Below are 56,559 nucleotides of genomic sequence, written 5' to 3'. Positions count from 1 at the left end.
TCGGGGAGGTGCCCGCGGGGGAGGTGTGGGTGCACTGCGCGGGCGGGATGCGCGCGGCGATCGCCGCCTCCTTCCTGGACGCCACGGGACGCGGCGTGGTCGCCGTCGACGACAGCTTCGCCGCCGCCGTCGAGGCCGGACTGACTCTCACCCGGTCCAGCACGGGCTGACCCGCATCCGTCCCGACCGCATCCGTCCCGACCGCATCCGTCCCGACCGCATCCGTCCCGATCGCACCCGGCCCCGTACCGACTGCCCCTCAGCCAGTCCCGCACGGACCCCCCGCCGCACCACCCCTTCGGAGTGATGAACCCATGTTCTTCCGCAGCCGCGGCCGCGCCTCCCGTCGCCTCGGCCCTGTCCAGGCCCACCAGCGGGTCGCCCACGGCCACGCCGTTCTGCTCGACGTCCGTGAAACCGCCGAGTGGGAGGCGGGACACGCACCGGATGCGCTGCACCTGCCCCTGTCCCGGCTTGTGGCGGGGGAAGCCCTGCCGCCCGCCGCTCAGGGCAGGCCCGTCGTGGCGATCTGCCGCTCCGGCCGGCGTTCCCGGCAGGCCGTCGAGATCCTGACCGGCCGCGGGACGAAGGCCACCGATGTCACCGGCGGCATGGTCGCCTGGGCACGGGACGGGCTGCCGGTGACAGGCCCGGACGGAGACGACGGTGCCATAGCGTGAGCGCGTTCGTTCTTGCGCTCGTCGCGGGGGCCCTGGTCGGTCTCGCGCTGGGCGCGCTGGGCGGCGGAGGCAGCGTCCTCGCCGTGCCCGCCCTGATCTACCTGCTCGGTTTCACCCCGGCCGCGGCCACCACAGCGAGCCTCCTGATCGTGACCGCCACCTCGCTCACGGCCCTGTTCGGCCACGCCCGCAGCGGCCATGTGCGGTGGCGGGCCGGCGCACTGTTCGCGGCCGCCGGCATCCTCCCGGCGGTGGCGGCCGGAGCAGCGTCGGTCCGGCTGCCGCAGCCGCTGCTGATCGCCGCGTTCGCCGCCGTCGCCGCCCTGGCGGCCACCCGTATGCTGCGCCCCTCCCGGGCAACGTCCCCCACGGAGCCCGGCGCGGTTCGGCCGGCCAAGGCCCTCGGCACCGGAGCGGGGCTGGGCGCGCTGACCGGACTGCTGGGGGTGGGCGGCGGGTTCCTCGCCGTGCCGGCCCTGGTCACCGTCCTGGCCTTCGAGATGCAGGCCGCCATCGGCACCAGCCTGCTGATCATCTCGGTCAACTCGCTGGCCTCGCTGCTCACCCGCGGTGCCACGACGTCGGGCCTGGACTGGACGTTGATCGCCCCCTTCACCGGGACCGCGATCCTGGGCGCCTGGGACGGCAAACGCCTGGCCGGCAAAGCCTCGGGCCCCCTCCTTCAGCGCACCTTCGCCGTGGTCCTGCTGGCGGTGGCCGCGTTCATGCTCGTCGACGCCCTGACCTGACCCCGGCCGGTCCCGGCGGACTCACGCCAGGGACAGGAACAGTTTCTCCAAACGGGCCCGCATCCGCTCACGGTCACCGTCGGCGGCCAGATCGGCATCGGTCAGACAGTGCTGCAGACCGGTCGCGATGATGGCGAACCCGGCCCTGTCCAGCGCCCGGGAGGCCGCGGCGAGCTGGGTGACCACGTCCTCGCAGTCCCGCCCCTCCTCGATCATCTTGATCACTCCGGCGATCTGACCCTGCGCCCGGCGCAGTCGGTTGACCACCGTCTTCAGTTCCTCGGCTGCCATCGCCAGTTCCACAAGCACTCCCTCGATATACCCCCGCGGGTATCCTGTCCGTGGGGTGAAGCACCAGAAAGAGCAGGAAATTCCCATGGCCCCCACTTCCCTCGCCCCCGACCAGGCCCACGCCCGGCTCCACGAGCTGACCGTCATCGATGTGCGGACCCATGGCGAGTACGCCTCGGGCCACATAGCGGGCGCCCACAACATCCCCCTGGACCATCTGGACGCGGCCGTGCCCGTCCTGAAGTCCGCCGCCGAGCGCGGTGACCTCGTCATGGTGTGCGCCTCCGGCGCCCGCTCCGCGCAGGCCTGCGCCACCCTCACCGCACACGGCATATCCGCCGCCACTCTCACGGGCGGCACCATCGCCTGGAGCCGGCACGGACACGACCTGCACCGCGCCACCGACGCCCGCGGCGTCTGGCCCATGGACCGTCAGGTCCGCTTCGTCGCCGGGTCCCTGATCCTCGCCGGGCTCGCCGTCGGACAACGCCGGGCGGCAGCCCGCTGGTTGTCCGTCGGCGTCGCCGGAGGCCTGGTCTACTCGGCCGTCAGCGGCAGCTGCGCCATGGCCCGTGTTCTGGCCAAGCTCCCGCTCAACCAGCCCCGTGCCACCGACCTCGACGCCACCCTCGCCGCACTGGCCGCAATGGGGCAGTAGTAGTCGGAAAACGATGCCGTCGCGCTCATCTCCGATCGCCGGAGGTCAGCCTCGAAGATACTCCCGTAGGCGCCTCGGTCGTCCGCATACGGTGCGGTCACGCGGCGGCGGGACGGGCATCGCCGATCCCGCCGCACAGCCGACAACCAAGGGGAGGCGCTATGGCGAGTGTGGAAGTGTCGCTGAAGGAAATGATGACCGCGGCCGAGGGGGCGTTGGGGGCGGCCGTCGTCGACTACACCAGCGGCATGGCGCTGGGCACACTGGGCGGGGGCAAGGACCTCGACCTCACGATCGCGGCCGCCGGAAACACGGATGTCGTCCGCGCGAAGGTGCGGACCATGGAGCAACTGGGTCTCAAGAGCCGGATCGAGGACATCCTGATCACTCTCGAAAGGCAGTACCACCTCATCCGACCGGTCACCGGACGCAACGGCAACGGTCTGTTCCTCTACCTCGTGCTCGACAAGTCGCGTTCGAACCTGGCGATGGCCCGTCATCAACTCAAGCGCGTCGAGGAGCAGTTGGAAGTCTAGGTCGGCCGGATCCTCGGTCCGACGTGTGCCCACGATGTGAAGACTTCTTCAAGTCACCACATCAACATCACCCCAACAAGTTGATGCGCACGGCCGTGAGCGAGAAGGATCGACAGTGACGGACACATGGTGCGGCGGCGCCTTCCGGGTGTCGCCGCACCAGGTGACGACCATCCCCACGCGGCAGGGAGCGAGCACCGATGCGGGTCCCCCTCTACCAGGCCAAGGCGGAGTTCTTCCGCATGCTGGGACACCCCGTGCGCATCAGGGTCCTCGAGCTGCTGCAACACGGCCCCGTCCCGGTGCGGGACCTGCTCGCCGACCTCGACATCGAGCCCTCAAGCCTGTCGCAGCAGTTGGCTGTCCTGCGTCGTTCCGGCATCGTGGTGTCCATCCGTGAGGGCTCCACCGTCAGCTACGCGCTGGCCGGCGGTGACGTCGCGGAGCTCCTGCGCGCGGCCCGCCGCATCCTCACGGAGCTGCTGGCCGGGCAGAACGAACTGCTGGTCGAACTCCGACAGAACGACACGTCCCTGCCACCGGTGTCCTCCAGCGGCTGACCCTGTGCGGGGCTGTGGGCCGCGCCGCCCTCTGTCACCCCTTCGCGGGCGGCACACCGACCAGTTTTGTGAGGAACCGGTCTACCTGCTCTTCCAAGGGGGGCCAGGGCAGCTCGGGTTGGTTGACGCGCAGTGACACCGCGCCGTGGACGGCCGTCCGCAGATCCAGGGATACGGTCTCGGCATCGCCCCGCGGCGCCAGCCCGGCGTCCATGCAGCGACGGATCGCCGCGGTCGTGCGCCCGGCCATCTCCTCCTTGAAGGACATGTCCGTGCGCCGGTTGAGCGTGCTCTCGTGAAGCACCTTGTACAGCCCCGGATGCTCGCGGGACCACGCGCCGAGCAGCGCCGTGCGGGCGCGCAGCGCGGCCACCGGGTCGGCGGCACCCGACTCCGCCTCGTCCACCGCGCGCAGCAGGTCCGTGTGGCAGCGCTCCAGCGCGGCCCGCACCAGCATGTCGCGGTCGGCGAAGTGGATGTAGACGGACGTCGCGGCGATACCCACCTCGCGAGCGACGGCGCGCAGCGACAGGGCCTCGTCGTCGGCGAGTTCGTCAAGCAGCCGCAGCGTCGCGTCGACGATCTCGGCGCGCAGCCGCTCGCCCTGGCCCCGGGGGTTGCGGCCGCGCGAGGTGGTCCGGGCGGTCTTCCGGGCCGGGGTGGTCGGGTCCATGGTTCGGCATTGTAGGGGACGCCTTGTAGGGCTACAGTTGTAGCACTACATGTGTTCACTCAGGGGAGTCGCCATGACACTGCCGACCCAGAGCGCGATCGTCGAGCTGGACCCGGTGTTCGCGGAGATGGCTGCCGCGAGCTTTCGACTCGCGGGCGAGGGCCCGGAACTGACGCCACGCGAGCGCATCCTGGTCAGCCTTGTCGCCGACGTGTGCGAACAGGTCCTCGGAATGCCGTACGAACTGCATGTGCGAGCCGCTCTGGACGAGGGCATCGACGCCGACGACCTGCGCGAACTGCTTCGCTTCATCTCCTACGACAGCGGATACCCGGCGGCACTGGCCGCGCTGGTGCGGCTGGCCGAGATCGAGCGCGAGCACGGCCTGCCCGGACCGACCGGCCAGGGCCACGAGGTGAACGCGGACGGCACGGGCAGCCCGATTCCCGCGGCGATGCGCGCCCAGGTCCAAGCCCTCGACCCGGGTCTGGCCAACTACATGGACCTGCAGTCACGCATGCGGGCCGACATGTCCCGCATCAGCGTCCGCGAACGGGCGTTCGCCACGATGGCGGTGGACGTCCTCTACCAGACCCTCCAGGAAAGCTTCCGCGCCCACGTCGGCCGCGCACTGGGCGCGGGGGCGACACCGGACGAGGTCCGCGCCGCCGTCCGCGTCACCGCGCCGTTCGGAATGACACGAACCTGGCGCGCCCTGAACGTCCTCGACGCGCTGCTCGCCGAGTGGGGGGAACAGGAGGCGAAGCGGACGCCCGACGCCGCCTGACCGTCCTTCACCCACACGCGACGGCGTTGGCGCTGCGCCGGCGCGGACGGCGGTGCAACTCCCGGGTCTGGACGATGTGGTCGGGATGACCGGCAGCGCGACAGGGCTGTGACGCAGCTCACCAGGAAAGGGTGACAGGACGTTGTCGCGGACAGGGGTGACTGTCGACAGCATGACGATCACCGATGAGGACTGCCTCGCCGAGACCCTGGCATTCAACAAGCAATTCGAGGCCACCGCCGCGAGCCGCCCGACTCGCGGGGAAACGCTGGACGCAACCGTGCTGGCAACCCTGCGGCGTAACCGGCTCGGTGGCAACACGCCACCGGTGAGACTGCCGCAGGGCCAGGACCGCGTCGTTGCGGACGGGGTGAAAGTCCGGGCGTTCGTGCCGGACCGCGTCGACGGCTTATACCTGCACATACACGGAGGTGGCTGGGCGTTCGGCTCTGCGGGCGGCCAGGATGAGAGGCTGTGGCATCTTGCCGAGCAGGCACGGCTGGCCGTGGTGAGTATCGAGTACCGCCTCGCGCCGGAGCACCCGTTCCCCGCAGGGCCCGACGACTGCGAAGTCGCCGCCCGGTGGCTCATGGACCACGCCGCAGCCGAGTTCGGTACCCAACGCCTCCTGATCGGTGGCGAATCGGCCGGCGCCCATTTGAGCGTCATGACGCTGCTGCGCCTTCGTGACCGGCACGGCATCACTGGCGCGTTCCGTGCGGCCCACCTGCTCTTTGGCCCGTACGACCTGTCGATGACACCAAGCCAGCGATCGTTTGGGTCCAAGCGGTTGCTGAGCAATACCGACACGCTGCGGGGCAGCTATGAGCTGTTCACACCAGAGATGGGAGCGGAGCAGCGCCGCGACCCCGAGGTCTCGCCCCTGTTCGCCGACCTGTCCGGCTTGCCACCCGCCCGAATCGTCGTCGGCACCGAGGATCCGCTGCTGGACGACTCACTGTTTCTGGCCCAACGGTGGCAGACGGCAGGAGCGCCCGTGCGGCTCGGAGTCGTCGCGGGCGCGATGCACGGCTTCACCCTGTTCCCCTTGACCGTCACCGAGCGGGAACTGCGGCGTGAGCGGGACTTCCTGGCCACGGCGTGACGGTAGCGTCGGCATCATGAACCGCACTGCTCGGCTCTACGCATTGGTCGAAGAGTTGCGCGCGGGGGCGCCGCGGCCGCTGACGGTCGCGGCGCTCGCCGCACGATTCGAGGTCAGCACACGCACGGTGCAGCGCGACCTCCAGACGCTGATGGAAGCCGGTGTCCCGGTGCGCACGACACCCGGGCGAGGCGGGGGCTGGTCGATCGACCCGGAGATGACCATGCCCCCGATCCGGTTCACCGCCGACGAGGCTTCGGCGTTGGCCACCGCGCTCGCCGCGGCCAACGCCTCAGCCCCGTTTGCCGGTGCGGCCCGCACGGCGGCCCAGAAGATCATGGTCTCGATGACCGGTCCCGCGTCGGCAGCGGCTCAGGAACTCGCCGCACGAATCGTCGCGCTGCCGTCGCGAGCCGACTCCGCGGTCCGCGCCGCAGTGGAACAGGCCCTCACCACAAACACGGTGCTGCGGCTGTCCTACGTCGATGCGGCAGGACGCGAGAGCGACCGCGTAGTGGAACCGGCCGGACTGCTCACCGCCGACGGCCGGTGGTACCTCATCGCCTGGTGCCGCACACGGCGGGCCGGCCGGGGCTTCCGTCTGGACCGGATCGCAGCGGCGGCTCCAACCGGTGAGCAAGCGCAGCCCCATGACCTGACCGAACTGCTGCTCGGCTCGGCCGCCGCCGGTGCAACGCGGCCCATGGCGCCGGCTTCACTCACACCCCCACCATGAGGATCCGAAGACGCCACCAACCCGGCGGACCTTTCCGGTCGCGGCACTGGCCGAGGTCACCATGGCGACTGTCACTACGGCCGCCGAGCGCGTCCAGGACCACGAGGTGGAGCGGCGGTACACGGTACGGAGACCCTTCACATCAAACACGACGCGCCATCCAGCCGAAGAAAACGGCGCCTGACGAGACTCGTGCGGGGTCGGCGCGCGCGGTCAGAACCAGTGCAGGCAGTGCGGGGAGCGCTCGGTGCGGAAGAGGGCGTCAGCGAGGGTGGCCGCGCCCGGGCGGTGGGCCCGGACATGTCCGGCACGCACGAGCGTGCTCGGAGTGGTGCCGCCGAGGTAGACCGAGCCCAGGTCGCTCACGTCCAGGGACAGGTCGGGCTCCCGGTCCGTCGGTACGCAGTCGGCCTTGCTGTCCCGGACGGTCAGCAGGTAGCGGCCGTGTTCGCCGAGGAACGGGTCGTCGACGTCGAGGACGAGCTCGCCGTCCATGAACCAGCCGCGCGCGGTCAGCGCACGCGGGACGTCCAGCAGCCGCACCCAGAGCCAGTCGGTGTCGCCGCTCACCTGGCCGGCACGGAAGTCCGCAAACTGCCAGCGCAGCGGGTGCGCGGGCGGGAAGTGCTTGAACACGACCTGAGCGACCAGGTCGTGTCCGAGCACGAATCGGGCCAGGGCCGTGAAGACTGCGTCGTCGGTGGCGATGGTCTCGTCGACCGTCAAGGTTTCGGGCTCGCCGACCGAATAGCTGGCGTACCCGTCCGGGACGCCGTCGGCGTCCCGGTGGACGGCGACGTAGCGCGGCGCCGGAGAGACCGGGGGCTGCCCCGCGCCCAAGGCCCACCAGCGATGCGGCCGGGACAACGCGCCGGGCTGTGCGCGGCGGTACCGGTCGTAGACCTCTTCCATGATCTCGCCGCACTCGGCTCGCCGCAGCAACTCGATCGTGCCGGTGTCCGAGCCGGTCGCTGGGGCGTCGGCCGCTCCGTGCGCCCGGGGGAGAGCGAGGGTGGCCTGGTGGTGCGGCACCGTCAGCCGCTGCGTGTAGGTCGCCGGTCCGTAGCCGAACCTGCGGTAGATCAGGGCCTCGGAGGCCAGCAGTACGGAGAGGAACTCCCCTCGGGCCCGCAGCTCGGTGAGCTGATGGCGCATCATCGCGCTGAGTACGCCCTGGCGTCGGTGCGAGGGCAGGACGCCGACGAAGCTCACCCCGGCGGCCGGGACGAGGATCTCACCGGGCAGGGTGAGCTCGAAGGAGTACGCACCGGCGGTGCCGACGGGCCGCCCGTCCGCCGTCATGGCGAGCAGGTTGCGATCCATTTCGAGTGCCGACCACCAGACCCCGCCGCCGCTCTCGGTCGGGGTTTCCGGGAAGCGCCCGAACGCGGCATGGAGTGTGTCGACGAAGACGTCAAGGTCTTGGTCGGTTGTGGGACGGATCTCCATTGCTGCCACTGCCTCCCCGGGATAGCGGCACCACGGCTCGTGGTGTCCCGCCACAGTGCAGCGTTGACCCGTGCCAGGGTCAAGCGGATTACGGGCCGGGTCCGCGGTCGGTCACAGCACAGCCCGTTTCCAGCCCGGCCCCGGGGGGAGTTTCGGTGGCCGGGCTCGGCGGCGGTGATCCCCGCCGTAGCTGAACGAGGTGTGCAGTGTTGTCGGCGGGCTACACGGCCAAGAGGGCCCGGCCGGCCCCGCGACAGCAGTCGTCGCCCCGGGGCCGGCCTTGGACGGGGTGGCTCAGCCCAGGTAGAAGTCCCTGCGGGCGGCCACGAACGCCTCGATCGTCTGGGCGGGTACGCCCGTCACCCGTTCGACGCCGTCGGCGGTGCGGTCGTAGCGGCCTGGGGCGCGAGCCCGACCGGGCCGCCCGCGCCCAGGACGTCTACGTCGACGGGGTACGCAACCGCGCCGCTCGGCCGGCCACCGGCGACGACGGCATGGCCCAGTTCCGCGCCATGGTCGGTGCCCTCGTCCTCGCCCGCGCCACCCGGGGCAACCCGCTCTCCGAAGAACTGCTGCAGGCCGCGCGCACGGCTCTCACCGAGAACGGCACTGGGCAGTGGGAACCGCAGCAGCACACGGACTGACCGGGGGCCGGCCGACGGCACTCACGCCGGCCGTGCTCGCCTGCAGAGCGAGGCGCTACGACCCCGAGCTCACCGCGGACGAGACCCACCGTGTGGACCGCGCCGTCGTCGCCATCAGCGAGCCGGCAACCTCACCCCGCCCGCGGCGGTCACCCGGCCGCTCTGCCTTGTTCGATGCGGCGGGACGTCAGACGGGCTTCAGCCGCGTGCGCAGGAGACAGAACTCGTTGCCCTCAGGGTCGGCCAGGACATGCCAGCTCTCCTCTCCGGTCTGGCCGATGTCGACAGGCACGGCGCCCAGTGCGAGCAACCTGGCCAGCTCGGCGTCCTGGTCGCGGTCGGTGGCGCTGACATCGATGTGCAGCGGGAGCTTCCCGAGCCGGGGGTCGCGGCCCGCATTGAAGACGAGGGTTGGCTGCGCGCCGCCGAATCCGACGCCGGCCGGGCCGATTTCGATGCTGCCGTCACCTTCTCGAGCCAGCTCCACGTAGCCGAGGACATCGCACCAAAATGCGGCCAGTCGGTCAGGGTCTTCCGCGTCGATCACGAGTTCGCTGATTCGGCATGCCATGCACCGAGAATAGGTGCGCCGGCCCGGCGCCGACCGGGCGCGGGTGCCACCGCCCCGCCGTGCGCGCTCAGCGCCCCGACCGGCCCCAGGTCAGGGCGAGGATTGCGGGGTGATCCGGCTCCGGCAGTGGAGAGGAACGACCTTGGCGCCGTTGCGCAGGGCGTCTTTTTCGAGAGCCGGTTGCCGGATCGCCCCTGTGGTGCCCCGTCGTCGCGTCGCACTGGGGCAGGGACGCGAACCAGCGGGCCGCGCCGGGCGTTTCTCAGGTGACGCCCGGGGCGGCAGGCGGGATGCGCGGGTGCCTGGGAAAGAGGTGGCGTACGCCGCGCCCGCACAGGTCGAGGGCGAGTTCACAGAACATGGCATTGGCCCAGCCGAACCAGTCCCGGGTGAACCGGCCGGGGTCGTCGACATGGAAACTCTCGTGCATCAGCCCGGTGCCGGCGGTGGTGGCCGCCAGTGTGTCCAGAGCCCGCGCCGCGTCGTTCTCATCGCCGGTCAGCCCGGCGACGGCGATCGCCAGCGGCCAGACGTGCTCGTCCGGGGTATGCGCACTGCCCACCCCGGACGCGAACCTGCCGCGGAAGTAGGAGGAGTTCGCGTCGGACAGCGCGAGCCGCCGAGTGGACAGATACAGCGGGTCGTCCTGGGCGCACCAGCCGCTGAGGGGGAGGCTCAGCAGACTGGGGAGGTTGGCGTCGTCGCCCAGCAGGGCATGGCCCCGGCCGTCCACCTCGTACGCCAGCACGGACGCGCCATCCGCCTCCACCACCGCGGTCGCCAGGATTCCGGCATCGATCTCGTCCGCCAGTGTCAAGGACGTCCGGGCGAGCTCCGTGTCGCGGAGGACGGACTCGGCCAGTGCGGCCAGGCCGTGCAGGCATGTCGACGCCAACGCGTTGGCCGGCACGAGGTAGCCGTACGTGCAGCGGTCGTCGCTCGGCCGGAAGCCCGACCACGTCATACCGGTCCACGCCACCGGCGCGCCGCGGCCGCCGAGCGGAAGGGTGTCCGCCGAGAAGGGGCCGGAGGGCCGGACGAATCGATACGGAGACCGCTCGTGCGCCTGCTCGACACGCCAGGTTCGTACGATCGTCCACGCGGCGCGGCGAAAGCCGTCGTCGAGGTGGTCCACGCGACCGGTCGCCCGCCATATCGCGTACGCCAACTGCAGTGGCGCGCACAGCGAGTCGAGTTCGTACTTGCGCTCCCAGACCCAGCTTTCCGGCGCAGGGCGGTCGGCGGGTTCGCCATGCGCGTCGGTGGGGCCGTCGTTGAAGGCATTCGCGTACGGGTCCAGCAGGACGCAGCGGATCTGACGGCGCGATACGCCGACCAGGACATCGCCGATCTGGGGATCCGCGGCCAGGGCCAGGTAGGGACGCATCTGGGCGGTGCTGTCACGCAACCACATCGCCGGTATGTCGCCGGTCCTGACGAAGACTTCCGCCGCCCGAGAGGCCGCGGGAGCTCCCCAACTCATGGACGTGGTCCAGGTGTTGGTCAGACAGTTCGCAACGATGTCCGCGGCCGGGCCGGTGCCCCGCAGTTCGGTGGCGAGCTTCCCTCCGAGCGTCCTCAGGGACTCCGGAATGTCCCAGGGCGGAGAAGATTCGGGAATGGGAAACGTTACCATCACGCCTCTTGACTCCTCCTTGTGGCCTGGGCCACGGTGTGATCAATGGGGAATGGAAACGTTACCTTGAGGGAGCTGGCGGCCACCAGACCGGCGAGCGCGCCCAGGACTGAGCCATCGCCAACTCCTCGGAGGGAGAAGGTGAACGCGTGTGACAGCTCCTCCGCGCCCGCGGCGCAGAAAGCTCGTGTCGGACGCCCGGGCCGCGTACGTGTTCCTTGCGCCGGCCCTCATCGGGTTCACGGTGTTCGTCGTCTACCCGCTGATCCGGTCGGCGTACTTCGCGTTGACGCAGTACAACGGCCTGTCGGACCCGAAGTTCGTCGGTTTCGACAACTTCCGAAGGATGTTCACCACCGATCCGTCGTTCTGGCCCTCGGTACGCGCCACCCTGCTCCTGGTCGTCCTGTACGTACCGCTGTCGCTGGCCACCGGGCTGACCCTGGCGGTCTTCTGCAACCAGCGGATGCGGGGGGTCAGCCTGCTGCGCACCCTGTGCTACCTGCCCGTCGTACTGCCGGTGGTCGCCACGATCACGCTGTGGAAGTTCGTCTTCAATCCCCAAGTCGGCCTGGCCAACCAGGTGCTGACGTGGCTGCACATCCCGACGAGTGAATGGCTGTCCGGTTCGGACTCGGCGATGCCCTCGATCGTGATCGTCATGCTGTGGAGCGTCGGCTCGACCATGGTCATCTTCCTCGCCGCGCTCCAGGCGGTTCCCACCGAGCTCTACGAAGCGGCCAGGCTCGACGGCGCCGGACCCAGGACGGTGTTCTTCCGGATCACCCTGCCGCTGATCAGCCCGATCATGGTGCTGCAGGTCGTACTGCAGATGGTGACCGCCCTCCAGGCCTTCAACCAGCCGAAGATCCTCTCGCCGGACGGGATGGGCGGGCCGGGGTTCAGCACCAGGGTGCTGATGCTGTCGATCTACACCAACGGCTTCCCCTCGCTCGGCCGGGTCGCCCAGCTCGGCTACGCCTCCGCCCAGGTCTGGGTGCTCTTCCTCGTCATCGTCGTCCTGATCGCCGCCACCGCTCGCTTCTCCTCGATTTGGACCTACAGTGACCACGTCTCCTGACGTCACGAAGACATCGCCGCCGACCGCTCCGCAGCCGCCCCACAGCGCAGCTGCGGGCCGACCGCCCAGCAGGGCCGCACGTACCGCGTCCTGGTACGCCGTCGCGCTGCTCATCAGCTCCGTGATGATCCTGCCCATCCTGTGGATGCTCACCGTCGCACTCAAAGGCCCTTCGGCCGTCTTCGAAGTGCCGCCGAAACTGCTGCCCCACGAGTTCCACTTCAAGAACTTCATCGACGGGCCGAAAGCGATCCACTTCCCGCGGCTGCTGCTCAACTCCCTTGTCATCACCAGTCTTTCGGTGATCGGCGGGGTGATGACATCGATGATGGCCGGATACGCCCTGGCCCGGCTCCGCTTCCCCGGCCGGAAGATCCTCTTCTACGTCTTCGTCGGCAGCATGCTCCTGCCACCGGTGGTCGGCATCATCCCGTTGTTCCAGCTGTTCAAGGACATCGGCTGGTACGACACCTGGCTGCCGCTGATCGTGCCGGCCTGGCTGGGCGGCAATCCGCTGTTCATCTTCCTCGCCCGCCAGTACTTCCTGTCGATTCCCCACTCCATCGACGAGGCCGCCAAGGTCGACGGCGCGGGACACTTCCGGATCTTCGTGAGTGTCATGCTGCCCATCACCCGACCGGCCTGGATCACCATGTCCATCCTGGCCTTCCAGATGTCGTGGAACGACTATCTCAACCCGCTGATCTATCTGTACTCGTCACAGAAGTGGCCGCTGAGTGTCGGCATGGCCTCCTTCGTCTCCCAGTTCGCCGGCCAGACCCCGGACTGGAACCTCTACATGGCCACCAACCTGCTCTACATGCTGCCCCCACTGGCCGTGTTCTTCGTGGCCCAGCGCTACTTCATCCAAGGCCTGAGCGCTCTGGGCACCGTCAACCAACGCTGACCCGCATCTCGTCAGCCGACCCCACTCCACTTACCAGGAGGCCACGTTGAAACGAACACTCCATGCCGCCGGAGCGCTGCTGGCGGCAGGCGGACTGCTGGCCACCGCCGCCTGCGGCGGCTCCTCGGGTCAGGAGTCGGGCGGGAAGACCACGGTCACCGTGATGACCTGGGAGTCGAACGCGACCAACAAGCTCATCGACCAGGCCCTAGCCGGTTTCCAGGACCCCGGCATCACGGTCAAACGCATCGACACGCCCAACGGCAACTACAGCGACAAGCTTTCGGCGCTGACCCAGGCCAGGAAACTCCCCGACCTGTTCTGGTGCGGCAACGACACCGAGCAGCAGTACACCGGTCAGGGGCTGCTCACCGACTGGTCCTCGAAGCTCTCCGGTTCCGGCGCCTTCAGCACGGGCAGCTTCGACTCCACAGCCATGAAGAACTGGAAGACCGCCGACGGCAAGATCGGCGGCGTCCCCTCGCTGATGAACACCTATGGCATCTGGTACGACATCGACGCCTTCAAGGCAGCGGGCATCCCGGTACCCGCGGCCGGCTGGACCTGGGACCAGATGTACGAGGCCGCCGCCAAGCTGCACGAGAAGGGCGCCAAGTACGGCCTGGTCGCCGACGCCATGACCGCCCTCGACGCCCCCTTCAGCCTCAGCCTCTACTCCCAGTCCGCCGGCGGCGCGCCCTTCACCGACGACGTCCACCACCCCACCAAGGTCACCGTCGACGCCACGTACACCGAAGGCGTCAGCAAGCTCGTGGCAGGGATCAAGAGCGGCGCCGTAGCGCCTCCCGGCTATGACATCTCCAACCAGCAGTCGTTGTTCTCGGCCGGGGAGATCCCCATGCTCTGGAGCGGCCAGTGGCTGGCCGCCGGTTTCCTCACGGACAAACCGAAGATCAAGTACGGATTCGCGCCCCTGCCCCAGGTGGACAAGCCGTCGACGCTGTACGACGCCGTGGGCATCTGCACCCCTTCCTACACCAAGAACGCGGACGCCACCTTCAAGGTCCTCAAGTACCTCGACTCAACCGTGTGGGACAAGGTGCTCCCCGACTCGCCCGTGGCGGTGCCGGCCTACACCGGTGCTCAGGACTCCTACTTCAACGCCCTCGACAAGGCGGGGCAGACGACCGTCGCCTCCACCGTCAAGACGGATCTGAAGGCCTCGTCCACCATCGGCGTGCGCTTCACCACCCAGTGGGCCAGCCAGGCAAGCGACCTGGTCACGGCGTACTGGCCCGACATCCTCCAGGGCAAGAAGCCGCTGTCCGATCTACAGACCATGGCCGACAAGATCAACGAATTGATCAAGAGCAACAGTTAGGTGTCCGCCTCCGGTTCGCCTCGCTCGCGGTCGGCGGGCAAGCTGCCCGCCGACCGGGGCGTACGACGGGACCGGAAACGTATCCTGAGGGCGTTCGCCCGGTCAGGCCCGCGCGGCACCCTCTCAGGTGGCCGCGACACGTAAGGAAAGTTGGTCTCCGCCCCACGTGAGCAGTCGTCTCCCGCAGCGCCAGAACACCAGGCCGACCATGCGCGATGTCGCAGAGCGGGCCGGAGTCGCCCTTGTCACCGTGTCCCGCGTCGTCAACGGCATCGGGGCGGTCCGTGAGGAGACGGCCGACCGTGTGAACGCGGCGATCAGCGAGATCGGGTACCAGCGCAACGAGATCGCGCGTTCCCTGCGCCCCGGGCAGAACTCGATGACCATCGGCCTGCTGCTCGGCGACCTGACCAACCCTTTCTACGCGTCCTTGGCGAAGGCGGCCGTCGAGGTGGCGGCCCAAGCCGGATATGCCGTTCTCCTCAGCACCGCCGACGAGGACCCGAAGGTCGAACGCCGTGCCGTGGGCGAGCTGATCGGGCGACGAGTGGCTGGGCTCATCATCGTGCCCGACCAGGGCGATCACGCCTTTCTGCAGGAGGTCAACGGTCACGACCAGGTGCCCATCGTCTTCGTGGACCGCCCCGCCACCGGAGCCGAGGCCGATGTCGTCCTCGTCGACAACGAGGGCGGGGGACGCATGGCGACGCAGCACCTCATCGACCACGGCCACCGCCGGATCGCGATCCTCGTCGCCCCCTCGTACTACACCACAGGCCGCCGGCTGCGCGGATACCGCAAGGCCCTGCGGCAGAGCGGCATCGACGCCGACGAAGCACTGGTGGTCACCCTGCGGCGCGGCACCACGGAGGAGGCCACCGCCGCCACCCACGCCCTGCTCACCTCGCCGCACCCGCCGACGGCGATCTTCTCGACGACGGGCTTCCTCACCGAGGGCGTCCTGCGGGCGAGTCAGCAACTGCACGCCCGTATCGCCGTCGTGGGCTTCGACGACTTCAAGCTCGCCGATATGCTCCCCACCCCGGTCACGGTGGTGACCTCGGACATCGAGGAACTCGGCCGCCGCGCCGCCCATCTGCTGATCGACCGCATCAACGGCGAGGACGCCCCCTTCCACCGGATCGTGCTGCCGGCGCAGTTGATCGCCCGTGGCACGGGGGAGACGGCTGCCCGGTAGAGACTCAGTAGAGCGTCGGCCACAGCTCGCGCGGCCACGCGAGCACGGCGTAGAGCTGCGCGAAGGCCGCCTGCTGGATCGCCTCGGTGCCGCCGGACGAGTCGAAGTGCACAAGCCCCGTGCCGGGATCGCGCATCGTGGACCAGAGCTCGTCCGCGTAGTCGGCCATCGCCTGGTGGTACGTGCCGTCCCCGGTCACCGACTCCAGGAGCAGCAGGTTCTTGAAGAAGATCGAGTTGAAGTACACCGGCTGGGTGAACAGCCGTCCCTGCGTGACGTAGTAGGCGTAGGCGGCCTGGGCGATCCGCTCGGCCCGGCGCAGATACGTGCGGTCGTGGGTCGCCTTGTAGAGGAGGACGTTGACGCCGACCGGCACTCCCTGGTTGTACGACCAGATGGTCTTCTCGACCGTGCCCTTCAGGTCGAGATGGTCCCAGTACAGACCGCCGGGACTCTGCAGATACGTGTTCGTCCAGTCGTAGAACCGTCCTGCCCAGTCCAGGTAGCCGTCTTCACCGGTGATCTGGTGCAGACGGAGGGCGAGTTGGGCGCCCGGCATGTTCGAGACGGTGTTGCGGTCCTGACTCCAATTCGCCTGGGTCCAGAAGACACCGCCGGGAGCGGCGTGGGTGGAGTCGGTGTCCCAGCCGGACCTGACGAGGTCGAAGATCTCCTCGGCCCGGGCCAGTGCCGCCGAGTCCCCTGTCTGCAGATGGAGTTGGACTTTTGCCAGGCCCACCCATTCGTTGTCGTCGTAGAACATGTCGCCGCCAGAGCCGTAGGGGGCGCGAGGGTAGGAGTCGTACCCGGGCAGCTCGGTCGTGCCGCCGCCGGCGTTCCAGTAGTGCTCCTGCGCCTTTGCCCGCTCGGCCACCTCCACCGCGTACCGGGCATCGACCGCCGCGAGGTCGAGGGCGGTGATGTGCACCTGGGAGAAGGGCCATTCGTACGAGTACGCGTTGTCTCCGGACGCCGCCGGATACTGCTCTCGGACCAGACCTGAGCCGTCCTTGCTCGCCAGGTGTCTCTCCAGCGCGGCGTAGGCGGCGATGCCGCGTGACAACGCCCTGGATCGGTCCGTGTGTTGAGATCCGCTCGAGTCTGCTGCGGCGGACGCTCCGTTGGCCACGGTCAACGTGGCCATTGCCGCAATGCCGCCGCCGACCAGCGCCCGGCGAGAGGGATTCAAGCGCATCGGAACGCCTCCATTCAGAGCGCCGCTGCCTGCACGGGTCGTACAGGCGTATCGGCGATGGAAACGTTGCCACCGTCGCATGGAGTCGTCAACGGACCGCGCAGTCACGGCAGTTCTGCTGGATCTCCTCAACGGCCTTTGTGGTACGGACCATTGACGTCCGGTCGGGGTAGTGAGATCTTCGCGATGGTTACGTTTCCATAGCTTCGGACATCTGGACACGTCCGGCCCCCACGGCGAAATGGGAGACGCAGACATGACCGCCGCCCCGTCAAGACCATGGAGACCCCTGAGAGCAGTGCTCGCGCTGCTGCTGTTGGTGCTCTCCCCGCCCCTGCTCCTGCTGAGCTCGGCCGCGCGCGTCCACGCTCTCGACAACGGCCTGGCCCGGACGCCCCCGATGGGCTGGAACGACTGGAACGCCTTCGGCTGCAACGTCAGCGAGACGCTGGTCGAGCAGACCGCCGACTATCTCGTCTCCTCCGGTCTGAAGGACGCGGGGTACCAGTACGTCAACATCGACGACTGCTGGATGACCTCCGCCCGGAACTCCGCCGGTCAACTGGTGCCCGACCCCGCCAAGTTCCCCGACGGCATCAGCGGTACCGCCGCCTACGTCCACTCCAAGGGACTCAAGCTCGGCATCTACGAGAGCGCCGGCACCGCCACCTGCCAGGGATTCCCCGGCAGCCTCGGCCATGAGCAGACGGACGCCAACAGCTTCGCCTCCTGGGGCGTCGACTACCTGAAGTACGACAACTGCAACCACCAGAACGTGCCCGACCAGCAGCGTTACACCGCGATGCGCGACGCCCTGGCGAACACCGGCCGCCCGATCGTCTACAGCCTCTGCAACTGGGGCCTCGCCAGTGTGTGGACCTGGGGCGCGGGGGTCGGCAACAGCTGGCGCACCACCGGCGACATCAACGTGAACTTCTCCACGGTGGTGTCGATCTACAAGGCCAACGTCCAGCTCGCCCAGTACGCCAAGCCCGGCGCCTGGAACGACCCGGACATGCTCGAAGTCGGCAACGGCATGTCGTTCACCGAGGACCGTTCCCACTTCAGCCTGTGGGCGGAGATGGCCGCGCCACTGATCGCCGGAACCGACCTGCGCAAAGCCTCCGCCGCCACCCTCTCCCTCTACGGCAACAAGGACGTCATCGCCGTGGACCAGGACTCCCTGGGCAAGCAGGGCACCGAGATCTCCTCGTCGGGTGGTCTGCACGTCCTGACCAAACCCCTCGCCAACGGTGATGTGTCGGTGGTCCTGTTCAACGAGAACTCGAGCGCGGCCACGATCACCACCTCGGCCTCCGCGGTGGGCCTCCCGGCAGCGTCCTCGTACCGGGTGAACAACCTCTGGTCGCACGTGATCAGCAGTACGAGCGGCAGCATCGCGGCCAACGTTCCGGGACACGGCTCGGTCATGTTCCGGGTGTCCGGCGGCAGCGGAACCAGCATCGGGACGACGCACCCGCTGATCGGAGTCTCTTCCCACCGCTGCCTCGACGCGTACGACGGCCAGACCGCCCCCGGCACCAAGATCGAGATCTGGGACTGCGGCGGGGGCGCCAACCAGGCTGTGACCCTCACCGCCGCCGGTGAACTGCGGCTCTACGGCGGCACACAGTGCCTGGACGCCAACGACAACGGCACGTCGTCCGGCACCAAAGTCCAGCTCTGGACCTGTAACGGCGGCACCAACCAGCAGTGGCGCACCAACCCGGACGGCACCATCACCGGCGTCCAGTCGGGGCTCTGTCTCGATGTCACCGGAGGCGACAAGCCCGCCGGGAACGTCAACGGCACCCAGGTCGAGCTGTGGACCTGCAACGGCGGCGCCAACCAGCAGTGGCGTCTGGGCTGACGCTCTCACCCCCCACGTCCACGGAGCTGACATGAACTCAATGGCGAGCCGGGTCCTGAGAATTGGGACCGGTCTGATCGCGACGCTGACCCTCCTGATCACGGTCACGGGCGGCGTCGCGACCGCCGCCCCCGAGGCGACGATCTGCAACAAGTACTGCGACGGCCGCGACCCGGCCCTGTCCCCGCAGGACCGGCAGCCGGTCACGGCCACCATCTACTCCCGCACCCTCGCCCTGCACTTCGACGACACCGACGCGATGGGCTGGGCCTCGATCACCAACGGCAGTCCGACCGACGAGGTCTGGCTCGACCGCTCCTTCGACGGCGGCCGCACCTGGAGTTCGGGCAGCAAGCTCGGCGACACCACCATCCCCTCGGGACAAGGGGGTTGGCGCACGCTGATGTACAACGTCGACGACTGGAACAACAACGGCGTCGGCGCGCTGCGGGCCTGCGGCAAGGCGGGGGACCGGGCCGAGATCGCCTGCACGGCATGGGCCCGAACCACCTGGAACGCGTACAGCCGCCCCACGGCGGCGGCCACCGCGCTGATGCAGTCGTACAGCAACTCCACCGGCTTGTTCGACACCACCGGCTGGTGGAACTCCGCCAACGCCCTGACCGCGATCATCGACAACATCCGCGTCACCGGAATGCCCAGTTACAAGTACGCCATCGCGAACACCTACGACCGCCAACTCGGGGCCCAGGGCGGCCAGTTCCGCAACGACTACATCGACGACACCGGCTGGTGGGGGCTCGCCTGGGTCGCCGCGTACGACCTGACCGGTGACAGCCGCTATCTGAACACCGCCCGCGCCGACGCGGACTACATGGCGCAGTATTGGGACTCGACGTGCGGGGGTGGGGTGTGGTGGAGCACGGCGAAGACGTACAAGAACGCGATCGCCAACTCCCTCTACCTGGAGCTGAACGCCGCCCTGCACAACCGCATCGGCGGCGACACGGTCCATCTCGGCCGGGCGAACGCCGAGTGGTCGTGGTTCAAGGGCACCGGCGTGATCAACAGTTCGCACCTCGTCAACGACGGTATCGACCTTTCGACCTGCCGCAACAACGGGTCCACGGCATGGTCGTACAACCAGGGCGTACTCCTCGGCGGACTGGCCGAGCTGTACCGCGCGACGGGGGACTCGGCCCTGCTGACCACCGGCCGCCAGATCGGTGACGCCTCGACCACCTCCACGGCGCTGAACTCCGGCGGAATCCTGCGCGAGCCGTGCGAGACGAACGGCTGCGGGGCCGACGGGCCGACCTTCAAGGGCGCCTGCGTCCGCGGGCTGAGCGCCTTCAACGCCCAGTTGTCCGAGCGCCCCTACACCTCGTACCTCACGCGGCAGGCGGACTCCGCCTACGCGCACGACCGCAGCGCCCTCGACGCGTACGGATTGCACTGGGCCGGGCCGATCGACTCCACGGACGCCGCCCGCCAGCAGAGCGCACTCGACGTGATGAACGCGGCTTCCTGACCGGTCATCGCCGACCGGCACCGCCCTGTCCACGCTGCTAAGATGTTCGTCGTCACATGAGCCTTCTCGGTGCGGATTCCGATCCGCCGGGGAGGCTCTTTTTCGTGCCCGGGTCCAGCCTGCCCCGGTACTGGTGGAACCGCTTCGAAGGTACTCATCCGCCGAGCCACCTGAATGCGCCACGCCACCCATCGGTTCCGCGTTCCCAACCCGCAAGAGGAGATCCATGTCATGAGCCCACGGACGAACGCCGCGGCAGCCACAAGTACCTGGCAACTCGGTGACCTGACCGTCAACCGCGTCGGGTTCGGCGCGATGCGCCTGACCGGTAGCGCGCCCTTCGACCGCGGCGTGCCGCGCGACCGCGAACGGTCGATCGGTGTGCTCCGGCGGGCGGTCGAGCTCGGCGTGAACCACATCGACACCGCAGCGTTCTACTTCTCGGCGACGCGCTCCGCCAACGAGCTGATCAACCGGGCGCTGGCGCCGTACCCGGAGGATCTGGTCATCACCACCAAGGTCTGGCCGGGCCGCGATCCCTCGGGCGCGTGGTGGTGGGCCACACCGGCGCAGTTGCGCGGCCAGGTCGAGGAGAACCTGCGCCAACTCGGCCGCGATCACCTGGACGTGGTGAACCTGCGCGTGCCGCCGAGTCGGCGGACCGGCTCGATCGGTGAGCACTTCGGCGCGTTGGCCGAACTGCGCGATGCCGGACTGATCCGCCACCTCGGTATCTCCCACGTCACGTCCGAGCAACTGGCCGAGGCACGGGCCATCGCCCCGGTGGTCTGCGTGCAGAACCCTTACGGAATCGGTGAGTTGAGCGAGGACCGGGCTCTCCTGCGGCTCTGCGGTGAACTCGGTCTCGCCTTCGTCGCGTTCTTCGCGATCGCCGGTTCCGGGCGCGAGGCGGGTCCGGCTGCCCGTGACAGCGAGGCGGTGTGCGCCGTCGCCCGCGCACACGGTGTGTCCGTCGCGCAGGTCCGGCTGGCGTGGACCTTGCAGCAGGGGCCGCACGTGCTGGCGATCCCGGGCACCGGCGATCCGGACCACCTCGCGCAGAACATGGCGGCCGGCACGCTGCGGCTCTCGGAGGAGGAGATGGCACGCCTTACCTCCCTGCGGCCGGCCGCGCCCAGCAGGCCGTGGCATGGGGGGACCTGACAGGTCCGATTCCTGTCAACAGGGGCAAGTACGGCTCATGGAGCCACCTGATCACCGAGCGAGACGGCGCTTGATCAGACCGCGCGGCTCAGGCCTGATCAAAACGACAGGCCCTAGGCCTGGTAGGCCGCGGAGATCTGGCCGACCAGGACGGCGAACGGCATGTCGAGGGCGGCGTAGACGGCGCCGGCCTCGGGGGCGGCGTTGTCGGCAAGGGCCTCGACCATGAGGGTGGCGTAGTCGCTGACGACGACGCCCGCCTGCTGGATCCGCAGCAGTCCGGCCTCCCGCTTGGCCTGGCTGAAGGTGCCGGAGGCGTCCACGGCGACGTACGCGTCATGCCCGGCGGCCGTCGCGGAGATCGCGGGCAGTGCCGCGCACACCTCGAGCGATACCCCGGCGAAGATCAGCTTCTGCCGGCCGGTGGCCTCGATGGCCTCGCGGACCCGGTCGTCGTGCCAGGCGTTGACCGTGCTGCGGTCGATGATCTTCTGTCCGGCCGGCAGCGCCTCGACCAGTTCGGGGGCGGTCGGCCCCCACATGCTCTCGGCCGCGGTGGTGGTGACGACCAGTGGGATGCCCAACACGGTCGCTGCCCGTGCCAAGGCCACCACGTTGTGCTTCAGCTCGCCGACCGGGATGTCCCGGACGCCGGACAGGAGGCCTACCTGGTGGTCGACCAGCACCACGGCGGCGTTCTCCCGGGTGATCGATTCCAAGAACTTGCTGCGCTCGCTCATTTTCCGCTCCCTGAGGGTTGAGCCACAGCTTTATTGGTCACTAGACTTGATAGTCAATTTTAGTGACAATTCGAAGCTATACCTCGGCCCCCCGGAGTGCAAGCGCCGTTCGGGGCGGGGCGCCCGGGTCGGGGCGGCGATGTCGGGGCCCCTCGGGCGGGCAACTGAAATCGCTGGTCACACAGCACAGTGGCGGACGACCGCCAAGACGGGAGAGGCGTTGACCGGGCACCAGACCGCGGAACCGGACCTTGGCGTGCTCGCCGCCCAGGTCCTCTTCTCCGTTCAGCGTGAGCTGTTCACCGCGCTCGCCGAGCAGGGCTTCGACGACATCCAGCCCCGGGCCGGCGCCGTTCTCGCCTACCTGCGTGCCGACGGCATCCGTGCCAGCGAACTCGCCCGCGTCTCCGGACAGCACAAGCAGGTCATCGGCTCCCTCGTCGACGACCTTGAACGCCTGGGTTATGTCGAACGCAAACCCGACCCCGGGGACCGCCGGGCCAAACTGATCTGCCCCACCGAACGTGGGCTGCTCCAGATGGAGGCCGCCGTCTCCATCATGCGCACGATCGAGGAACGCCACGCGAAGACGCTGGGCAGGCAGGAGTACGCCGCCTTCAAGAAGGCTCTCCATCGCGTGGCCGATCTCCAACGCGAGGTCCAGCACGACAGCCAAGGCGGCCGGGAAGCGGTCAGGGCGACTGAGTGACCGGTGGTGCTGGTTCAGCCTTGGCACCCCGGCGGCCGTGACGGAGCCCTCGCTCGACCGAGGGCACCGTGACCGTCACCGACCGGTGTCCCATGTGCGGCCGCGAGGTCTAGGGTGGCAGCAAAGTGGTTGAATGGCGGACGGAGTTTCCCCCGGCCTCGACCTCGGCCCCTACACCGAGGTGCTCGGCGGACTGCACCATCTGGCCATCTCCGTCGACCCCACCGCCTGGCAGCGGCTGCGCGATCGGCTCGATGCCGCCGGGGTCGACTACGAGGAGGAGAGCGGCACTTCGCTCTACTTCCGCGACCCCGACGGCGCCCGCGTCGAACTCCTCGCCGAGCCCTTGGGCGAGATGTACGGCAACTCCGTGCGCTGACGTCCACTGAAAGTACGGGACAGAGGGCACGGGGCTGAAGGTACGGGTCGGCAGGTCAGCCCAGCGTGCTCGCCCAGTTCGCCGGCACCCGCCCCGCAGGACCCGGTGTCGGCTGGTCCTCGGGGTGGCTCACCGGGGGAGCGAGGTCCGGGCCGGACTCGTACAGCTCGGACGTGTCGAAGTTCCAGAACCAGGCCTCGCCGGGTTCGAAGCTGCGGATGATGGGATGGCCTGTGCTCTTCGCGTGCGCGGTGGCGTGCTTGGCGGGCGAGTCGTCGCAACAGCCGATGTGGCCGCACTGCGCACAGCGGCGCAGGTGGAACCACCAGCCGCCGACGGCGTCGCAGTCCCCGCACCCCGTACCGCTCGGCGGGACGCTCGGGTCGATTCCGGCGGGCAGGCTCATGAGGGCTCCTCGGGTGTTTCGGTGTCCGCGGCGGTCAGGGGAAGGCGTACCTGGAAACGGGTGTCGCCCGGGACGGACTGCACGTGAAGACTCCCGTGGTGCTTGTTGACAACAATCCGAAACGAGATGTCCAGACCGAGCCCCGTCCCCTCACCGACCGGCTTGGTGGTGAAGAACGGGTCGAAGATGCGGTCGCGGATCTCGGGCGGTACCCCGGGACCGGTGTCGCGGAACTCGACGAGCAGCTGGTCGTGGTCGAGTGCGGTGCGCACGGTCAGGGTCCCCTCGCCGTCCATCGCCGAGACGGCGTTGTCGATGAGGTTCGTCCACACCTGGTTCAACTCGCCCGGATACGCAGGGATCTTCGGCAGCGTACGGTCGAACTCCTTGACGATCTTGACGCCGGAGCCGATCTTCCCGGAGAGCATCATCAGCGTGCTGTCCAGGAGTTCGTGGACGTCGACGACCTGATAGGGCGCGCGGTCGAGCTGCGAGTACTGCTTGGCCGCGTCCACGAGGTGCGTGATACGGGTCGTGGAGTCCTCGATCTCGTTCATGAGGAGCTCGGTCTCCACGGTGTAGTTCAGCCAGTGGACCGCGCCCTGGAGCGTCTCCTCGTCCACGGCCGCCGCGACCTGGTCCAGCCAGTCCGTGTCGAGCCCCGCCTGTACGAACGTCGGCGCGAGCTGCCAGCCGCCCGCGATGTCGTGGTCGTCCAGCCAGTCGGCGAGCGCGTCCTCCCGGTCGGAGGTCTCCAGCGGGCTCAGCGGCGTGGCCTTGGCGACCCGCTCGGCGGTGCGCTCCTGGATCTCGACCAGGATCTCCAGAGTGTGGCGCTTGTAGGGGCCCGCGGCGATCGCGCCGAGCTTCTGCCGCATCTTCGCGACCCGCTCCCGCAGCGCGGAGGTGGCCCGGACCGCCGCCGCGGCCGGATTGTTGAGCTCGTGCGTCAGCCCGGCCGACAGCGAACCGAGCGCCAGCAGCCGTTCGCGCTGCCCGATGGTCCGCTGGGCGTTCTGGGTGCCATAGAACAGCCCTTCCAGCAGGTGTACGGCCATGGGGAACCAGTCCCGCATGATCGAGGAGAAGGTCTCGGCGGGCAGGATGAAGAACCGGGAGGGCACGGTGACGCGGAGGGAGCCCCTGTAGTTCGCCTGGTCCGGCCCGCTCACGTAGGCCTGGGTGGCCCCGGCGTACACCCCGCGCTGGGAGCTGCGGGTGGTCTCCACGTCGTCGGCCCCCACCCGGCGCGACATCACCAGGGTGCCTTCGAGGAGCACGAAGAAGCAGGTGGCCGGATCGCCCTCGATGTAGACGGGACCCGGGTCGAACTCCTCCACCCGGCCTTCCCGGCACAGTCGGCCCAGCTGGTCCGCGTCCAGCTTCTCGAACAGGAACAGCGTGCTCAGTTCCGCCATGTCGCACGGCATCGGCCGCCCGCTCATGACTGCTCCAGATAACGGTGGACGAGCATGACGGCCATGGCTCCCTCTCCGACCGCGGAAGCGACCCGCTTCGCGGACTCGGCACGCGCGTCCCCGGCCACGAACACGCCGGGAATGTTGGTCTCCAGGTGGTACGGCGGCCGGTCCAGCTCCCAGCCCTTGGGCGGCTGCCCGTCGATGGTCATGTCGGGACCCGCCGGGATGAATCCGCGCCCGTCCCGCAGCACGGTTCCCTCCAGCCAGTCGGTGAGCGGGGCCGCGCCGATGAACACGAACATCCACTGCGCGTCGACGAGTTCGGTGTGCCCGCTCGTCACGTCCCGCAGGGTGAGCTGCTCAAGATGGTCCGTGCCGTGCGCCGCGTCGACGACCGTGCAGGTGCGCACCGTGATGTTGGGCGCCTCCTCGATCTGCTGGATCAGATAGTGCGACATCGAGGCGGACAACGACGTTCCCCGTACAAGGAGGGTGACCGACTTCGCGCCGCGCGACAGGTACATGGCGGCCTGCCCGGCCGAGTTCGCCCCGCCCACGATGTACACGTCGTGGCCCTGGCAGGCGGCCGCCTCGGTCAGCGCCGAACCGTAGAAGACGCCGCATCCGGTGAGGTCGGCCAGACCGGGTGCCTGCAACTGCCGGTACGAGACGCCGGTCGCGAGGATCACCGCGTGGGCGGAGATCGCCGAGCCGTCCGAGAAACGGATGGTGCGGGACGCTCCGGTGACCTCGAGGCCGGTCACCTCGCGGGCGGTGAGGATCTCGGCACCGAACTTCGCCGCCTGCCGCCGCGCCCGGTCGGTGAGCTGGCCCCCGGACACCCCGTCCGGGAAGCCGAGGTAGTTCTCGATGCGCGAGCTCTGCCCGGCCTGCCCGCCGGTCGCCGAGCGCTCCACGAGCACGGTCCGCAGCCCCTCGGACGCGCCGTACACGGCGGCTCCGAGTCCGGCCGGACCACCGCCGATGACGACAAGGTCGTAGAACTCCGACGTCGGCGTCGTGGCCAGGCCGACCCGAGCCGCGAGATCCGGGTCATCGGGCTCGACCAGCGGCGTACCGTCCGGCGTGATCACCAGCGGCAGCCGCTCCCCGTCCTGACCGGCCGCGGACAGCAGCCGCTGCCCCTCCGGAGTGTCGGACGAGTACCAGCGGTACGGCACCTGGTTGCGGGCCAGGAACTCCCGTACGTCCGAGGAGCGCGCCGACCACCGGTGCCCGACGACCTTGCAGGTCGGCACGGGCCGGTAGTCGCTGGTCCGCCAGGCGTCCAGGAGATCGTCGAGGACCGGGTAGAGCTTCTCCTCCGGCGGATCCCACGGCTTGAGCAGATAGTGGTCCAGATCGATCACGTTGATCGCGTCGATCGCCGCGTTCGTGTCCGCGTACGCGGTCAGCAGCACCCGGCGTGCGCCGGGGTACACGTCGAGCGCCTGCTCCAGGAACTCGATGCCGTTCATCTGCGGCATCCGGTAGTCGGCGAGGATCACCGCCACCTGGTCGCCCCGCAGCTTCAGCTCCTTGAGCGCGTCCAGCGCGGTCTCCCCGGACTCCGCGCGCACGATCCGGTGCGACTCGCCGTAGCGGCGCCTGAGGTCGCGCGCCACGGCGCGCGACACCCCGGGATCGTCATCCACGGTCAGAATGACGGTCCGCGCTGTAGCTGCGGCCTGTGCCATACGTCTCCCACCCCGAGCAGGACAGTGTCGCCCTCAATCGTATGTACGAACGCTCGCCTTCGCTCTGGAACCGCTTCACGCGGGCCCTGCGGGGGCATCCGCCGGTGGCAGCAGGGACTCCCGCATCTTGGGGAGGATGTTGGTGACGTAGTCCTCCACGGCGGTGTCCAGGCCGATGTCGTGCTGGGCCTGCTCGGACAGGTACCAGCGATGTTCGAGGAGCTCGTGGTAGATCTCCGCCGGGTCCATGGAGCCGCGCAGGTCCAGCGGCACCGCCCGGACGGTCGGCCGGAACACGTCCCGCACCCAGCGGTGGGCGAGGACCTCGGGGCGGGCGGCCAGGGGATCGCCGGGGGCGTAGTCGTCCTGGGTGGCCATCCAGCTCTCCAGGTCGTTCAGGAGCCGTCGCGCCTGGTTCTCCTCGGCGTCGAGCCCGGTCAGCCGCAGCAGCTGGCGCTGGTGATGGCCCGCGTCGACGACCTTGGGCACGAAGGTCACCGTGTCCCCGTTCGAGGAGTGCGCGATCTGCATCTCGGCGACATCGAAACCGAGGTCGTTCAGACGCCGGATCCGACGGTCGATGTAGTGGTGCTTGCCCGCCGGGTAGACGGACGTACGGGTCAGCTCCTCCCACAGGCTCTGGTAGCGCGCGCAGATCTCCATGCCGAACTCGATCGGGTCGACCGAGGGGTGCAGGGCCCCGGCCGCCTCCAGGTCCAGCAGCTCCCCACTGATGTTGACACGGGCGAGATCGAGGTCGTACTCCCGTTGCCCGTTGCTCAGTTGCGGGTGCAGCTCCCCGGTCTCGGCGTCCACGAGATACGCGGCGTACGCTCCGGCGTCGCGCCGGAACAGTGTGTTCGACAGCGAGCAGTCGCCCCACGCGAACCCCGCCAGATGCAGCCGCACCAGCAGCACCGCGAGCGCGTCCATCAGGCGGTGCATGGTAGCGGGCCGCATGGTCGTCTCGAACATCGACCGGTACGGCATCGAGCCGCCCAGGTGCCGGGTGATGAGGACGGGCTCCAGCGGGCCGCCCTCGCCGTCGGTGCGCCCGGTGACCACGGCGAGCGGGTCCACGGCGGGGATGGAGAGCCGGTCCAGGCTGCGCAGCAGCTCGTACTCGCGCAGGGCGGGCCGCTCGGCGAGCTCCTTGACGGCCACGACCTCGGTGCCGGCGCGCGCGTAGCGCACCACGTGGCGTGAGATGCCGCGCGGCAGCGGGACCAGGTAGTGCTCCGGCCACTCTTCCAGCGGCAGCTGCCAGGGCAGTTCGAGCAGGAGCGCGGGGTGCTCCGGGTTGGTGGCGCTGATCTGCAAAGCCATCGACGGGCTGCCCTCACCTCGGAGTCGAACGTGTACCTGGCCCCAGCATCTACGAATGATCCCCGAGGCGGAAGACGCGGCGGGCGTTGCCCGACAGGAACAACTCGGTGGTCTCCTCGTCGAGGCGCAGGTCAGGGAGGTGTTCCAGGGCCTGACTCGGCGTGATCATGGGGTAGTTGGAGCCGAAGAGGACCTTGCGCCGTCCCCGGCCGCGCAGATAGTCGACCAGTTCGGTCGGGTAGCGGCGGGCGGTGTAGGCGCTGGTGTCGATGTGAACGTTGGGGTGTTTGTCGGCCACGGAGATCATCTCCGTGGTCCACGGGTAGCCGATGTGCCCGCAGACGATGGTCAGTTCGGGGAAGTCCAGCGCGACCTGGTCGATGTACGGGATCGGCCGGCCCGTCTCGGAGGGACGCAGCGGTCCGGTGTGTCCGACCTGGGTGCAGAACGGGATGCCCAGCTCGACGCAGGCGGTGTACAGCGGGTAGTAGAGCCGGTCGGTGGGCGGCAGCTGCCACAGCCACGGCACGATCCTGAGGGCCACGAAACCCAGCTCCTGGACGGCTCGCCGCAGCTCCCGCACGGCCGCGACGGGCTGGGTCAGGTCCACGCCCGCGACCCCGCGCAGCCGCCCTTCGGACCGGGCGACGAACTCGGCGACCTCGTCGTTGCCGATGAGGGGCCCCTGTGGCCCGTACCAGGCCGCGGACAGCCCGATCTCCACGTCGGCAGCCGCCAGCGCCGCCACCGTGACCTTCACCGGAAGCGGCTCCTCCAGCAGCCCCATGCCGGTCCAGCGGCGCAGCGACTCGAACATCTCGTGGTTGGAGTGGCGCAGTGTGGGGTGCTGCATCCACGCGTCGACGACCGGCATGATTCCGTACCCTCCCCGGACTTGTGGCTAAGCGAGTGCTTATCCCGACCCTAGGGGGATCCGCGCGCGGAGGCAGTACTTCACGGGAACCATGGGTGGGGACCGAGGACCGAGAGGACACCGCCATGCCGACACGGGCACAGACGCAGGAACCGCAGACCGATCTGGACGCGCGCTACAGCTCCCCCGGGGCCACCGCCACTCCCTGGGCGGAGGCCGCGTCCCGCCTGGAGAAGGCCGAGATCTTCTGGCTGTCGACGGTACGTCCGGACGGCCGACCCCACGTGACCCCCCTGCTGTCGGTGTGGCTGAACGGGGCGCTCCACTTCGCCACCGGCGCGCGGGAGCGCAAGGGGCTCAACCTCGCCGCCAACCCGCATGTCGTGCTCACCACCGGCACCAACGCCTACGGCGAGGGCCCCGACCTGGTGGTCGAGGGCGACGCGGTCCGTATCACCGACGAGAAGCGGCTGGCCGGGCTGGCGGCGGCGTGGGAGGCGAAGTACGGCCCGGAATGGCACTTCGAGGTGCGCAACGGGGCCTTCGACTCCGCCACGGCGGCTGCGGCGCCGCCGTCGACGGAGGAAACCAGGGACGCGGGCCTCGCCCTGGTCTTCGAGGTGGCACCGCACACCGTCTTCGGGTTCGGCAGGGGCAAGCGCTTCAGTCAGACCTGTTGGCGCTTCACTCGCTGACCATGGCGTCGACGAGAGCCGTCAGCGCCGAGGCGAGCCGCGAGAACCCCGGGCCCGTCGGGCCTCCCGGCTCGGTCATGTACGTGTCCCGCCGGATCTCCACCATCAGGGCGGTGACCCGCGGCTCCCGCTCGTAGAAGCGCAGCGGGACGTACGCGCCGGAGAACGGGCTGTCGATCCCGACACCGCTCAGGCCCGCGAACGCCTTCTCCGCGAGGGTGACCAGCTCGGGCGGCGTGTGAAAGGAGTCGGTCCCCAGACAGACCTGCGGTCGCGGACCGTCGCCGTGCAGCTCGTACGGCAGCCTGGCCGTCGGATACGAGTGGACGTCGACGATCACCGCCCGCCCGGTGACGGCGAGTCGGTCGGCCACCGCCGCGGTCATGGCCGCCGCGTACGGATGGAAGTAGCGCTCGAGCAGTGGCCGTGGGTCGACGTCGGCGGGCCGCAGCGGTGTGCGACGGGTCGTGCGTGTGTAGACCGCGCCCATGCCGACGGACAGCATCTCCTCCCGTTCGTCGGGAAAGCGTTCGGGATCGACCACCAGCCGGGACAGCCGGTTCACGAACCTCCACGGCGTGACCTCGGCCGCCCGCGCCGCGGCCGCGGCGAGCTCCGCGGTGTGCGCGTCCGTGATGTGGTCCAACTCCCGCTCCAGCGCGGCGTCGTCGAGCGCGATGCCGGCGCGCACCGGCGCCGGAATGTGCCGCGAGGAGTGCGGGACGTGCAGGATGACGGGGGAGTCGGGGGCACCGGGCAGGAGCTCGAAGGACGTCTCGTTGCGGTCAGGAGTCTGGTTCACGTGAGATTCCTATCGCAGCCCGGCCCCCACCGCTCACCTCAGCGCACGCTGCCACCGCCGTGGCGCGCGTAGTGTTCGATCAGGGCCGCCCGGGTCGTCTCCAGCCGGTGCGCGAGGATCGCGGCGATCGTCCGGGTCAGCGACAGTTCCAGGGCCGGATCCTGGTCGCAGAGCGTGCGCACCTGCGCGGCATCGAACTCGTACGCGCGTACGGGACTGAACGCCTCGGCGCCGAAGTCCCAGTGGTGCGGCGGGAACAGCCACGACCAGCCGAGCAGATCGCCGGGCCCCAGTGTCGCCACGGAGATGCGTCGCTCCCCGACGACCCGCTGGTACAGGGAGACCGTTCCGGAGCGGATCACCCAGAAACGGTCCGCGGTTCCCCCTGCCTCGAAGATCTTTCCGTCCGCCGGGAAGGAGACCTCCCGGGCCAGGGACATCAGCCGCTCCCGATGGTCGGGCGAGAGGGCGGGCAGCAGCCGGAGAGCAGTGGGCATCGCGGACCTCCAGTGCACCGCCGCAGGGCCCCTAGGACGCGACGGCACATGTCGTACCGGTCGGTGTATCCCGTCACCTCCATTGGACCGGCAACCACGGAATTCGTCGCGCCGGGGGACCGGACCGAGACCGTGAACCCTTCCGTGGGCCGCTCAGAGCAGCGGTTGTTCGGCCCAGATGACCTTCCCGGCCTGGGTGTAGCGGGTGCCCCAGCGTTCGGCGAGCTGGGCGACGAGGAACAGGCCGCGTCCGCCCTCGTCCGTGGTGGCCGCGTACCGCAGGCGGGGTGAGGTGCTGCTGTTGTCCGAGACCTCGCAGATCAGGCTGCGGTCCCGCAGCACGCGGACCTGGATGCTGCCACTGCCGTAGCGGATGGCGTTCGTGACCAGTTCGCTCAGGATCAGCTCGGTGGTGAACGCCATGTCGTCGAGGCCCCACTCCGCCAGCTGCCGGGTGACCGAGGCGCGTACCTCCCCCACCGCCGCCGGTTCGGACGGCACCTGCCATTCGGCGATGTGCTCGGCGCCGAGCACGCGGGTGCCCGCGACGATCAGGGCGATGTCGTCGCTCGGGCGGGCCGGGAGCAGGGCGTCCAGGACCGCCTGACAGGTGTCCTCCGGTGACCGGTCGACCCCCGTGAGGGCGGCCCGCAGCAGCTCGAGCCCCTCGTCGATGTCCCGTTCCCGGTCCTCGACCAGCCCGTCCGTGTAGAGCACCAGGCGGCTGCCCTCCTCCAGCTTGAGCTCGGCCGTCTCGAACGGCAGACCCCCGAGCCCCAGCGGAGGCCCGGCGGGCACATCGGGGAACTCCACGCTGCCGTCGGGACGGACCAGCGCCGGGGGCGGATGGCCGGCCCGGGCGACGGTGCAGAGCCGGGAGACCGGGTCGTAGACGGCGTACAGGCAGGTGGCGCCGGTGATCGCGGCGCTGCTGTCCGCCGCCGCCTCGTCCTGGTCGATGCGGCCGACCAGCTCGTCGAGGAGCCCGATGATCTCGTCCGGCGGCAGGTCCAGGGCGGAGAAGTTGTGGACGGCGGTCCGCAGGCGTCCCATCGTGGCCGCCGCGTGCAGTCCGTGGCCGACGACATCGCCCACGACGACGGCGACCCGGGCGCCGGACAGCGGCAGCACGTCGAACCAGTCCCCGCCCACCCCCGCCTGCGCCGGAAGATAGCGGTAGGCGATGTCCAGGGCGCCCTGCTCGGGCAGGTTGCGCGGCAGCAGACTGCGCTGCAGGGTCACGGCCATGGTGTGCTCGCGCGTGTAGCGGCGCGCGTTGTCGATGGAGACGGCGGCACGGGCGACCAGTTCCTCGGCGAGGGCCAGTTCCTCCTCGTCGAAGGGCTCGGGCTTGCGGGAGCGCCAGAAGTTGACGACGCCCATCACCAGGGGGCCCACCCGCAGGGGCACGGTGATCAGCGAGTGGATGCCGTACTCCACCACCTGCGTCGTGCGTTCCAGGTCCTGGGCGAGCCAGCCCGGGGCCCCTTCGAGGTCGGGCTCGACGACGGCCTCGCCCGTGCGCAGGCTCCGGGCCTGGGGAGTGGAGGCGACGAAGCGGATCTTCTCGCCGACCGGGTAGAGCGGGGTGTCCTTGCTGATGCCGCTGCACGCGGTACGGCGCAGCTCGGTGACCCCGTCCGGCTCCTCCCCGTTCAGTACGGCGTCCGCCAGGTCCACGGTGGCGAAGTCCGCGAACCGCGGAACGGCCACCTCCGCCAGCGTCTCGGCGGTGCGGGTCACGTCCAGACTGGTGCCGACGCCCACCCCGATGTCGTACAGGAGCTTGAGGCGCTCGCGCGCCACCTCGGCCCGGCCGGACAGCGCGCGTAGCTCGGTCGAGTCGCGCAGGGTGGCCACACTGCCGGGCGGGCCGCCCTGGAGGTCCGTGGGCCGCTGGTTGATGGCCAGCAGCCGGTCCCCGACCAGGTGCACCTCGTCCGTGGCGACCCGTCCCGAGGCCAGCAGGTCGGCGGTGTCCGCCTCGAGGCCCAGTTCCAGGACATGCCGCCCCTCGGCGTCGGCGGGCAGGTCGAGCAGGCGCTGTGCCTCGTCGTTGGCGAGCAGCAGCCGTCCCTCGCCGCCGGCGATGATCACCCCCTCCCGGACGGCGTGCAGCACCGCGTCGTGGTGCTCGTACATCCGGGTCATCTCGTACGGTCCCAGGCCGTGCGTCTGGCGCAGCAGACGCCGGCTCACGAGGGCCGTCCCCGCGGTGGCCAGGGCGAGTGCCGCCGCCGCGGCGGCCAGCAGGAGGGGCAGCTGCCGGTTCGCCACACCGCCCACCTTGGCGGTCGTGATACCGGCCGACACCATGCCCACGACCTTGCCGTCGGGCGCCTTGACGGGCACCGTGGCCTGCACCAGCGGCCCGATGGTCCCGTTGATCTCCTCGGTGATGGACTGGCCGGCCAGCACGGGGGCGGTGTTCCCGACGAACTTCTTTCCGATCCGGTCCGGTTTGGGGTGGGTGTAGCGGATCCCGTCGGTGTTCATCACGACGATGAAGTCCACGTGGGAGTGCTTGCGGGCGGCCTCGGCCTGCGGCTGCAGCACGAGCGTGGGGTGGGGGCTGCTCAGCGCCTCACGGGTGCCGGGCGCGTTGGCGAACGTCTCGGCGACGGCCAGCGAACGGTTGCGGGCCTCCTGCGTGCTGTCGTGCCGTACCTGCAGCACCAGTGCCACCACCGCGGAGACGATCAGCAGCAGCACGATCATCACTTGCAGCACGAACACCTGGCCGGCGACGCTGCGTCCGCCCAACGCGGACCGCGGTCCCGACGCGGGTCTGCGCCGCGCGCGCGGACCGCCTGGGCGAGGGGTCGACCGAGCCCGGGATCGACCCAAGAGCCGGACCATGTGCCTATGTCTACACTGCCGGGCGCCCTGAGGCGAGGGGCAGCACGTGGTGTGACAGGGGCCGGTCCGGGCCCCGCGGCGAGGGCCGCTCGGTGAGTGCTGCTGTCGGACTGATCTGGCCGCATCATGGAGGAGGGCCGATTTGCCCGCATATGTAGCTCTGGCTTGTCTCGGGTACGGGAGGTCGTCATGCACACTCCGGACCGCTACCGGTTGCTCTTCACCCATCAGGAATCAGGCGTCGGCGTCATCACCGACGAGGTGGTCGTCGAACGGACCGCCGCCCTTGGCCCGGGCGGGAACCCGGTGTACTCCGACCCCACCGGCATCCTCCGCGCCGAGATCAGCACGGCGGGAGAAGTACGGATGCTGGCCAGCGGTGGCTACCAGTCGCCGATGGTGCCCACCGCCGAACCACTGTCCTGACCGTCCGGCTTCGCCCGCGACCAGCCGGTCGCGGGCCAGGTCAGGACGGCCAGGGCGCCGAGGGTGAGCACTCCGCCGGCCAGGAACGTCCCGCGCACCCCGGCGGCGTGGAGCAGGGCGCCGCCCGTCAGCGCGCCCGCCGCGACGCCCGCGTTGAAGGCGGCCGAGTTCGCCGCCAGGGCGAGCTCCGTACGGCCGGGCGCGACGAGGAGGACCTGACTCTGCGTGGCCATGAAGACGGGGCCCACCGACGCGCCCAGGAGCGTCAGCAGGGCGACCGTCGCCACCTGGCTGCGCCCGCCGCCCAGGTACAGCCCGAGCAACGCCACCGCCTGGGTCGCCACCGGGACCGTCAGCGTCGCGCGCGGAAAGCGGTCGAGGAGCGGGCCGGCCGCCGAGACGCCCGCGATGCCCGCCACCCCGAACGCCAGCAGCACGGCGCTCACCGAATCCTTGGAGAAACCGCCCGCCTCGTAGAGGAAGGCGACGACGTACGTGAATCCCGCGAAGGCGCCGGTGACCGACAGCGCGGTGGTCGCCAGCACCACGGCGAACCGGCGGACGTCGGGGGCCGACCCGTACGCCGCGTGCCCCTCGTCCGGACGCGAGGTCGGCAGCAAGGCGGCGACGGCGACGAGCGCGACGAGGCCGAGCGCGCCGAGCACCACGAAGGGCGCCCGCCAGCCACTGTGCCCGCCCAGCCAGGTACCCGCCGGAACCCCGAGCACCGTGGCGAGTGAGCCCCCGACGGACAGCAGCCCGATCACCCGCCCGCGCCGCTCGGGCGGGAACAACCCCACGGCGACCGGACCCATCACCGCCCAGAACAGCGCCTGGGCCAGCGCGGTCGCGATCCGTGCCGCGAGCAGCAAGCCGTACGAGACACCGCCCAGTGCCGACATCCAGCTGGCCACCACGAGCAGTCCCAGCAGGCCCGACAGCACCTGGCGGCGCGGGATCGACCGGGTCAGGTGCGCGACGGGCAGCGAGACGACGGCCACGGTCAGGCCGTACCCGGTGACCAGCAGCCCGACGGAGGAGAGCGACACACGCAGGTCGTCCGCGATGAGCGGCAGCAGTCCGACGGGCAGATTCTCCGTGGTGTTGAAGGTGAACGCGGCCAGCATGAGCGCGGCGACGACGGCGGTCCTGCGCCAGGCGGTGAGACGTACGCTCGCCATCCACGAGCCTTTCTGCGAGGGGGCGTTGAGGGGGTAGGGGAGGGGGCAGGCGGCCGGACGCGGCCACGCGCCAGCGTGCGGGGTCCTCGCGCGGCCCACTACTCTTTCGGCTGGAGCCGAATCGCTCATCCCGACCCCGTGAGCTCGGCTGAAGACCCGTCGGAGACTGTTTTGCCGCTGACCCTGCACCTCGGCACCGACGATCTGACGCGCTGTCGGTTCGCGGTGTCCCCGCTCTGCCAGACGCACGAGGCGCTGCGCATGCTGCGGCGTCCGGACCGGCACGCCTTCCACCGGGACTGGCTGCGCCGCGTGCGCGAGATCGTGGCGGGCCTGGAACTGACGGAGCTGTGGCTGTTCATCCCGCGCAAGGGCGGTTACACCCCGGACTTCCTGGGACCGCCGCCGCGGACGCCGAACGCCTCCTTCGACGAGGAGCTGGCCCTGATGCGCGCCACCGACCCCGCCATGGCCCGTACCGAGCTGGCGCGTTCGCTCGCCTGCACACCGGGCGCCGCCTCATCGCCGTACGGGCGGGCGGCGTTGGAGGACCCGGCGGGCACCGTGCGACGCCTCGCCGACCTCACCGAACGGGCCTGGCACGCGCTGCTCGCGCCGGACTGGCCCCGCCACCAGGCTCTCCTGGAGGCCGATATCGCCTACCGCTCACGGCAGTTGGCGGACGGCGGCCTCGAAGCGCTCTTCGGCGACCTGCACCCGGAGATCGAGTGGGCGGACGACACCCTCACCCTGCGCATGTACGCCGACCTGAAGGAGGCGCAGGGGCCCGACGGGCGGGGTGTGCTGCTGATGCCCAGTGTCTTCGTACGGCCGGACGTGGTGAGCGGCTTCGCCCGGCCCTGGCAGCCGACGGTGATCTATCCGGCCCGGGGCACAGGCGGCCCGCCGACCGGGGCCGCCCCCACCGAGGCGCCCGCCGCGCTGGCCCGGCTGCTCGGACCCCACCGCGCCGCCGTCCTCGTCGGCCTCGACGGTCCCGCCTCGACCACGACCCTGGCGAACCGCCACGGTCTGGCTCCCTCGTCCGTCTCGTCCCACCTCTCGGTGCTGCGCGAGGCCGGGCTGCTGGTGTCGCACCGGCAGGGGCAGTACGTCCTCTACGAGCGCACGGCGCTGGGGGACGCGCTGGCAGCCGGGGCCCGACGAGCTACCCGGCGCCCTTGGAGGTGACGGTGAAGTGCGCTCCGTCGGGGTCGGTCAGGATGGCCTCGGTCGAGCCGACGCCCTGCTGGTGGGCCGTGCCGCCGTGAGCGCGGGCGGCGCGGGCGGCAGCCTCGACGTCGTCGACGGTGAAGTGGATCTGCCAGTGCGGCCGGATCGTCGGGTCCGGCGCCGCCTCGACCGCGCCGGAGTGGATACGGGCCACGACATCGCCCCGGCTGCGCAGCACGACCTCGTTGTCCTCGTAGCGCACCTCGCAGGACCCGGGGGCCGAGGACGCCCACTCCAGGACCTCCCCGTAGAAGATGGCGGCGTCGAAGGCGTCGCGGGTGTGCAGCCGTACGAAGACCGGTGCCGCCCGGCGCCACTCCTCCCAGCCGGCCACCAGCTCGCCCTCCCAGATGCCGAAGACCGCTCCGTCCCGGTCGGCCAGCAGGGCCGCCCGGCCCGGCGGGAACGACAGCGGTCCCACCGCGGTCGTACCCCCACGCTCCTGGCTGCGGGACACGGTCTCGTCCGCATTCGCCACCGCGAAGTACGGGGTCCAGGTGGCCATCCTCGCTCCGAAGCCGGACATCGCCGAGACGCCGGCGACCGGCACTCCGTTGACCCGGGCGAACCGGTACTCCCTGCCCAGCCTGCCCGCGTGCCACTCCCAGCCCAGTACGGCGTGGTAGAAATCCTGCGCGGCCCGCAGATCACGTGTGGCCAGGCTGACCCAGCAGGGCGCGCCGAACACCGAGTGGCTGGAGACAACCGCACGGTCGAGTGTTCTGTCGCTCTTCATCGCTGTACCGTCCTGACCTCACTGGCCGGCAGCGGCTGGACACGAGTACTCCGGGATATCGGTGGCACACGGCACGCGACCGACGTCCACCCAGCCCGGGGAGGCCTTCCGCACCGGAAGGCCTCCGACGGCTCAGGAGTACCCGCGGATCCGCTGTCTCATCAGCTCCAGCATCCCCCGCCTCGGCCTCCTACGCACCATACAAGGGCATAAACGGGCATAACCGGATTTATGCTCGGGGTCGCTCGAAGGTCAGGAGCAGTCCCTCCACCGCGCCGGGGCCTATGCGCCCCTTGACATCGGCGGACGTGATCGCCTTGAGCGCCCAGCCGTCCTCGGCGTGCTTGTTCAGAACCTTCTCCAGCTTGTCGCTGTCCAGCGCGTCGCCGATGAGCGACTCCCGGAAGGTGACGACCTTGTACTCGTACGTGTAAGCGTTGCTCATGACTGCGGGGTTCTCCTGCGGTTCGAACGGTAGGGCCGGGCCCACCCAATCACTGTTCGATGCCGTGGCACAGGGGAGGGGCCGGTCCGTACGGATACCTTTGGTGAAGCTTCATGGAGGGCCGGTCCGGAGCGTGGGGAAGGACCGGCCGGGCGGAGGGAACTCATGGACAAGGCACCGGGCAGCGGCCACATACGCGTGACCGAAGAGGCTTGCGGAGGCATTGCCGCGGGCGAGGGGGGCGTGGACGGCTTCGCAGGGCTGCGGGCGCGCGACTTCGGCTACCTCGACGAGGGCGGCCACACCTACCTCGACCACACGGGCGCCGGGCTGCCGCCACGCTCGCTCGTCACGGGGAGTGCCGAACGGATCACCGGCGGGTTATTCGGCAACCCGCACTCCGAGAGCCCGGCCTCCCGCGCCTCGGGACTGCTGCTCGCCGAGGCCCGCCGCGCGGTGCTCCGGCACTTCGGCGCGGACCCCGCCGAGTACGCCGTGATCTTCACGGCCAACGCCACGGGCGCGCTGCGCCTGGTCGGCGAGGCGTATCCGTTCGCGCGCGGCAGCAGGCTGGTGATGTCGCTGGACAACCACAACTCGGTCAACGGTCTGCGTGAGTACGCGCGGGCCAGGGGAGCCGCGACGGCGTACGTCCCCGTGAGCGGGCCCGGCCTGCGGATCGACGAGGAACGGTTGTGGGACGCGCTCACCGCGCGCGGACGCGGCCCTGGGCGTCACCCGAGCCGCCTGTGCCGCCTGAGCCGCCTGAGCCGCCTGGGGCGGCGCGGTGGTGTGGAGCCGCGCGGGCTGCTTGCCTACCCGGCCCAGAGCAACTTCACCGGCGTCCAGCATCCGCTGGAGTGGATCGCGCGGGCGCAGGAACACGGTTACGACGTCCTGCTCGACGCGGCCGCCTTCGTGCCGACGAATCCGTTCGACCTCGGCCGGTTCCATCCGGACTTCACCGTCGTCAGCTGGTACAAGGTCTTCGGCCACCCCACCGGCATCGGCAGTCTGATCGCCCGCCGGGAGGCCCTCGCCAAGCTGCGCCGGCCCTGGTTCTCCGGTGGCACGATCTACGCGGTCAGCGCGCAGGCGCAGTGGCACGTTCTCGCGGACGACGAGGCGGCCTTCGAGGACGGCACGGTGAACTTCCTGTCCGCCCCGGACGTCACCGCCGGGCTGGAGTGGATCAACCGCCTCGGCATGGACCGGGTGCACGCCCACGTCACCGCCCTCACCGGCCAACTGCTCACCGGTCTGGGGGCGTTGCGCCACAGCGACGGTTCCCCGATGGCCCGCGTGTACGGCCCCCTGGACGCCGGGGCGGCCCGTGGCGGCACGGTCGCGCTGAACCTGTTGGGAGCGGACGGCCGTATCGTCGACGAGCGCGTCGTCACCCGTGACAGCGCCGCGCGCGGTATCTCGCTGCGTACTGGCTGTTTCTGCAACCCGGGTGCCGGTGAGGCGGCGTTCGCCCTCCCGCTGCGTCGGCTGCGCTCGGCCGCGGGCAGGCAACTCGGTTCGATGGAGGAGTACTTGGACCTGCTGCGGCTGCCTTCGGCCGGTGCCGTCCGCATCTCCCTGGGCGTGTCGTCCCAGCCGAGGGACATCGAGACGTTCCTGACGTTCGTGACCCAGACCTATCGCGACCGCGTGCCGGGGGTGACGGGGCTGGCGGCTCGGGTGGGGTGCTGAGAGCCTGGCGGCGGTGGCAGCCGTCGTGGACCTGGACGCGCCTCGTGGACGACGTAGCCGGGTCGCCGAAGCCGCCCGCGGGGGCCGGGCCCGGCGCTCAGTGTCCCGCCCTGCTCCGCACCGCGCCCTCCCGGCACTTGCGCACCAGGATCGCCCACGTCACCGCGAGGAACAGCACCGCGAACCCCGCGAGGATCAACCAGCCGCGGCTCGCCGGATGACCGAACGAGTCTCCGTACGAGTCCAGCAGCGGCGGCCCCAGGGGCGACGTGCCCGTGCGCCACAGCGACTCCAGGCCGACCCCGCTGCCCAGTGCCTCGAACGCCCACCGGTTGGTCATCGCCCAGCTGATCGCCTCGCCGGCCCCGGTCATCCGCGGCACCGGCACGAACGCCCCCGAGAACAGCACCTGCGGGAAGCACAGCAGCGGCAGCATCAGCGTCGCCTGGGCCGGCTCCGTCACCGCGGCCGAGGCCAGCAGCCCCAGCGCGAGGGCCGCCGCCGAGGCCAGCACGCTCGACACGAACAGCGAACCGTACGCGCCCCACCCGGCCGCGGGCAGCCGGTCCAGCGCCCGCAGCACCACCAGCAGCAGCACGTCGGCGACCGCGAGCACCGGCAGCATGGTGGTCAGCTTCGACGCGACGTAGGGACCGATCCGCAGCCCGGCCAGCCATTCCCGGCGCAGCACGGGCAGCTCCGTGCAGATCTGCAGCAGCCCGTACGTCAGGCCGAAGAAGAACGCGCCGAACGCGATCCAGAACATGATCATCGCGGTCGATCCGGGGTCGGGCGCCGCGCGGTCGAAAGCGCCCGCCCGGAACAGCACCGCGAACATCGCCACGATCATCACGGGCGAACCGGCAAGGACGGCGACCGAGAGCCGGTTGTGCAGGAGCAGCGCGGTACCGCGACGGGTGAGCAGCGACCATTGCCGCACCGCACCAACACGCCGTACGGACACGCGAGGTGACGGTGTGTCGGCTCCGGGCACCACCTCCGGCGACGCGGCGCGCTCGACGCGTACGCCCCGGGCCACCGCCTCGTACACCTCCTCGACCGTGCCCACCCCGAACGCCCCGCACAGCGCGCCCGGTTCACCGGCGTACGCGACCTCGCCGTCGGGGGAGAGGAACACCACCTGGTCGCCGCGGAGCAGATCGGCGAGCGTGTGGGTGGTGAGGACGACGGTGGTGCCGTCCTCGGCCAGCGCGCGCAGGGTCCGCAGCAGGGCGGCACCGGTCACCGGGTCGAGCCCGGAGGTGGGCTCGTCGAGGAAGAGCACACGGGGTCGGGTGAGCAACTCGGCGGCGATACTGGCCCGTTTGCGCTCCCCGCCGCTCAGCGCGCGCACGGGCGTCGCCGCCCGGGAGGAGAGACCGAGAGCCTCCAGGACCCGGTCCACGCCCGCCCCGACGGACTCGGGCGTCGTGCCCGGAGGCATGCGCAGACCCGCCGCGTACACCAGCGTCCGGCGCAGCGGCAGCTCGCGGTGGATGATGTCCTCCTGCGGCACGAACCCGAACTCAGGACCCGGCGGGCCGGGTTGCGCCCCGTCGTGCAGGACCGTCCCCTCCGTCGGCGCGCGCAGTCCGGCGAGCGTCTGCAGCAGGATCGTCTTGCCCGCCCCGCTGCTCCCGGCGATCACGGTGAGCCGCCCGGGGGCGACGTCGAGGGACACGTCGTGCAGGACGTTGCCCGCGCCGCGTATGCGCTGCCCCATGGAACGCACCTGTATGCGCAGGCCGTTGACCGAGGTGGCGGAGGCTTCGGTGGACGAGGACGGCTGCATGGGCGTCGGCATGGATGCAGCATGCCAGGGGCCGGCGCACCGCGCGCCCCAACCGTACGCGTACGCCCCCAGGATGGCGTGCCGCACGGGCTACCCCGGCGTCGCGAACCCCGGTGACCGGGCCGGCTCCGGGCGATGGACGCCGCGCGGCCGGTATGCGAGCCGGTCCGCCACGCCCACCAGATCCGCGAGCAGCCATACGATCGCGAGCCACATCTCGGTGCCCTGCAGCCCCGGCTCCCGGCCCGGACCGCCACCGCCCTCGCCCGCCGGACCAAAACCGAACCCGGCGCCGTCCCGCCACCGCCCCAGCGCCCGAGTCAGCTGCTCCTCGGCCCACGTCCGTACCTCAGTCGCCCGATGCCCGCCGCGCCGCCCCGCGAGCCACAGGGGATGGGCCACGTCCAGCACGTTGCAGGCGTTCTCCCGGCCGGCCGTGAACCAGCGCTGATCGCGGCCATGGGCCAGTACGGTGTCCACGACCCGCTCCGCGTACGGCACATCGAGCCCGAACTGGGCGTAGGAGCCCCGGGTGAGCCGGTAGTAGCCGTTGACCAGCTGCAACCGGCCCGCGGCGGGCGACTCGGCGGTGCCCCACATCCCCGTCCACGGGTCCACCCGTGTCGTGAGCCAGCCGAACAGCGCCTCCAGTGCGCCCGGCTCCCCGTCCTCGACGCCGAGCTCCAGATTGCGATGGGCGCCGGTCGCCCAGCAGTCCACCCACGCGCCGGCGGACCAGGTCCGCGTCCGCCACGGTAGTGACCCCAGCCGTGCGAGCAGTTGATCGACCGTCATACGCCGTACCACGTGCACCGGTTGGGTGAGGCGGGAGCCCAGCAGGTCCAGGGCGTAGCCCACGGCCAGCACGTGGTACTCGGCGGTGCCGTCGTCGATCCAGCCGTCGGCGGCCGGGGCGGGCAGCACCCCCGGACCGCCGTCCGGAGCGAACTCGGGCACCAGCCCGCTGCCGGGATCCTGAAGGGCGCGCAGCCGCTCGGCGTGTTCGTCGGCGGCCAACTGTTCCGGAGGCGAGCCCAGCAGCAGGTCGGCGATCTCGACGGCGTCGCAGTGTGCTCGAACGGTCGCGGGAGCGCCCGGCCGGTCGGTGTAGCGACTGGTGTCGGGGTTCCAGCAACGGGCGATGAGATCGGCGGCCTGCGCCCGGGCCCGGTCGGCGAACAGGGCGACGGCGTCCCCCAAGTCGCCTGACTGGTCGCCCGAGGGGCCGTCTGACAGCTCGTCCGGGAGTTTGTCCGGCAGGGCACCCGAGACCGCTCGGTCCTGTCGTGGTCCGACCTGGGCGCGGCGATCGCGCAGGGGGCGGGCCGGATTGCCCGCCGCGACCGTCCACGGCGCCAGATCCTTCGTGACGACCGCGCCCGCGCCCACGACGCAGTGATCGCCGATCGTCACCCCGTCCAGTACGACCACGTGCGAGCCGATCCACACGTCGTCGCCGACGGTGATGCCCTTGCTGGTGAGGGGCTGCCGGTGCACCGGCCTGTCGGGGGCGAAGCCGTGGTTGAAGCCGAGCAGCGAACTGTGCGCGCCGATCCGCACCCCGTCGCCGAGGGTGATCCGGCCCCGGACCGTGGCATACGGGTTGACCGTGCAGTCGTCGCCCGCGGTCACCTCACCGGTGACGTAGGCGTGCCCGGCGATGTAGGAGTCGGCGCCCAGGCGCAGTGTGCCGGTGAAGACCCCGGCGGCCGGAGAGACGTAACAACGCGGCCCGAGGCGCGCGCCCGAGTCCGCCAGTCGCCGCTGGTGCGCGTCCTGCGCGGCCCGCTGCCGGGCGGAGGCACGGTCCACGAAATCCCAGGGGCAGTAGTCGAAGTAGGAGTCATCGAGGGCGGTTTCCGCGTCCATCGCACGGGAGTCTAGAGAGCGCTTGCTGTCCGGGCAATGCCTGTCGATGCGGCCTCCGTGCGATGGCGCCTCGGCGCGATGCTGTCTCAGCGCGATGCTGTCTCAGCGCGATGCGGCTCCTCCGCGCCATGCGGCTCCTCCGCGCTGTGCGGCCCGACGTCGGCGGGAATCGGCCCGGGCTGCGACCGCACACCCCGTGATGGTGTACCGCCGCAGCCCGGAACACTCCGTGGGACCCGCGTCGGAGCGCACACGAGTTCCCCCGTCCCCGCTGCGTGACGACCGGTCCGCACGTCGTGTCGTGATCCTGCAATCCCCAGCCACTCATGTCAACTGCTCTAGCCGAGTACGGCTATTGGAGTATCTGCCGCTCTGGCTGGCCGGGCCCGGCAGCGGCTAAAGTCTCGGAAGTCAACGTGCAGTTCGTGCCCCCCGTCCGACATCAGGAGACCTGCCGGTGAGAGAAACGCGCCGAGCGCTCGCCGAGACCCTCGGCCGTATCGACTCCCTGATCGGGGACGGGCGGAGCCGCGACGACGTGCTCGACGTGGAACAGCTCTCGAACGAAAGCGGCGTCCCGCGAGATGTCGTCAGGATGCTCCTGGACGGTGAGGAGCCCCCCGCCGAGGACATCACCGACCGGATCGTCAGCCGTATCGTCCACCTGCGCGAGACGCGCCTGCGCCCGGACGGGACCCGCCACTCCTACGACGAGATCGCGGCCTCCTACGGGGCCTCCCGGGCATCCCTGTCGAACCTCGTGAACAGCCGCCGGAAGGCGCCCTCGCCGCAGACGTCTTCGCCGCAGATGCCTGCACGGCAGCCGCCCTCGCAGCAGACGGTGGAGCGGCGTCCGGCCCGCTCCGGTGGCCCGTTGGCATCCACCCAGGCCGGCATCGAGACGTTCTTCTTCGGTCAGCCCAACGGCTGGCTCTCCGCCGATCCGCAAGCCTCGCTCAACCATGCCCTCCAGCCCATCCTGCACGGCCTGGAGGGACAGGCGGCCGATCCGATGGCTCGGCTGCGCAGTACGCACGGACTGCGGGAGTTGGCCGCGCGCGCCCCGCAATTGGCCGAAGAGGAGCTTCAGTTGGTGACTGACTGGATCGACACCATCCTGCAGCGCAGAAACGCTCAGCGGGTACAGGGTTCGGGATCGGACAGTTCGCGCACCGAAGGGCACTGATCATGGGGGCACCCGGTCGTACGCAGGCCCGTCGCCGCCCGGGATGGGAAGCTCACGCTGCGCCGTCCGCCGGGCGCAGCCACCGGCAGGCGTCCTGCGCGCGGGCCGGAGCGCGTCCCGAAGGCATCGGATGCGCCAGGCCCGGATGCGCGCGTATCCCGTTTGATCGGTATTTGATCCCCCTCAGCTTGCTGCACACCGCAGAGCCTGGCGTGGCCGACAAGGCACCTTGTTTGGCATATTGACAAGCCGAGTTGGGCGTACCTTCGGCCGGCTGGGTGCAGGCAGGGTGGGATCGGCGGGCGCCGTGCGACGGTGCCCCATGCTGAAGTTCGCGGGGGAGAGCGGTGCGCACAGGCAGAGCCAAGGAGATGCGGAACCTGATCGGCCAGTTGGCCGACGGAGTGAGCCTGCCCGTACCCGCCGCTCCTGACGCGCTGTTCGACGCGCTCATCGCCGTGGTCGCCGAGATGAGGGGCCGTGAGGTCGTTCTCCTCAAAGAGGAGTTCCCGCACCGCACCGCCACGGGACTGTGGCTCGACATGCCGGACCACGACATCATCCTCGTCGACAAGCGGGCAGCGCCCGTCCACCAACTGGCCATCCTCTGCCACGAGATCTGGCACATGATCAAGGGCGATTGCGGCCACCACGCCGACGGGATCCCCGTCGCCGCACGCGTGCTGAGCGACCGGGCCGATGTGCAGCGGACGGTGAGGGCCGTGGCCGCGCGTACCGAGTTCCACGAACGATCGGAGCAGGAAGCCGAGACCTTCGCCCTGCGGGCGGTGACGCACCTGCGGATCTGGCTGGAAGGGGAACCCGGCAGCCTCGCCACGGACCGGTCCCAGATCGCCGGCCGGATCGGCGCCTCGCTGGGACACCGCCGGTCCCAGGTCTGAGCCGTGAACGCCTCGCGCTACTACATACCCGCGCTGTCCCTGTGGGCCGGCCTCGGAGTGAAACTGCCGGATCTGATCCGAACCTGGCGTGACCCACTGGTCCGTTCGGTCTGCTGGGTGATCTTCCTCGGAGGCGCCGGATTCCTCCTCGCCGCCCCGCCCACCGTCGCCGCAGTGAACAGAGCGAGCGGCATCCCGAATCTCGCCGCCCCGCTGGACTACGTCATCGTCAGCGCCTACAGCGCCGCCTGCCTGCTGCTCATCCTTCACTGGCGCGGCGGGCCGGCCGACCATGTACGCCGTCTCGCCCGACACTGGCAGATCGGCTACAGCGTGCTGATCACCTTGATCCTCGTCCTCTTCGTGGCGGGGGACGCCCCCGTCGAGCGCCGTACGGATCTCGACACCTACTACGCCACGACGCCCTGGATCGGGCAGATGATCGCGCTGTACCTGCTCGGTCACATCACCGCGGCGGTGGCCACCACGGCGCTGTGCCGGCGCTGGGCGCTGGAGGTGCGCGGATGGCTGCGGGCCGGGCTGTGGCTCCTCGTGGCCGGATGGCTGCTGAACCTGTCCTTCAGCACCCTGAAGCTGACCGCGGTGGCGGCACGGTGGGCCGGCGGGGACTGGGACGTGCTGAGCACCAGCCTGGCGCCCGGCATGGCGAGCCTGGCCGCCACCGTCGCCACCTTCGGCTTCACGGTGCCGCTGTTCGGGCCGCGGCTGGGCGTGCTCTGGCACACCGTGATGACCTGGAGGCGGCTCGGCCCGCTGTGGCGCGAACTCGGCGGCACCTCCCCCGGGAGTCCGCTCGCCGCTCCGATCCCCTGGTATTCGTCGTACGCCGTGCGGCTCACCCGGCGTGAGGCCGGCATTCAGGACGGGCTGAACCTCCTTCGCCCGCATCTCGACGACCGGGTCCGTGCCCGGGCGCAGGCAGCGGCTCGGTCCGCGGGACACGGCGACGAGGACGCCTCCCGCATCGGCCTCGCCGCGATGATCGCCGCCGCCGTTCGGGTCCAGCCCGACGGCGCGCCCGCCGAACCCGCCGTACTCGACCACTCCGCGGGCCTCATGGCGCGCGCCGCCTTGATGGGCGTGGCGCATGCGTTGCGTACGTCCCCCATCGTCGTGGCGGCCCGCGCGGCCGCTGCGACCGCCGCGGCCCCTGCTGACGAAAGAACCCCGTCATGAGCCCGCACGACGTGCCCCCGCGCCGGCCCGTCCCTCCACCGGACACGCCCCGGCGGGCCACGGCGCCCTCTCCGCCGTCCGATCGACCGAGCCCACGTACATCCCCGGAAGGCAGGCAGGCCCAGTGGACAGCGGCATCGTCTTCTACATACCAGGCGCTCTTCTCCTGGTCGTCGCGGGACTGAAGCTGTCGGCGGGCACGGGCCTGTGGCGGGATTCTCTGGTCGCGCCGAGCAACGCGATCCTGCTCGTCGGCTCCGCCGTCTGCGTCCTGTCCGCCCCGCCCACGATCCGGTACGTCAATGACGCGACCGGCGTCGCGAACTTCAGTGCCCCGCTGGTGTACGCCGGCATGACGGCGCTCAGTGCGAGCTACCTGGTCCTCATGATCCGGTGGAAGGGCGGGCCCTCTCGGACGCAACAGCGCTCCGCCCGGCTCGTACTGGGCGTCTACGCACTGGTCATCGCGGGAATCTGGGTCCTGTTCGGCCTGGCCGAGGTCCCCGTGGAACGGACCCAGGACCTGGACACGTACTACGCCAACACGCCCTACATGCGCGAAATGATCGTGCTGTACATGGTCGCGCACACGGCCGCCACTGTCGCTCTCGCCGTCATGAGCGTGAGCTGGCTGCGAGAGGTGCGCGGTGTGACCCGCGCCGGTCTGATCCTGCTCATCGTCGGCCTGACGTTCGACGCGGGCTATCAGATCGCCAAGTACACGGCCATGGCCGCCCGCTGGAACGGCGTGGACTGGGATTTCCTCTCCACCAACGTGTCCCCACCGCTCGTCATGCTCGCCGGCGTCACCACCGCCGCGGGCTTCGCCGTCCCCCGGGTCGGGCCACCGGCGGTCGACAATGTGCGCGCGTGGAGGCGCTACAGGCTGCTGAAGCCCCTCTGTGCGGAGCTGCAGACGCTGCGTGCGCCGACCGAGGGGATCATCCGCTGGTGGGATCCGCCGGTCGTGCGTCTGGCACGCCAGGAGATCGCCATCTGGGACGGCGTGCTGGCCTGCTCGCCCTATCTCGACGACCAGGTGCGCACGACCGCGTACGCCGAGGCCGTGGCTTCACTCGCCGCCGATGGCACCTCCGGAGTCCGATCACCGCACCAGGCCACGGTGGTGGCCGAAGCGGCCATGCTGGCCGCGGCCCGTGTGCAGGTCTCCCACGACGGCAGCGCGGAGGTACCGGTGAGAGCGGGAACCCTGGAGTCCATTTCCACACCGCATCTGATGGTTCTTCTGTCGCGCGCGCTGTCCTCGTCCCCGATCGTCGCCCGAGCACGTCGGCAGGCCGCCGCCCGTATGGCCACCAGCCATGACTGAGACTCCCGCTCCCCGCAACAGAAAAGAGTGCACCCTATGTCGTCGTCTGCCAGAACTGCCTCCCGCCGTACCGCGGTGGTCATCGGAGGGGGTATGACGGGCATGCTCGCCGCGGCCGTGCTCGCCGACTTCGCAGACGTGCGGATCATCGAACGCGATGTGCTGCCGGACGGCCCACACCCCCGCAAGGGGCTGCCGCAGGCCCGCCACGCCCACGTGCTGTGGTCCGGCGGCGTGAAAGCCCTCGATGACCTCCTGCCCGGCATCATCGACCAACTCGTCGACCAAGGCGCCCACACACCGCGCGTCATGACCGACCTGGTGTCCAAGGCCCCCTCGGGGCAGTGGTTCCGCAGATTCACCCACGCCCGCCACACCAACCTCCTGTGCAGCCGTGACCTCCTCGACGCGGTGATCCGCACCAGGGTCCTGCGGGACCACCGCGTCACCCTCCTCCAGCAGACGGAACTGCTCGGCCTGCTGGGCGACGGGGACCGGGTGACCGGTGTCCGTGTACGCGCGGAAGAGTCCGAAACATCCATCCCTGCCGACCTGGTGATCGACGCGAGCGGGCGTGCCAGCCGCGCCCCCGTCTGGCTGCGGGAACTCGGACTTCCTCCGGTCCAGGAGCGCACGGTCGACGCCGGTATCGGCTACGCCAGCAGGATCTACCGCGCACCCGGCAGCGCCGCGGACGGTTTTCCCATCGTCAACGTCCAAGCCGATCCCCGCCGGATCCCCGGCCGCGGCGGCATCATCGTCCCCATAGAGGGCGGCCGATGGCTCGTGACGCTCTCCGGATCCCGTGGCGGGCAGCCCAGCAGTGACAACGACGAGTTCATGCCCTTCGCCCTGAGCCTGCCGCACCCCGTCATCGGCGAACTGCTGGCGAACGCCAAACCCGAGAGCGACGTCGTCACCACCCGCAGCACCGCCAACAAGCGGCGGTACTACGAGAAGGCCGCCCGCTGGCCCGACGGCTTCACCGTGCTGGGAGACGCCGTCGCAGGCTACAACCCCGTCTACGGTCACGGGCTGAGCGCCGGCGCACAGAGCGTGCTCGCCCTGCGCCGTGTCCTGCGGCAACAGGATCTCGCCGCACCCGGTACGGCCCGGCGCGTCCAGAAGGCCGCGGCACGGCCGGTCGAGAACGCCTGGAGCCTGGCCGTGGGCCAGGACGTGTTCTACCCGGACGCCAGCGACCAGCCCCCCACCCGGCTCGAACGGACCCTCGCCGCCTTCGTCGACAAGGCCGTCGACGCCGGCTCCCGCAACCCCTACGCCCTGCGCATCCTCCTGGACGTGATGAGCATGGAGAAGCCGCCCGCCCGACTGCTCATGCCGGACATGCTCGCGCTGGTCTTCCTCGGCCGGAAGACACCGCCCCTGGAAGGCCCGCCCCTGGCACAGCACGAGCTCGACGCCACTTTGTGATGTGTCGGCCGATCCCTGCGCGGGTTCGCCCGCGCAGGGGCCGACCAGCCCAAGTCGCCGTCAGGAACCGGCGGCGAGCCACGGCATCGGGTCGGTGTACGTGCCGTCGACGAGTACCTCGAAGTGGAGGTGTGGGCCGGTCGACAGGCCGGTCGAGCCGACGAAACCGATCACCGTTCCGGCGTCGACGCTCTGGCCCGAGGTGACCCGAAGGGCCGACAGATGGTTGTACGTCGTCTCCAGCCGTCTTCCGCCGATGGTGCCGTGATCGATCACGATGCGGTTGCCGTAGGCCTTGGTCATCGCCGCGAACACGACCTGCCCCTGCCGTGCGGCGGATATCGGGGCCCCCTGGGGCGCCGCGAAGTCGACGCCCGTGTGCAGCTTGGTCACACCGGTGACCGGGTGCTGGCGCGTGCCGAAGGGCGAGGTGACCACGAGAGAGGTGAGCGGCGGTGCCAGCACCGCGCTCGCCGCCCCGCTGCCGGAACCCCCGCTCTGCACCCGGTCGTACGTCTTGTAGCGCGGGAACAGTGCCTTGACCGCGGTGACGTAGGTCCGTGCCTTCGTGGGGACGCGCCCGGCCCGGGTCACCTCGTCCATGCCCACCGTGTAGGCGGCGAGGGTGAGGTCGAGGGGCTCTCCGGTGACCGTGCCACGGGTTTTGAGACGGGTGACCTTCTTGGCGAGAGCGCAGTCCTCGCGGGCGAGCGCCACGATGGCGTCCACCGGGTCGCGGGGTGAGGACCGTTTGTTGCCGTCCTCGTCCTTGCCCCAGGTCCGCCACTGCGCGTCGGTGAACCCGGCGATCCCCGTCTCGCCCGAGAGCGTGGCGAAATCGGTGTCCCAGCTGGAACGTTGTTCGATCTGGGCCGCGAGGACGGACGGCTTCAGGACCGTGCACGTCTTGGCCGCCGCACGCAGCCAAGGGACGTAGGCGTCCTCGACGTGCTCGGCGACCGCGCCGTCCGCGACCACCGCGCTGTTCGTACTCGGATCCGGCGACACAAGAGTGGTCAACCGGCCCGTCGCCGTCATGAACCCGGCGACCCCCAGCACGGCCGTCAGCCCCGGCAGGACCAGCAGCGTGAACGGTCCGGGGCGGCGTCTGCGCCGGGTGCGCGTGGCCCCGGGCTCGGGTGGCGACTCGGGGGTCCTGATACTCACCAGGGGACGCTAGCGTTTCGTCCACCGGACTTCAGGAGGAGCAGAGGCAAGGTCACTTGCCCGTTCGGGCACACCGCGGCGGGCGACGAAACCCGTCGCGGCGCTCAAGTGGTCCTTCCTCGGCCCGGAGCGAGCGCGTCGATCCACTCGCGGACCGCCCGGGCCGTCGTCGGGGCGTTCTCCTCCAGCACACCGAGATGGCTGCCGGGGGCGTCCACCGTGTCGTGGGGGAGCGGCCAGGACGACCGCCACCGTTCCGGCATGGCAGGCAGTGGCTCGCAGGCGCGCACCAACAGGGTGGGAACCTGGGTGGGTCGAGGGTCCCAGCCGCGGAACATGCGGGTGTACGCGCCCAGCGACAGCAACGTCAGGTCGTCCACCGCGCTGTCGAACCGCTCGCCGACGGCCACGGGGATCCGGGCGGGCATCGCCAGCAGCCAGGGCTCGGCTTCGCGATCGGGGGTGACGTGGTACGAGTCCACCAGCACGAGTCCGGCCGGAGGCGCGCCGTCGGCTGCCAGACGGGCGGTGACCGCGTGGGCGGCCGAACCGCCCATGGAGTGACCAACGACGACGTAGGGGCGATCGCCGAGGAGCCGGCGGACGGTGGTGGCGTGCAGTTCGGCCAGCGTCTCCAGGTCCCGCGCCACGGCGACCCCGGTGTCGACGCCGGGGTGGCGCAGTTCGAAGACGTCCCGCTCGCCGTCGAAGGGGCGGGCGAGCCCCGCGTACCAGGGCCGGCCGAGGTTGGTGGCGAAGCCGGGAACGCAGACGAGTGCCGGACCGTCCGCCCCCGACGCCAGTCGAAGCGGCGGTATCGCGTGCCGGGCACCCTCGTCGTGGCCGAAGGTGGGTGCGGCGAGGGACGCGCTGACGAGGAGGTACATCGCGGAGACGACGTCGCCCGTTTCGCAGACCTGCCGATAGAGGGTCGGCAGTGACCTGCCGGTTCCACGCCGGCGTTCAACCGTCGGGACGGCGGGGCGCGTCGGCTCATGACGCCGATCGCCCTCCGGCGGCCCGGCGGCAGTGGCATCGTCGGCCAGGGCGCCGCTCAGCTCGGCGTACACGTGATCCGCGAGCCGCTCCGCACTCGGCCAGTCGTACGCGACGGTGGCCGCCAGCGGGATCCCGGCGAGCAGGCTCAGCCGGTTGCGCAGCAGGACGCTCATCAGCGAGTCGAGGCCCAGCTCCGGGAAATCCCGGTCGACGGCCTCGGTCTGCGTATGACCGAGCACCGCGGCGACCTCGGCGCGGACCAGTTCCACCAGGGCGGGCGCCCGCTCGGACGGCGGCAGCGCCGCGAGGCGGTCCCGCCAGGCCCCGGCGACACCGTCCGGTTCCGTCACCCCGCTCGCCACCCCGTTCGCCGCCGGGGGCGAGGCCGTCGACCGGGCAGGGCGCAGCAGCCCGCGCAGCGGCGGCGGAACGGATGCCCCGACGGGCAGCGCTCCCGGCGAGCGGTCCAGCGGCAGCGGTGCGAGAACGGGCTCCCCGCCGCCCAGCGCGGCGTCGAACAGTGCCAGCGCCTGTTCCGGGGAGACCGCGCGCACCGCCCCGCCGTGCGCCCGGCCCGCGCGCGCCGCCATCCCGTCGTCGTCGGCCCAAGGACCCCAGGCCAGGGACAGGGCGGGAAGGCCGAGGGCGGTGCGGTGACGGGCGAGCGCGTCCAGGAAGGAGTTCGCCGCCGCGTAGTTGGCCTGGCCGGGATTGCCCAGCAGCCCGGCGGCCGAGGAGAACAGTACGAACTGCGACAGCGGCAGATCCCTCGTGAGCTCGTGCAGATGCCAGGCCGCGTCGGCCTTCGGCCGCAGTACGGCCGTCAGCCGCTCGGGGGTCATCGCCTCCAGCACGCCGTCGTCCAGGACCCCGGCCGTGTGCACCACGGTGGTGAGGTCGAGCCCGAACTCCTTGATGAGGGACTTCAGTTGATCTCGCTCGGCGATGTCGCAGGCCACCAGGTCCACCCGCGCCCCCGCTCCTTCGAGCTCGGAGCGCAGCGCCTGCGCCCCCGGCGCCCGCGCTCCCCGTCGGCTGACGAGCACGAGATGCCGTACGCCGTGCCGATCGACCAGATGCCGGGCCAGCAGCGCACCCAGGGAGCCGGTGCCGCCGGTGATCAGGACGGTGCCCCGGCCGAGGGAACCGTCCGCCGCCGCCCCGGGAGTGGCCGCGAGCCGAGGGACTCTCAGCAAGCCTTCGTGGATGGCCAGTTGGGGTTCGCCCGTGCCGAGCGCGGCAGGCAGCAGCCGTAGCGACTCGGGCCGGCCGTCCACATCCACGAGCGTGAGGCGCCCGGGATACTCGGCCTGTGCGGCCCGCAGCAACCCCCAGACCGTCGCGGCGGGCAGGTCCGGCGCCGCGTCGGCGGCGCCACGCGTGACCACGGCCAGCCGCCCGGAACCGGCGAGCCGCGCACGCAGCTCACCCAGTGCCCGTACGGTCAGCGCGTGGGCCGCGGCGGCGGGGTCGGTCCCGTCGTCGGCGGGGGCGGACAAGGACATCACGACCACCTCCGCAGCGTCCGCGGACCCGGACACGGTGCCCCGTTGCGGCAGGAACGCGGCCAGCCCCAGGTCGTCGGGTTCCTCCACCGCGACGATGGGTCCTTCGCCGACAGCGGGAACGCCGGTCCACCGCAGCCTGTACAGCTCTCCGACCGGGGCGACACCCGCCTTCGACACCGGTCGGGTCGTCATCGACTCCAGCCGGGCCACGGGCGCACCCGAGGGCGTGGCGAGATCGAGGCCGACCGCGTCGGGGCCGGTGTTCCTCATGCGTACGCGCAGCGCCGTGACCCCGGTCGCGTGCAGCGTGAGGCCCTGCCAGGCGAACGGAAGCCGGGCCGGTTCCGAGGGCGGCTCGGCAAGCAGTCCCGCATGCAGGGCGGCGTCCAGCAGCGCCGGGTGGAGCGCGTGACGCCGGGCATCCGGGAGCGACACCGGGCCGACTTCGGCGAACAGTTCCTCGCCGCGCCGCCACAGGGCCGTGACGCCCCGGAACGCCGGCCCGTACGCGAGACCGGTGGCGGCCAGCCGTTCGTACGCGCCGGTGAGATCCACGGGTGTGGCATCCGGCGGCGGCCACGCGCCGAGCGAGACAGGGCGCTCCAGGACACCCGCAACCGCCGGTCCGAGCCGACCGGTCGCGTGGTGCGTCCAGGCGCCGAGCGCACCGGACTCCTCCGGCCGCGCGTACACGTCCGCCGTGCGCCGCCCGGCGCCGTCCGGCTCTCCCAGGGCCACCTGGACCTGGATCGGCTCGTCGTCGGCGGCGGGGAGGAACAGCGGGGTGAGAAGGGCGAGATCCTCCAGTACGGCGACACCGCACGCGTCGCCGGCGTGGAGCACCAGGTCGGCGAACGCGGCCCCGGGCACCAGGGCGTGGCCGCCCACGACATGGTCGCGCAGCCACGGCTGAGCCGCGCCGGACAGCCGGCCGGCACACAGCACACGCTCCGTGCCCGGCACGGTGACCGTGTGTGTGAGCAGCGGATGGCCGAAACCGGCTGCCGCGTCGGGGGCGGGCTCGGACAGCCAGTAGCGCTGCCGCTGGAAGGGATAGGTCGGCAGGTCGACCCGCCGGGCGCCGCTGTCCGCGTACAACCGGCCCCAGTCCACCGGCACACCGTGGACATGGAGTTGACCGAGCGCGTCGAACAGGGTCCGCGGCTCGGGGGCGCCCCGCCGGGCGGCGGCCGCGAACAGCAGGTCGTTGCCGCTCTCGGCCAGAGCCGTCGTGGCCTGGGCCGTGAGGTGCGCGTCCGGCCCGATCTCGGTGAACGCGGTCACCCGCCCGTCGTACGCCAGCCAGCGCACGGCGTCCCCGAACCGCACGGCCTCGCGGGCGTGCCGTACCCAGTACTCGGCCGACCGCAGCTCGTCTCCGACGGCCGGGCGTCCCGTGAGCCCCGACAGCAGCGGGATACGGGGCCGGCCGTACGTCAGTGCGTCGGCGACCCGGCCGAATTCGGCGAGCATCGGCTCCATCAGCGGGGAGTGGAAGGCATGGCTGACCCGCAGCCGGACCGTACGGCGCCCGAGCGCGGCGAAGCGCCGGGCGAGCGCGAGGACGGGTTCCGCCATGCCCGAGACCACCACCGCGCGCGGGCCGTTCACGGCCGCGATCGCGATCCCGTCGGTCAGCTCGCGGATCACCTCCGCCTCGGTGGCGTCGAGGGCCACCATGGCGCCGCCCTCAGGCAGCTCCCGCATCAACCGGCCCCGGGCCACGACCAGTTCGATGGCGTCCCGCTCCGACAGGATGCCCGCGGCGTGCGCCGCGGCCACCTCGCCGATCGAGTGTCCGGCCAGGAAGTCCGGCCGCATGCCCCAGGACTCCAGCAGCCGGAAGGCGGACACCTCGAAGGTGAACAGGGCCGCCTGGGCGAAGTCCGTACGATCCAGCAGCGCGCTCTCGGCGGAGTCCCGGAGCACCGAGCGCAACGGGCGTTCCAAGTGCGCGTCGAAGAGGTCGCACAAGGCGTTGAAGCTGTCGGCGAAGATCGGGAAGGCCTCGCACAACTCCCGTCCCATGCCCGTGTGTTGGGCTCCCTGTCCGGTGAACAGCAGGGCCGACCGGCCGGCGGAGTCCGCCGGGCGGGACGCGGCGGTCGCCGCCAGGGTGTCCAGGGCGCTCAGCGTCGCCGCGCGGTCCTCGACGGCGACGGCGGCTCGGTGGGGGAGTGCGGCGCGGGCGGTGGCATGGGTGAACGCCACGTCGATCAGGGCGAGTTCGGGCCGCTCCCGCAGTACGGCCGCGGTCCGTGCGGCCTGCGCTCGCAGAGCGGCCGAACTCGCGCCGGAGAGGAGCAGCGGCGGTGTCACCGCGCCGCGCCGGGAGGGTGCTGTGGCGACCGTGCCCGCCTCGGCCTCCTCCAGGATCACGTGCGCGTTGGTCCCGCCGATGCCGAACGCCGACACCGCCGCCCGTCGGGGTCGCCCGGGGACGGGCCGCCACTCCTCGTCCCGGGTCAGCAGCCGTACGGCGCCGGACGACCAGTCCACTCGTGGCGACGGCTCGTCGGCGTGCAGCGTCCGCGGGAGCCGTTCGTGGTGCATCGCCAGTACGGTCTTGATGACACCGCCCACCCCGGCCGCCGCCTGGGTGTGCCCGAGATTGGACTTCAACGAGCCCAGCCACAGCGGCCGTTGGGCCGTTCGGTCCTGTCCGTACGTGGCCAGCAGCGCCTGCGCCTCGATCGGATCGCCGAGCGCGGTTCCCGTGCCGTGCGCCTCCACCGTGTCGACGTCCGCCGGGGACAGTCCCGCATCGGTGAGGGCCGCGTGGATCACCCGTTGCTGCGCGGGCCCGTTGGGGGCGGTCAGCCCGTTGGACGCGCCGTCGGAGTTGACGGCCGAGCCGCGCAGCACGGCCAGAACCGGATGACCGTTGCGCCGCGCGTCGGACAGCCGTTCCAGAAGAACCAGGCCCACGCCCTCGCCCCAGGCGGTGCCGTCGGCCGCCGCGGAGAAGGGTTTGCAGCGCCCGTCGGGCGCCAGCCCGCGCAGCCTGCTGAACGCGACGAACGGGCCGGGCGAGGCCATGACCGTGACCCCGCCCGCGACGGCCAGCGAGCATTCGCCGTCGCGCAGGGACCGTACGGCCGTGTGCATCGCCACCAGCGACGACGAACACGCGGTGTCCACCGTCACGGCGGGCCCGCGCAGCCCCAGTGTGTAGGCGATCCGGCCGGAGGCGACGCTGCCCGCCGAACCGAGGGCGAGATGGGCCTCCAGTTCGTGTCCGCCGTGACGCAGGAGGCGGCGCCCGTAGTCGGCGTGCATCACGCCGACGAAGACACCGGTGTCGCTGCCGCGCAGCCCCGACGGGTCGAGGCCCGCCCGTTCCAGCAGCTCCCAGCCGGTCTCCAGCAGCAGCCGTTGCTGCGGATCGGTGGCCAGCGCCTCGCGGGGCGACATGTTGAAGAAGGCCGCGTCGAAGTCGGCCGCCCGGTGGAGGAAGCCGCCCCTGCGGGTGAGGGAGGTGCCCGGCCGGTCGGGGTCGGGGTCGTACAGGTCGGCCGTGTTCCAGCCACGGTCGGTGGGGAAGTCCGAGGTCGCGTCGGTGCCGTCCGCGACGAGCCGCCACAGATCCTCCGGGCACTCCACGCCCCCCGGGTATCGGCACGCCATGGCCACGACGGCGATGGGCTCCCTGGGTTCCCCGGGCTCGACGCGGGGTCCGCCGCCGGACGTGCGCGCGGCGGCGGGCGGGCGGTCGCCGTGCAGCGCG

50 protein-coding genes (2 of these 50 only partly in view) are annotated in these 56,559 nt (G+C 70.7%); 28 read left to right on the top strand and 22 right to left on the bottom strand.

Annotated elements, in window-relative coordinates; all coding sequences use genetic code 11:
* The 3 genes from ACFZDJ_RS27080 to ACFZDJ_RS27070 form a co-directional block, all read left to right on the top strand.
* Positions 1-170 carry the final stretch of a rhodanese-like domain-containing protein gene (locus ACFZDJ_RS27080; protein WP_391062339.1) on the top strand. 1,204 nt of this gene lie to the left of the window's left edge, so only the last 170 of its 1,374 coding nucleotides appear in the window; its start codon lies beyond the left edge, outside the window; its stop codon occupies positions 168-170.
* A gap of 144 nt (positions 171-314) precedes the next feature.
* Positions 315-680: a rhodanese-like domain-containing protein gene (locus ACFZDJ_RS27075; protein WP_391062336.1), complete on the top strand. Its 366-nt coding sequence runs from the start codon at positions 315-317 to the stop codon at positions 678-680.
* Positions 677-1,429, top strand: a complete 753-nt coding sequence (locus ACFZDJ_RS27070) for a sulfite exporter TauE/SafE family protein (RefSeq protein ID WP_385368970.1) — start codon at positions 677-679, stop codon at positions 1,427-1,429. The genes ACFZDJ_RS27075 and ACFZDJ_RS27070 overlap by 4 nt, the downstream gene beginning before the upstream one ends.
* A 21-nt stretch (positions 1,430-1,450) precedes the next feature.
* On the opposite strand, the gene ACFZDJ_RS27065 is transcribed toward ACFZDJ_RS27070, so the two are convergent.
* Complete coding sequence (locus ACFZDJ_RS27065) at positions 1,451-1,732, bottom strand: metal-sensing transcriptional repressor (protein ID WP_390935581.1); 282 nt, start codon at positions 1,730-1,732, stop codon at positions 1,451-1,453.
* A gap of 73 nt (positions 1,733-1,805) precedes the next feature.
* Between ACFZDJ_RS27065 and ACFZDJ_RS27060 the strand changes: the two genes are divergently transcribed.
* The 3 genes from ACFZDJ_RS27060 (at position 1,806) to ACFZDJ_RS27050 (ending at position 3,474) form a co-directional block, all read left to right on the top strand.
* A complete protein-coding gene (locus ACFZDJ_RS27060; protein ID WP_391062333.1) occupies positions 1,806-2,378 on the top strand; it encodes a rhodanese-like domain-containing protein in 573 nt (190 codons plus the stop codon).
* A 161-nt stretch (positions 2,379-2,539) separates the two neighbouring features.
* The gene (locus ACFZDJ_RS27055; protein ID WP_384916757.1) at positions 2,540-2,914 is read left to right on the top strand and encodes a hypothetical protein; all 375 of its coding nucleotides are present in this window, start codon (positions 2,540-2,542) and stop codon (positions 2,912-2,914) included.
* Positions 2,915-3,114: 200 nt separating this feature from the next.
* On the top strand, positions 3,115-3,474 hold the full coding sequence (locus ACFZDJ_RS27050) for a metalloregulator ArsR/SmtB family transcription factor (RefSeq protein WP_390935586.1): 360 nt from the start codon (positions 3,115-3,117) through the stop codon (positions 3,472-3,474).
* Between the two features lie 34 nt (positions 3,475-3,508).
* On the opposite strand, the gene ACFZDJ_RS27045 is transcribed toward ACFZDJ_RS27050, so the two are convergent.
* Entirely contained in the window at positions 3,509-4,147 is a 639-nt protein-coding gene (locus ACFZDJ_RS27045; protein WP_391062330.1) for a WHG domain-containing protein, read from the bottom strand.
* Positions 4,148-4,220: 73 nt separating this feature from the next.
* Between ACFZDJ_RS27045 and ACFZDJ_RS27040 the strand changes: the two genes are divergently transcribed.
* The 3 genes from ACFZDJ_RS27040 (at position 4,221) to ACFZDJ_RS27030 (ending at position 6,775) form a co-directional block, all read left to right on the top strand.
* Positions 4,221-4,934, top strand: a complete 714-nt coding sequence (locus ACFZDJ_RS27040) for a carboxymuconolactone decarboxylase family protein (protein ID WP_391062328.1) — start codon at positions 4,221-4,223, stop codon at positions 4,932-4,934.
* A 172-nt stretch (positions 4,935-5,106) separates the two neighbouring features.
* On the top strand, positions 5,107-6,039 hold the full coding sequence (locus ACFZDJ_RS27035; protein WP_391062325.1) for an alpha/beta hydrolase fold domain-containing protein: 933 nt from the start codon (positions 5,107-5,109) through the stop codon (positions 6,037-6,039).
* A gap of 16 nt (positions 6,040-6,055) precedes the next feature.
* Entirely contained in the window at positions 6,056-6,775 is a 720-nt protein-coding gene (locus tag ACFZDJ_RS27030; RefSeq protein WP_390935595.1) for a WYL domain-containing protein, read from the top strand.
* Between the two features lie 213 nt (positions 6,776-6,988).
* Here the strand turns inward: ACFZDJ_RS27030 and ACFZDJ_RS27025 are convergent, their stop codons facing one another.
* Positions 6,989-8,224 carry a GNAT family N-acetyltransferase gene (locus tag ACFZDJ_RS27025; protein ID WP_391062322.1) on the bottom strand — a complete coding sequence of 412 codons (1,236 nt, stop codon included), beginning with the start codon at positions 8,222-8,224 and terminating at the stop codon, positions 6,989-6,991.
* Positions 8,225-8,718: 494 nt separating this feature from the next.
* Here ACFZDJ_RS27025 and ACFZDJ_RS27020 point away from each other — a divergent pair, with 494 nt between their 5' ends.
* On the top strand, positions 8,719-8,868 hold the full coding sequence (locus ACFZDJ_RS27020; protein WP_391062319.1) for a hypothetical protein: 150 nt from the start codon (positions 8,719-8,721) through the stop codon (positions 8,866-8,868).
* 187 nt (positions 8,869-9,055) lie between these two features.
* Here ACFZDJ_RS27020 and ACFZDJ_RS27015 read toward each other — a convergent pair whose 3' ends face one another.
* Together ACFZDJ_RS27015 and ACFZDJ_RS27010 are read right to left on the bottom strand one after the other, a co-directional pair.
* Entirely contained in the window at positions 9,056-9,439 is a 384-nt protein-coding gene (locus ACFZDJ_RS27015; RefSeq protein WP_385368959.1) for a VOC family protein, read from the bottom strand.
* 262 nt (positions 9,440-9,701) lie between these two features.
* Positions 9,702-11,075: a glycoside hydrolase family 125 protein gene (locus ACFZDJ_RS27010; RefSeq protein WP_391062535.1), complete on the bottom strand. Its 1,374-nt coding sequence runs from the start codon at positions 11,073-11,075 to the stop codon at positions 9,702-9,704.
* A gap of 151 nt (positions 11,076-11,226) precedes the next feature.
* On the opposite strand from ACFZDJ_RS27010, the gene ACFZDJ_RS27005 reads away from it, so the two are divergent.
* The 4 genes from ACFZDJ_RS27005 (at position 11,227) to ACFZDJ_RS26990 (ending at position 15,603) form a co-directional block, all read left to right on the top strand.
* Positions 11,227-12,156, top strand: a complete 930-nt coding sequence (locus tag ACFZDJ_RS27005) for an ABC transporter permease subunit (protein ID WP_391062316.1) — start codon at positions 11,227-11,229, stop codon at positions 12,154-12,156.
* Positions 12,140-13,063 carry a carbohydrate ABC transporter permease gene (locus tag ACFZDJ_RS27000; RefSeq protein WP_101402873.1) on the top strand — a complete coding sequence of 308 codons (924 nt, stop codon included), beginning with the start codon at positions 12,140-12,142 and terminating at the stop codon, positions 13,061-13,063. The genes ACFZDJ_RS27005 and ACFZDJ_RS27000 overlap by 17 nt, the downstream gene beginning before the upstream one ends.
* Positions 13,064-13,109: 46 nt before the next feature.
* Complete coding sequence (locus ACFZDJ_RS26995; protein WP_391062314.1) at positions 13,110-14,405, top strand: extracellular solute-binding protein; 1,296 nt, start codon at positions 13,110-13,112, stop codon at positions 14,403-14,405.
* A gap of 208 nt (positions 14,406-14,613) precedes the next feature.
* A complete protein-coding gene (locus ACFZDJ_RS26990) occupies positions 14,614-15,603 on the top strand; it encodes a substrate-binding domain-containing protein (RefSeq protein ID WP_391062311.1) in 990 nt (329 codons plus the stop codon).
* A 4-nt stretch (positions 15,604-15,607) separates the two neighbouring features.
* On the opposite strand, the gene ACFZDJ_RS26985 is transcribed toward ACFZDJ_RS26990, so the two are convergent.
* The gene (locus tag ACFZDJ_RS26985) at positions 15,608-16,666 is read right to left on the bottom strand and encodes a glycoside hydrolase family 76 protein (RefSeq protein ID WP_391062308.1); all 1,059 of its coding nucleotides are present in this window, start codon (positions 16,664-16,666) and stop codon (positions 15,608-15,610) included.
* Positions 16,667-17,054: 388 nt separating this feature from the next.
* On the opposite strand from ACFZDJ_RS26985, the gene ACFZDJ_RS26980 reads away from it, so the two are divergent.
* The 3 genes from ACFZDJ_RS26980 (at position 17,055) to ACFZDJ_RS26970 (ending at position 21,324) form a co-directional block, all read left to right on the top strand.
* Positions 17,055-18,668, top strand: a complete 1,614-nt coding sequence (locus tag ACFZDJ_RS26980) for a ricin-type beta-trefoil lectin domain protein (RefSeq protein WP_391062305.1) — start codon at positions 17,055-17,057, stop codon at positions 18,666-18,668.
* A gap of 31 nt (positions 18,669-18,699) precedes the next feature.
* Complete coding sequence (locus ACFZDJ_RS26975) at positions 18,700-20,160, top strand: glycoside hydrolase family 76 protein (protein ID WP_391062302.1); 1,461 nt, start codon at positions 18,700-18,702, stop codon at positions 20,158-20,160.
* Positions 20,161-20,391: 231 nt separating this feature from the next.
* Positions 20,392-21,324 carry an aldo/keto reductase gene (locus ACFZDJ_RS26970; RefSeq protein ID WP_391062299.1) on the top strand — a complete coding sequence of 311 codons (933 nt, stop codon included), beginning with the start codon at positions 20,392-20,394 and terminating at the stop codon, positions 21,322-21,324.
* A 113-nt stretch (positions 21,325-21,437) separates the two neighbouring features.
* Here ACFZDJ_RS26970 and ACFZDJ_RS26965 read toward each other — a convergent pair whose 3' ends face one another.
* The gene (locus ACFZDJ_RS26965; RefSeq protein WP_390935616.1) at positions 21,438-22,064 is read right to left on the bottom strand and encodes an isochorismatase family protein; all 627 of its coding nucleotides are present in this window, start codon (positions 22,062-22,064) and stop codon (positions 21,438-21,440) included.
* 220 nt (positions 22,065-22,284) lie between these two features.
* Between ACFZDJ_RS26965 and ACFZDJ_RS26960 the strand changes: the two genes are divergently transcribed.
* Positions 22,285-22,773, top strand: coding sequence for a MarR family transcriptional regulator (locus tag ACFZDJ_RS26960; protein ID WP_391062296.1), 489 nt, complete (start codon positions 22,285-22,287; stop codon positions 22,771-22,773).
* A gap of 133 nt (positions 22,774-22,906) precedes the next feature.
* Entirely contained in the window at positions 22,907-23,152 is a 246-nt protein-coding gene (locus ACFZDJ_RS26955) for a VOC family protein (protein WP_391062294.1), read from the top strand.
* Between the two features lie 55 nt (positions 23,153-23,207).
* Here ACFZDJ_RS26955 and ACFZDJ_RS26950 read toward each other — a convergent pair whose 3' ends face one another.
* From ACFZDJ_RS26950 to ACFZDJ_RS26930, 5 genes are all read right to left on the bottom strand, one after another.
* Entirely contained in the window at positions 23,208-23,558 is a 351-nt protein-coding gene (locus tag ACFZDJ_RS26950) for a UBP-type zinc finger domain-containing protein (RefSeq protein ID WP_168499453.1), read from the bottom strand.
* Positions 23,555-25,003 carry an ATP-binding protein gene (locus ACFZDJ_RS26945; RefSeq protein WP_391062290.1) on the bottom strand — a complete coding sequence of 483 codons (1,449 nt, stop codon included), beginning with the start codon at positions 25,001-25,003 and terminating at the stop codon, positions 23,555-23,557. Before ACFZDJ_RS26945 ends, ACFZDJ_RS26950 begins: the two co-directional genes overlap by 4 nt.
* Positions 25,000-26,676, bottom strand: coding sequence for an FAD-dependent oxidoreductase (locus tag ACFZDJ_RS26940; protein WP_390935625.1), 1,677 nt, complete (start codon positions 26,674-26,676; stop codon positions 25,000-25,002). The genes ACFZDJ_RS26945 and ACFZDJ_RS26940 overlap by 4 nt, the downstream gene beginning before the upstream one ends.
* 75 nt (positions 26,677-26,751) lie before the next feature.
* A complete protein-coding gene (locus ACFZDJ_RS26935) occupies positions 26,752-28,002 on the bottom strand; it encodes a DUF4032 domain-containing protein (protein ID WP_390935627.1) in 1,251 nt (416 codons plus the stop codon).
* Between the two features lie 49 nt (positions 28,003-28,051).
* Positions 28,052-28,876 carry an amidohydrolase family protein gene (locus tag ACFZDJ_RS26930; RefSeq protein WP_390935629.1) on the bottom strand — a complete coding sequence of 275 codons (825 nt, stop codon included), beginning with the start codon at positions 28,874-28,876 and terminating at the stop codon, positions 28,052-28,054.
* Positions 28,877-29,001: 125 nt separating this feature from the next.
* Here ACFZDJ_RS26930 and ACFZDJ_RS26925 point away from each other — a divergent pair, with 125 nt between their 5' ends.
* Positions 29,002-29,571: a pyridoxamine 5'-phosphate oxidase family protein gene (locus ACFZDJ_RS26925; RefSeq protein WP_391062288.1), complete on the top strand. Its 570-nt coding sequence runs from the start codon at positions 29,002-29,004 to the stop codon at positions 29,569-29,571.
* On the opposite strand, the gene ACFZDJ_RS26920 is transcribed toward ACFZDJ_RS26925, so the two are convergent.
* The 3 genes from ACFZDJ_RS26920 to ACFZDJ_RS26910 form a co-directional block, all read right to left on the bottom strand.
* Complete coding sequence (locus ACFZDJ_RS26920) at positions 29,561-30,373, bottom strand: N-formylglutamate amidohydrolase (RefSeq protein WP_391062285.1); 813 nt, start codon at positions 30,371-30,373, stop codon at positions 29,561-29,563. The genes ACFZDJ_RS26925 and ACFZDJ_RS26920 overlap by 11 nt on opposite strands.
* 38 nt (positions 30,374-30,411) lie before the next feature.
* Positions 30,412-30,870: a cyclic nucleotide-binding domain-containing protein gene (locus ACFZDJ_RS26915; protein ID WP_168514757.1), complete on the bottom strand. Its 459-nt coding sequence runs from the start codon at positions 30,868-30,870 to the stop codon at positions 30,412-30,414.
* A gap of 153 nt (positions 30,871-31,023) precedes the next feature.
* Positions 31,024-33,729 (bottom strand): SpoIIE family protein phosphatase, encoded by a 2,706-nt coding sequence (locus ACFZDJ_RS26910; protein WP_391062282.1) that lies wholly within the window; start codon positions 33,727-33,729, stop codon positions 31,024-31,026.
* A gap of 189 nt (positions 33,730-33,918) precedes the next feature.
* Here ACFZDJ_RS26910 and ACFZDJ_RS26905 point away from each other — a divergent pair, with 189 nt between their 5' ends.
* Entirely contained in the window at positions 33,919-34,155 is a 237-nt protein-coding gene (locus tag ACFZDJ_RS26905; protein ID WP_168514759.1) for a DUF6296 family protein, read from the top strand.
* Here the strand turns inward: ACFZDJ_RS26905 and ACFZDJ_RS26900 are convergent.
* Positions 34,113-35,336 carry an MFS transporter gene (locus ACFZDJ_RS26900; protein ID WP_391062279.1) on the bottom strand — a complete coding sequence of 408 codons (1,224 nt, stop codon included), beginning with the start codon at positions 35,334-35,336 and terminating at the stop codon, positions 34,113-34,115. The genes ACFZDJ_RS26905 and ACFZDJ_RS26900 overlap by 43 nt on opposite strands.
* Positions 35,337-35,507: 171 nt before the next feature.
* Here ACFZDJ_RS26900 and ACFZDJ_RS26895 point away from each other — a divergent pair, with 171 nt between their 5' ends.
* Entirely contained in the window at positions 35,508-36,527 is a 1,020-nt protein-coding gene (locus tag ACFZDJ_RS26895; RefSeq protein ID WP_391062532.1) for a DUF5937 family protein, read from the top strand.
* Here ACFZDJ_RS26895 and ACFZDJ_RS26890 read toward each other — a convergent pair.
* Both ACFZDJ_RS26890 and ACFZDJ_RS26885 read right to left on the bottom strand, forming a co-directional pair.
* On the bottom strand, positions 36,505-37,305 hold the full coding sequence (locus ACFZDJ_RS26890) for a VOC family protein (protein WP_168514761.1): 801 nt from the start codon (positions 37,303-37,305) through the stop codon (positions 36,505-36,507). The genes ACFZDJ_RS26895 and ACFZDJ_RS26890 overlap by 23 nt on opposite strands.
* 229 nt (positions 37,306-37,534) lie before the next feature.
* Positions 37,535-37,750, bottom strand: a complete 216-nt coding sequence (locus ACFZDJ_RS26885; protein ID WP_168499473.1) for a DUF4177 domain-containing protein — start codon at positions 37,748-37,750, stop codon at positions 37,535-37,537.
* Between the two features lie 165 nt (positions 37,751-37,915).
* Between ACFZDJ_RS26885 and ACFZDJ_RS26880 the strand changes: the two genes are divergently transcribed.
* Positions 37,916-39,448, top strand: a complete 1,533-nt coding sequence (locus tag ACFZDJ_RS26880) for an aminotransferase class V-fold PLP-dependent enzyme (protein WP_391062276.1) — start codon at positions 37,916-37,918, stop codon at positions 39,446-39,448.
* Between the two features lie 97 nt (positions 39,449-39,545).
* Here the strand turns inward: ACFZDJ_RS26880 and ACFZDJ_RS26875 are convergent, their stop codons facing one another.
* Together ACFZDJ_RS26875 and ACFZDJ_RS26870 are read right to left on the bottom strand one after the other, a co-directional pair.
* Positions 39,546-41,171 carry an ATP-binding cassette domain-containing protein gene (locus tag ACFZDJ_RS26875; RefSeq protein WP_391062529.1) on the bottom strand — a complete coding sequence of 542 codons (1,626 nt, stop codon included), beginning with the start codon at positions 41,169-41,171 and terminating at the stop codon, positions 39,546-39,548.
* 159 nt (positions 41,172-41,330) lie between these two features.
* Positions 41,331-43,109 (bottom strand): DapH/DapD/GlmU-related protein, encoded by a 1,779-nt coding sequence (locus ACFZDJ_RS26870; protein WP_391062273.1) that lies wholly within the window; start codon positions 43,107-43,109, stop codon positions 41,331-41,333.
* 457 nt (positions 43,110-43,566) lie between these two features.
* On the opposite strand from ACFZDJ_RS26870, the gene ACFZDJ_RS26865 reads away from it, so the two are divergent.
* The 5 genes from ACFZDJ_RS26865 (at position 43,567) to ACFZDJ_RS26845 (ending at position 49,158) form a co-directional block, all read left to right on the top strand.
* On the top strand, positions 43,567-44,295 hold the full coding sequence (locus ACFZDJ_RS26865) for a hypothetical protein (protein WP_391062270.1): 729 nt from the start codon (positions 43,567-43,569) through the stop codon (positions 44,293-44,295).
* Positions 44,296-44,642: 347 nt separating this feature from the next.
* Positions 44,643-45,197, top strand: coding sequence for a toxin-antitoxin system, toxin component (locus ACFZDJ_RS26860; RefSeq protein WP_248297318.1), 555 nt, complete (start codon positions 44,643-44,645; stop codon positions 45,195-45,197).
* A gap of 3 nt (positions 45,198-45,200) precedes the next feature.
* Complete coding sequence (locus tag ACFZDJ_RS26855) at positions 45,201-46,394, top strand: MAB_1171c family putative transporter (RefSeq protein WP_391062266.1); 1,194 nt, start codon at positions 45,201-45,203, stop codon at positions 46,392-46,394.
* A gap of 124 nt (positions 46,395-46,518) precedes the next feature.
* Entirely contained in the window at positions 46,519-47,724 is a 1,206-nt protein-coding gene (locus ACFZDJ_RS26850; RefSeq protein ID WP_391062263.1) for a DUF6545 domain-containing protein, read from the top strand.
* A 36-nt stretch (positions 47,725-47,760) separates the two neighbouring features.
* Complete coding sequence (locus ACFZDJ_RS26845; protein WP_390935657.1) at positions 47,761-49,158, top strand: FAD-dependent monooxygenase; 1,398 nt, start codon at positions 47,761-47,763, stop codon at positions 49,156-49,158.
* 60 nt (positions 49,159-49,218) lie between these two features.
* Here the strand turns inward: ACFZDJ_RS26845 and ACFZDJ_RS26840 are convergent, their stop codons facing one another.
* A complete protein-coding gene (locus ACFZDJ_RS26840; protein ID WP_391062261.1) occupies positions 49,219-50,325 on the bottom strand; it encodes a peptidoglycan DD-metalloendopeptidase family protein in 1,107 nt (368 codons plus the stop codon).
* Between the two features lie 104 nt (positions 50,326-50,429).
* Positions 50,430-56,559, bottom strand: the 3' portion of a protein-coding gene (locus tag ACFZDJ_RS26835; RefSeq protein WP_391062257.1) for an SDR family NAD(P)-dependent oxidoreductase. It continues 1,850 nt past the right edge of the window; 6,130 of the gene's 7,980 nt are visible here — the last part of the coding sequence; its start codon lies beyond the right edge, outside the window — the gene reads right to left on this strand; the stop codon is at positions 50,430-50,432.

This window comes from Streptomyces sp. NPDC007896, from assembly GCF_042959425.1.
Classification (GTDB): domain Bacteria; phylum Actinomycetota; class Actinomycetes; order Streptomycetales; family Streptomycetaceae; genus Streptomyces.
Note: the sequence above shows the minus strand (reverse complement) of the source record. Positions and strands in the feature narration are given on the sequence as shown.

Bases quoted from the DNA above. Each gene is read 5' to 3' on its own strand.
- ACFZDJ_RS27075 (WP_391062336.1), top strand. From the start codon at position 315: ATGTTCTTCCGCAGCCGCGGCCGCGCCTCCCGTCGCCTCGGCCCTGTC.
- ACFZDJ_RS27060 (WP_391062333.1), top strand. From the start codon at position 1,806: ATGGCCCCCACTTCCCTCGCCCCCGACCAGGCCCACGCCCGGCTCCAC.
- ACFZDJ_RS27055 (WP_384916757.1), top strand. From the start codon at position 2,540: ATGGCGAGTGTGGAAGTGTCGCTGAAGGAAATGATGACCGCGGCCGAG.
- ACFZDJ_RS27050 (WP_390935586.1), top strand. From the start codon at position 3,115: ATGCGGGTCCCCCTCTACCAGGCCAAGGCGGAGTTCTTCCGCATGCTG.
- ACFZDJ_RS27045 (WP_391062330.1), bottom strand. From the start codon at position 4,147: ATGGACCCGACCACCCCGGCCCGGAAGACCGCCCGGACCACCTCGCGC.
- ACFZDJ_RS27040 (WP_391062328.1), top strand. From the start codon at position 4,221: ATGACACTGCCGACCCAGAGCGCGATCGTCGAGCTGGACCCGGTGTTC.
- ACFZDJ_RS27035 (WP_391062325.1), top strand. From the start codon at position 5,107: ATGACGATCACCGATGAGGACTGCCTCGCCGAGACCCTGGCATTCAAC.
- ACFZDJ_RS27030 (WP_390935595.1), top strand. From the start codon at position 6,056: ATGAACCGCACTGCTCGGCTCTACGCATTGGTCGAAGAGTTGCGCGCG.
- ACFZDJ_RS27025 (WP_391062322.1), bottom strand. From the start codon at position 8,224: ATGGAGATCCGTCCCACAACCGACCAAGACCTTGACGTCTTCGTCGAC.
- ACFZDJ_RS27020 (WP_391062319.1), top strand. From the start codon at position 8,719: ATGGCCCAGTTCCGCGCCATGGTCGGTGCCCTCGTCCTCGCCCGCGCC.
- ACFZDJ_RS27015 (WP_385368959.1), bottom strand. From the start codon at position 9,439: ATGGCATGCCGAATCAGCGAACTCGTGATCGACGCGGAAGACCCTGAC.
- ACFZDJ_RS27010 (WP_391062535.1), bottom strand. From the start codon at position 11,075: ATGGTAACGTTTCCCATTCCCGAATCTTCTCCGCCCTGGGACATTCCG.
- ACFZDJ_RS26990 (WP_391062311.1), top strand. From the start codon at position 14,614: ATGCGCGATGTCGCAGAGCGGGCCGGAGTCGCCCTTGTCACCGTGTCC.
- ACFZDJ_RS26980 (WP_391062305.1), top strand. From the start codon at position 17,055: ATGACCGCCGCCCCGTCAAGACCATGGAGACCCCTGAGAGCAGTGCTC.
- ACFZDJ_RS26975 (WP_391062302.1), top strand. From the start codon at position 18,700: ATGAACTCAATGGCGAGCCGGGTCCTGAGAATTGGGACCGGTCTGATC.
- ACFZDJ_RS26970 (WP_391062299.1), top strand. From the start codon at position 20,392: ATGAGCCCACGGACGAACGCCGCGGCAGCCACAAGTACCTGGCAACTC.
- ACFZDJ_RS26965 (WP_390935616.1), bottom strand. From the start codon at position 22,064: ATGAGCGAGCGCAGCAAGTTCTTGGAATCGATCACCCGGGAGAACGCC.
- ACFZDJ_RS26955 (WP_391062294.1), top strand. From the start codon at position 22,907: ATGGCGGACGGAGTTTCCCCCGGCCTCGACCTCGGCCCCTACACCGAG.
- ACFZDJ_RS26950 (WP_168499453.1), bottom strand. From the start codon at position 23,558: ATGAGCCTGCCCGCCGGAATCGACCCGAGCGTCCCGCCGAGCGGTACG.
- ACFZDJ_RS26945 (WP_391062290.1), bottom strand. From the start codon at position 25,003: ATGAGCGGGCGGCCGATGCCGTGCGACATGGCGGAACTGAGCACGCTG.
- ACFZDJ_RS26940 (WP_390935625.1), bottom strand. From the start codon at position 26,676: ATGGCACAGGCCGCAGCTACAGCGCGGACCGTCATTCTGACCGTGGAT.
- ACFZDJ_RS26935 (WP_390935627.1), bottom strand. From the start codon at position 28,002: ATGGCTTTGCAGATCAGCGCCACCAACCCGGAGCACCCCGCGCTCCTG.
- ACFZDJ_RS26930 (WP_390935629.1), bottom strand. From the start codon at position 28,876: ATGCCGGTCGTCGACGCGTGGATGCAGCACCCCACACTGCGCCACTCC.
- ACFZDJ_RS26925 (WP_391062288.1), top strand. From the start codon at position 29,002: ATGCCGACACGGGCACAGACGCAGGAACCGCAGACCGATCTGGACGCG.
- ACFZDJ_RS26915 (WP_168514757.1), bottom strand. From the start codon at position 30,870: ATGCCCACTGCTCTCCGGCTGCTGCCCGCCCTCTCGCCCGACCATCGG.
- ACFZDJ_RS26910 (WP_391062282.1), bottom strand. From the start codon at position 33,729: ATGGTCCGGCTCTTGGGTCGATCCCGGGCTCGGTCGACCCCTCGCCCA.
- ACFZDJ_RS26905 (WP_168514759.1), top strand. From the start codon at position 33,919: ATGCACACTCCGGACCGCTACCGGTTGCTCTTCACCCATCAGGAATCA.
- ACFZDJ_RS26900 (WP_391062279.1), bottom strand. From the start codon at position 35,336: ATGGCGAGCGTACGTCTCACCGCCTGGCGCAGGACCGCCGTCGTCGCC.
- ACFZDJ_RS26890 (WP_168514761.1), bottom strand. From the start codon at position 37,305: ATGAAGAGCGACAGAACACTCGACCGTGCGGTTGTCTCCAGCCACTCG.
- ACFZDJ_RS26885 (WP_168499473.1), bottom strand. From the start codon at position 37,750: ATGAGCAACGCTTACACGTACGAGTACAAGGTCGTCACCTTCCGGGAG.
- ACFZDJ_RS26880 (WP_391062276.1), top strand. From the start codon at position 37,916: ATGGACAAGGCACCGGGCAGCGGCCACATACGCGTGACCGAAGAGGCT.
- ACFZDJ_RS26875 (WP_391062529.1), bottom strand. From the start codon at position 41,171: ATGGGGCAGCGCATACGCGGCGCGGGCAACGTCCTGCACGACGTGTCC.
- ACFZDJ_RS26870 (WP_391062273.1), bottom strand. From the start codon at position 43,109: ATGGACGCGGAAACCGCCCTCGATGACTCCTACTTCGACTACTGCCCC.
- ACFZDJ_RS26845 (WP_390935657.1), top strand. From the start codon at position 47,761: ATGTCGTCGTCTGCCAGAACTGCCTCCCGCCGTACCGCGGTGGTCATC.